This window comes from Phyllobacterium calauticae (assembly GCF_019991125.1).
Taxonomy (GTDB): Bacteria; Pseudomonadota; Alphaproteobacteria; order Rhizobiales; family Rhizobiaceae; genus Phyllobacterium; species Phyllobacterium calauticae.
Genome location: NZ_JAGENB010000013.1, coordinates 1 through 56934 on the forward strand (window position 1 = coordinate 1; position 56934 = coordinate 56934).

51 protein-coding genes and 1 tRNA gene (1 of these 52 only partly in view) are annotated in these 56934 nt (G+C 60.1%); 27 read left to right on the forward strand and 25 right to left on the reverse strand.

Annotated elements, in window-relative coordinates; translation table 11 throughout:
• Positions 1–168: 168 nt before the first annotated feature.
• The 4 genes from J1W56_RS24655 to J1W56_RS24670 form a co-directional block, all read right to left on the reverse strand.
• Positions 169–987 carry an endonuclease III domain-containing protein gene (locus J1W56_RS24655; RefSeq protein ID WP_223615930.1) on the reverse strand — a complete coding sequence of 273 codons (819 nt, stop codon included), beginning with the start codon at positions 985–987 and terminating at the stop codon, positions 169–171.
• Positions 968–1942, reverse strand: a complete 975-nt coding sequence (locus J1W56_RS24660; protein ID WP_223615931.1) for a WD40 repeat domain-containing protein — start codon at positions 1940–1942, stop codon at positions 968–970. The genes J1W56_RS24655 and J1W56_RS24660 overlap by 20 nt, the downstream gene beginning before the upstream one ends.
• Positions 1942–3048, reverse strand: coding sequence for a CobW family GTP-binding protein (locus tag J1W56_RS24665; protein WP_223615932.1), 1107 nt, complete (start codon positions 3046–3048; stop codon positions 1942–1944). The genes J1W56_RS24660 and J1W56_RS24665 overlap by 1 nt, the downstream gene beginning before the upstream one ends.
• Positions 3049–3157: 109 nt before the next feature.
• Positions 3158–3943 carry a creatininase family protein gene (locus tag J1W56_RS24670; protein ID WP_223615933.1) on the reverse strand — a complete coding sequence of 262 codons (786 nt, stop codon included), beginning with the start codon at positions 3941–3943 and terminating at the stop codon, positions 3158–3160.
• 300 nt (positions 3944–4243) lie between these two features.
• On the opposite strand from J1W56_RS24670, the gene J1W56_RS24675 reads away from it, so the two are divergent.
• The 4 genes from J1W56_RS24675 (at position 4244) to J1W56_RS24690 (ending at position 7437) form a co-directional block, all read left to right on the forward strand.
• Complete coding sequence (locus J1W56_RS24675) at positions 4244–4735, forward strand: MarR family winged helix-turn-helix transcriptional regulator (protein ID WP_223615934.1); 492 nt, start codon at positions 4244–4246, stop codon at positions 4733–4735.
• Positions 4736–4824: 89 nt separating this feature from the next.
• Positions 4825–5718 (forward strand): DMT family transporter, encoded by an 894-nt coding sequence (locus J1W56_RS24680; RefSeq protein ID WP_223615935.1) that lies wholly within the window; start codon positions 4825–4827, stop codon positions 5716–5718.
• Positions 5719–5875: 157 nt separating this feature from the next.
• Positions 5876–6895: a LacI family DNA-binding transcriptional regulator gene (locus J1W56_RS24685; RefSeq protein ID WP_223615936.1), complete on the forward strand. Its 1020-nt coding sequence runs from the start codon at positions 5876–5878 to the stop codon at positions 6893–6895.
• Positions 6896–6993: 98 nt separating this feature from the next.
• A complete protein-coding gene (locus J1W56_RS24690) occupies positions 6994–7437 on the forward strand; it encodes a hypothetical protein (RefSeq protein ID WP_223615937.1) in 444 nt (147 codons plus the stop codon).
• A 6-nt stretch (positions 7438–7443) separates the two neighbouring features.
• Here J1W56_RS24690 and J1W56_RS24695 read toward each other — a convergent pair whose 3' ends face one another.
• Complete coding sequence (locus J1W56_RS24695; RefSeq protein WP_223615938.1) at positions 7444–8214, reverse strand: gamma-glutamyl-gamma-aminobutyrate hydrolase family protein; 771 nt, start codon at positions 8212–8214, stop codon at positions 7444–7446.
• A gap of 259 nt (positions 8215–8473) precedes the next feature.
• On the opposite strand from J1W56_RS24695, the gene J1W56_RS24700 reads away from it, so the two are divergent.
• Positions 8474–9580 carry a TRAP transporter substrate-binding protein gene (locus J1W56_RS24700; protein ID WP_223615939.1) on the forward strand — a complete coding sequence of 369 codons (1107 nt, stop codon included), beginning with the start codon at positions 8474–8476 and terminating at the stop codon, positions 9578–9580.
• Positions 9581–9641: 61 nt separating this feature from the next.
• Here the strand turns inward: J1W56_RS24700 and J1W56_RS24705 are convergent, their stop codons facing one another.
• Positions 9642–11405 (reverse strand): TRAP transporter large permease, encoded by a 1764-nt coding sequence (locus tag J1W56_RS24705; RefSeq protein ID WP_223615940.1) that lies wholly within the window; start codon positions 11403–11405, stop codon positions 9642–9644.
• Complete coding sequence (locus J1W56_RS24710; RefSeq protein WP_223615941.1) at positions 11398–11979, reverse strand: TRAP transporter small permease subunit; 582 nt, start codon at positions 11977–11979, stop codon at positions 11398–11400. Before J1W56_RS24710 ends, J1W56_RS24705 begins: the two co-directional genes overlap by 8 nt.
• Before the next feature lie 270 nt (positions 11980–12249).
• On the opposite strand from J1W56_RS24710, the gene J1W56_RS24715 reads away from it, so the two are divergent.
• Positions 12250–12999 carry an SDR family NAD(P)-dependent oxidoreductase gene (locus tag J1W56_RS24715; RefSeq protein ID WP_223615942.1) on the forward strand — a complete coding sequence of 250 codons (750 nt, stop codon included), beginning with the start codon at positions 12250–12252 and terminating at the stop codon, positions 12997–12999.
• On the opposite strand, the gene J1W56_RS24720 is transcribed toward J1W56_RS24715, so the two are convergent.
• The gene (locus tag J1W56_RS24720; RefSeq protein ID WP_223615943.1) at positions 12996–13895 is read right to left on the reverse strand and encodes a branched-chain amino acid ABC transporter permease; all 900 of its coding nucleotides are present in this window, start codon (positions 13893–13895) and stop codon (positions 12996–12998) included. The genes J1W56_RS24715 and J1W56_RS24720 overlap by 4 nt on opposite strands.
• A 65-nt stretch (positions 13896–13960) precedes the next feature.
• Here J1W56_RS24720 and J1W56_RS24725 point away from each other — a divergent pair, with 65 nt between their 5' ends.
• The 8 genes from J1W56_RS24725 (at position 13961) to J1W56_RS24760 (ending at position 21497) form a co-directional block, all read left to right on the forward strand.
• The gene (locus J1W56_RS24725) at positions 13961–14569 is read left to right on the forward strand and encodes a CGNR zinc finger domain-containing protein (RefSeq protein WP_223615944.1); all 609 of its coding nucleotides are present in this window, start codon (positions 13961–13963) and stop codon (positions 14567–14569) included.
• Positions 14562–15074 carry a hypothetical protein gene (locus J1W56_RS24730; protein WP_223615945.1) on the forward strand — a complete coding sequence of 171 codons (513 nt, stop codon included), beginning with the start codon at positions 14562–14564 and terminating at the stop codon, positions 15072–15074. Before J1W56_RS24725 ends, J1W56_RS24730 begins: the two co-directional genes overlap by 8 nt.
• Before the next feature lie 230 nt (positions 15075–15304).
• Complete coding sequence (locus J1W56_RS24735; protein WP_223615946.1) at positions 15305–17611, forward strand: putative bifunctional diguanylate cyclase/phosphodiesterase; 2307 nt, start codon at positions 15305–15307, stop codon at positions 17609–17611.
• 118 nt (positions 17612–17729) lie between these two features.
• Positions 17730–17876, forward strand: a complete 147-nt coding sequence (locus J1W56_RS24740) for a DUF3096 domain-containing protein (RefSeq protein ID WP_091878304.1) — start codon at positions 17730–17732, stop codon at positions 17874–17876.
• A 147-nt stretch (positions 17877–18023) separates the two neighbouring features.
• Positions 18024–18245 (forward strand): aa3-type cytochrome c oxidase subunit IV, encoded by a 222-nt coding sequence (locus J1W56_RS24745; protein WP_223615947.1) that lies wholly within the window; start codon positions 18024–18026, stop codon positions 18243–18245.
• A 162-nt stretch (positions 18246–18407) separates the two neighbouring features.
• Positions 18408–19676, forward strand: a complete 1269-nt coding sequence (locus J1W56_RS24750) for a Re/Si-specific NAD(P)(+) transhydrogenase subunit alpha (RefSeq protein ID WP_223615948.1) — start codon at positions 18408–18410, stop codon at positions 19674–19676.
• Entirely contained in the window at positions 19676–20086 is a 411-nt protein-coding gene (locus J1W56_RS24755; protein ID WP_223615949.1) for an NAD(P) transhydrogenase subunit alpha, read from the forward strand. Before J1W56_RS24750 ends, J1W56_RS24755 begins: the two co-directional genes overlap by 1 nt.
• A gap of 10 nt (positions 20087–20096) precedes the next feature.
• Positions 20097–21497: an NAD(P)(+) transhydrogenase (Re/Si-specific) subunit beta gene (locus J1W56_RS24760; protein WP_223615950.1), complete on the forward strand. Its 1401-nt coding sequence runs from the start codon at positions 20097–20099 to the stop codon at positions 21495–21497.
• A gap of 52 nt (positions 21498–21549) precedes the next feature.
• Here the strand turns inward: J1W56_RS24760 and J1W56_RS24765 are convergent, their stop codons facing one another.
• The 3 genes from J1W56_RS24765 to rpsU all read right to left on the reverse strand — a co-directional run bounded on the left by J1W56_RS24765 (position 21550) and on the right by rpsU (position 23369).
• Positions 21550–22149 (reverse strand): NAD(P)H-dependent oxidoreductase, encoded by a 600-nt coding sequence (locus J1W56_RS24765; protein ID WP_223615951.1) that lies wholly within the window; start codon positions 22147–22149, stop codon positions 21550–21552.
• Positions 22150–22158: 9 nt separating this feature from the next.
• Positions 22159–23004 carry a tetratricopeptide repeat protein gene (locus J1W56_RS24770; protein WP_223615979.1) on the reverse strand — a complete coding sequence of 282 codons (846 nt, stop codon included), beginning with the start codon at positions 23002–23004 and terminating at the stop codon, positions 22159–22161.
• 113 nt (positions 23005–23117) lie between these two features.
• Positions 23118–23369, reverse strand: coding sequence for a 30S ribosomal protein S21 (rpsU, locus tag J1W56_RS24775; protein ID WP_099997993.1), 252 nt, complete (start codon positions 23367–23369; stop codon positions 23118–23120).
• Between the two features lie 410 nt (positions 23370–23779).
• Between rpsU and J1W56_RS24780 the strand changes: the two genes are divergently transcribed.
• The 5 genes from J1W56_RS24780 (at position 23780) to J1W56_RS24800 (ending at position 30343) form a co-directional block, all read left to right on the forward strand.
• Positions 23780–25033 carry a sarcosine oxidase subunit beta gene (locus J1W56_RS24780; protein WP_223615952.1) on the forward strand — a complete coding sequence of 418 codons (1254 nt, stop codon included), beginning with the start codon at positions 23780–23782 and terminating at the stop codon, positions 25031–25033.
• A 26-nt stretch (positions 25034–25059) separates the two neighbouring features.
• On the forward strand, positions 25060–25419 hold the full coding sequence (locus J1W56_RS24785; protein WP_223615953.1) for a sarcosine oxidase subunit delta: 360 nt from the start codon (positions 25060–25062) through the stop codon (positions 25417–25419).
• A gap of 3 nt (positions 25420–25422) precedes the next feature.
• Entirely contained in the window at positions 25423–28428 is a 3006-nt protein-coding gene (locus tag J1W56_RS24790) for a sarcosine oxidase subunit alpha (RefSeq protein ID WP_223615954.1), read from the forward strand.
• The gene (locus tag J1W56_RS24795) at positions 28421–28978 is read left to right on the forward strand and encodes a sarcosine oxidase subunit gamma (RefSeq protein WP_223615955.1); all 558 of its coding nucleotides are present in this window, start codon (positions 28421–28423) and stop codon (positions 28976–28978) included. Before J1W56_RS24790 ends, J1W56_RS24795 begins: the two co-directional genes overlap by 8 nt.
• Before the next feature lie 180 nt (positions 28979–29158).
• Positions 29159–30343, forward strand: a complete 1185-nt coding sequence (locus J1W56_RS24800; RefSeq protein ID WP_223615956.1) for an alpha/beta hydrolase — start codon at positions 29159–29161, stop codon at positions 30341–30343.
• Here J1W56_RS24800 and J1W56_RS24805 read toward each other — a convergent pair whose 3' ends face one another.
• Positions 30344–30826: a MaoC family dehydratase gene (locus J1W56_RS24805; protein WP_223615957.1), complete on the reverse strand. Its 483-nt coding sequence runs from the start codon at positions 30824–30826 to the stop codon at positions 30344–30346. It abuts the gene before it with no gap.
• A gap of 71 nt (positions 30827–30897) precedes the next feature.
• Positions 30898–31818 carry a LysR family transcriptional regulator gene (locus tag J1W56_RS24810; protein WP_223615958.1) on the reverse strand — a complete coding sequence of 307 codons (921 nt, stop codon included), beginning with the start codon at positions 31816–31818 and terminating at the stop codon, positions 30898–30900.
• A gap of 88 nt (positions 31819–31906) precedes the next feature.
• Between J1W56_RS24810 and J1W56_RS24815 the strand changes: the two genes are divergently transcribed.
• Positions 31907–32866 carry an NAD(P)H-binding protein gene (locus J1W56_RS24815; RefSeq protein WP_223615959.1) on the forward strand — a complete coding sequence of 320 codons (960 nt, stop codon included), beginning with the start codon at positions 31907–31909 and terminating at the stop codon, positions 32864–32866.
• Positions 32867–32960: 94 nt separating this feature from the next.
• On the opposite strand, the gene J1W56_RS24820 is transcribed toward J1W56_RS24815, so the two are convergent.
• Positions 32961–33035: transfer RNA gene (locus J1W56_RS24820), tRNA-Val, on the reverse strand.
• Between the two features lie 101 nt (positions 33036–33136).
• Complete coding sequence (cpdR, locus tag J1W56_RS24825; RefSeq protein WP_091878276.1) at positions 33137–33499, reverse strand: cell cycle two-component system response regulator CpdR; 363 nt, start codon at positions 33497–33499, stop codon at positions 33137–33139.
• Between the two features lie 275 nt (positions 33500–33774).
• Between cpdR and J1W56_RS24830 the strand changes: the two genes are divergently transcribed.
• Positions 33775–34665, forward strand: a complete 891-nt coding sequence (locus J1W56_RS24830) for an N-formylglutamate amidohydrolase (protein ID WP_223615960.1) — start codon at positions 33775–33777, stop codon at positions 34663–34665.
• A gap of 249 nt (positions 34666–34914) precedes the next feature.
• A complete protein-coding gene (hisN, locus tag J1W56_RS24835) occupies positions 34915–35688 on the forward strand; it encodes a histidinol-phosphatase (RefSeq protein ID WP_223615961.1) in 774 nt (257 codons plus the stop codon).
• A gap of 10 nt (positions 35689–35698) precedes the next feature.
• Here the strand turns inward: hisN and J1W56_RS24840 are convergent, their stop codons facing one another.
• Positions 35699–36676 carry an alpha/beta fold hydrolase gene (locus J1W56_RS24840; protein ID WP_223615962.1) on the reverse strand — a complete coding sequence of 326 codons (978 nt, stop codon included), beginning with the start codon at positions 36674–36676 and terminating at the stop codon, positions 35699–35701.
• A gap of 194 nt (positions 36677–36870) precedes the next feature.
• Entirely contained in the window at positions 36871–37320 is a 450-nt protein-coding gene (locus J1W56_RS24845) for a hypothetical protein (RefSeq protein WP_223615963.1), read from the reverse strand.
• 298 nt (positions 37321–37618) lie between these two features.
• Between J1W56_RS24845 and J1W56_RS24850 the strand changes: the two genes are divergently transcribed.
• A complete protein-coding gene (locus tag J1W56_RS24850) occupies positions 37619–38089 on the forward strand; it encodes an Hsp20 family protein (RefSeq protein WP_223615964.1) in 471 nt (156 codons plus the stop codon).
• A 47-nt stretch (positions 38090–38136) separates the two neighbouring features.
• Here J1W56_RS24850 and J1W56_RS24855 read toward each other — a convergent pair whose 3' ends face one another.
• On the reverse strand, positions 38137–39186 hold the full coding sequence (locus J1W56_RS24855) for a threonine aldolase family protein (protein ID WP_223615965.1): 1050 nt from the start codon (positions 39184–39186) through the stop codon (positions 38137–38139).
• Between the two features lie 453 nt (positions 39187–39639).
• Here J1W56_RS24855 and gltB point away from each other — a divergent pair, with 453 nt between their 5' ends.
• Together gltB and J1W56_RS24865 are read left to right on the forward strand one after the other, a co-directional pair.
• Positions 39640–44358 (forward strand): glutamate synthase large subunit, encoded by a 4719-nt coding sequence (gene gltB, locus J1W56_RS24860; RefSeq protein WP_223615966.1) that lies wholly within the window; start codon positions 39640–39642, stop codon positions 44356–44358.
• Positions 44359–44472: 114 nt separating this feature from the next.
• Entirely contained in the window at positions 44473–45927 is a 1455-nt protein-coding gene (locus J1W56_RS24865; RefSeq protein ID WP_223615967.1) for a glutamate synthase subunit beta, read from the forward strand.
• Positions 45928–45935: 8 nt separating this feature from the next.
• Here the strand turns inward: J1W56_RS24865 and J1W56_RS24870 are convergent, their stop codons facing one another.
• Together J1W56_RS24870 and J1W56_RS24875 are read right to left on the reverse strand one after the other, a co-directional pair.
• Positions 45936–47138 carry an SGNH/GDSL hydrolase family protein gene (locus tag J1W56_RS24870; RefSeq protein WP_404928871.1) on the reverse strand — a complete coding sequence of 401 codons (1203 nt, stop codon included), beginning with the start codon at positions 47136–47138 and terminating at the stop codon, positions 45936–45938.
• A 23-nt stretch (positions 47139–47161) separates the two neighbouring features.
• Positions 47162–48388: a lytic murein transglycosylase gene (locus J1W56_RS24875; protein WP_223615969.1), complete on the reverse strand. Its 1227-nt coding sequence runs from the start codon at positions 48386–48388 to the stop codon at positions 47162–47164.
• Between the two features lie 223 nt (positions 48389–48611).
• On the opposite strand from J1W56_RS24875, the gene galU reads away from it, so the two are divergent.
• Complete coding sequence (gene galU, locus J1W56_RS24880) at positions 48612–49517, forward strand: UTP--glucose-1-phosphate uridylyltransferase GalU (RefSeq protein WP_223615970.1); 906 nt, start codon at positions 48612–48614, stop codon at positions 49515–49517.
• Positions 49518–49642: 125 nt separating this feature from the next.
• Here galU and J1W56_RS24885 read toward each other — a convergent pair whose 3' ends face one another.
• Complete coding sequence (locus J1W56_RS24885; protein WP_223615971.1) at positions 49643–51322, reverse strand: outer membrane beta-barrel protein; 1680 nt, start codon at positions 51320–51322, stop codon at positions 49643–49645.
• A 236-nt stretch (positions 51323–51558) separates the two neighbouring features.
• Here J1W56_RS24885 and J1W56_RS24890 point away from each other — a divergent pair, with 236 nt between their 5' ends.
• Complete coding sequence (locus tag J1W56_RS24890) at positions 51559–52554, forward strand: KpsF/GutQ family sugar-phosphate isomerase (RefSeq protein ID WP_223615980.1); 996 nt, start codon at positions 51559–51561, stop codon at positions 52552–52554.
• 63 nt (positions 52555–52617) lie between these two features.
• Here the strand turns inward: J1W56_RS24890 and J1W56_RS24895 are convergent, their stop codons facing one another.
• From J1W56_RS24895 to J1W56_RS24910, 4 genes are all read right to left on the reverse strand, one after another.
• Positions 52618–53079 (reverse strand): NfeD family protein, encoded by a 462-nt coding sequence (locus J1W56_RS24895; protein WP_223615972.1) that lies wholly within the window; start codon positions 53077–53079, stop codon positions 52618–52620.
• A 24-nt stretch (positions 53080–53103) separates the two neighbouring features.
• A complete protein-coding gene (locus J1W56_RS24900) occupies positions 53104–54114 on the reverse strand; it encodes an SPFH domain-containing protein (protein WP_223615973.1) in 1011 nt (336 codons plus the stop codon).
• Positions 54115–54248: 134 nt separating this feature from the next.
• Positions 54249–55292, reverse strand: coding sequence for a ferrochelatase (gene hemH / locus J1W56_RS24905; RefSeq protein WP_404928868.1), 1044 nt, complete (start codon positions 55290–55292; stop codon positions 54249–54251).
• A gap of 200 nt (positions 55293–55492) precedes the next feature.
• On the reverse strand, positions 55493–56934 hold the 3' portion of the coding sequence (locus J1W56_RS24910; protein ID WP_223615975.1) for a 5'-nucleotidase C-terminal domain-containing protein. It continues 418 nt past the right edge of the window; 1442 of the gene's 1860 nt are visible here — the last part of the coding sequence; its start codon lies beyond the right edge, outside the window; its stop codon occupies positions 55493–55495.

Below are 56934 nucleotides of genomic sequence, written 5' to 3' on the forward strand. Positions count from 1 at the left end.
CAGCTTCTCACATAGCGCACATCCTCAGGCTCACAACCTGAAGGGTGAGCGGTCGTCCGGGCAAAGCCCGGGAAAACAGTCCAGTGGACTGTTTTAAGACCCGAACGGGCAAAGCCTGTCCCCGCAACCAACCAAAACAACCTTCCAACATAGCGCACATCCTCAGGATCATAACCCAGAGCCTGAGCGCGGCCGCCCAAAGCCCCGGAAAGCGGCATAAGGGCATGCATCCTGTAAAGGACAGCCATGACATCGGGGTGTCCCCGAAACGCAAAATTCCTGTGCCAGCCGCTTTACCAGCACATGATGCTGTTCTGTATCCGCGGCGAGCCACGCGTCTGGTACCAGACGTTGAATGGCGCGTATTGCAGCTGCAGCATTGGCCCGCATATCCCCATGAACAAGTTGGAAGCGCAACGCAAAGCGTAGGTAATGGGTGTCGATCACCAATGCGCGCATCTGCAGTTCACTGAAATTTAGGACGCATGCGCTGATTTTTGGCCCCACGCCGCGCAAGCTTTGAAGCCACGTCAGTGCTTGTTCCACTGCCATACTGCGTAATGATTCCAGATCCAGTGCACCACATTTCCGGATAATGGCCTGAAGAGCTTCGGGAATGTAGGCTGCGTATGTCCTTGCAAAAGTGATCTCGCGAATACAGCCATAGACATCTTCGGGATCAGCGTAAGCCAGAACTTGGGGCGTTTCAAACTTCCTTTGCAGATTATGATAAGCTCTTAACGACACATAATCACGAGTGCGGCTCCCCAGCATCGCCATAACAAGCATCTCTATGGGCGAAAATCTTAACCCGGCAGCGGGGCTTCCATAATGTGCTTTCAAGCGATTATGGATAATATCAAGCTGGTTCGGAGTTCCAAAATCCAAACTATGCTGCATGATTGAATTATAGAACAAAACGCGAACAAACCAACTGATAATCACGAAGCGAAAAGTGATCGACTTTTTAAGCCGTGATATCGACAACCCCGCAGTCGCCGCTCTCGCTGCCGAACACCAGGCGGTGCCCGCTTCTGTCCCAGTCCATGGACGAAACCGCGCCCTTGCCGGGGCGGCGCAGCAGCACTTCCTTCTGATCGCCGAAGCGTCCGACGAGGATCATGCCGTCGGCATAGCCGATGGCGACGATATCCTCGACCGGATGACAGGCCACTGCCGTCACCGCGCTGTCGCCGCGGGTTCCCAGCTCCAGTGGAGCCTTGCCCATCGGGCCGTCCTTGCCGGAAAACGGCCAGACGACCGTTGCCGGGGCGCCCGAAGTCGCCAGCCATTTGCCCTTCGGGCTCCATGACCAGCTTTTGACCTTGTTGGGATAACCGGTCATGCGCATGTGGCGGTTGTCTTCCAGGCGCCAGCCATGCAGGGCATTTTCCTGCATGGAGGTAACGAGAAAACGGTTGTCGGGTGAGAAGGTTACCGAGACATGGGCACCCTTCCATTCAAGTTCGGTCGGCGTGCCGTTGGTCGCCGGCCAATGCAGTGTCACGCCATTGTAGCGCGCGACCGCCAGCCGCATGCCCTTGGGCGCAAAGGCAAGCCCTTCGACGCTGCGTTCATGGGTGAATTCACGCACCGATCCGTCGGGTGCACGCACCCAGGCAGTCTTTCCCGATGCATAGGCCACCGCGCCATTCGGTGCCGCCGCCAGCGCCGTCATCCACTTGCGCGGTATCCTGCTGAGTTCGGTGACTTCGCCATTCAGACCGATTGAGCAGACGCGGCCATCCTCGCCACTTGTAAGCAATGACTTACCATCGACGGATGGTACGGCGCAAAGCAGGCCGTCATGGGCTTCCACGGTCTTGTGGCCATTGTCGAGCCGATGCACGCTACCGTCGGCAAGCGCGAAGAACGGGACATCCTGGATGAAGCGCGCGTCAACGCAATGGCCGGCGAGGTCTAGCGGGGCAATGGTCGGCATCAGGCAAGGCAGCTTTCAAGTCCGGATTTCAGCGCATCATGGTCGAGTTCACGGCCGATGAAGACAAGGCGGCTCTCGCGCTTCTCGTTGTCTTTCCACGCGCGCTGATGATCGCCCTCGATAATCATATGGACGCCCTGGATGACATAGCGCTCGTGATCGTTCCGGAAGGCAAGAATGCCCTTGAGACGCAGGATATTCGGGCCCTGTTCCTGGGTGATCTTCTGCACCCACGGGAAGAACTTGTCGGGATTGAGCTCGCCGACGCGCAAGGAGACCGAGACGACCGTGGTGTCATGAATCGGCGATGCATGATCATGGTGGTGATGCCCATGGTCATGATCGTGATGATGATGCGCGTGATCGTGATCGTGATCATGATCGCAATCGGGCCCGCAGGCATGATCGGGGTGATCGTGGTCGAGGAAATGCGGATCGTTTTCCAACGCGCGCGTCAGGTCGAAAGCGCCGCGGTCAAGCACCCGCGTCAGGTCAATGTCGGCGCGCTCGGTCCGGTGGATGACGGCATAGGGGTTGATGGCGCGCACCGTGGCTTCGACGGCGGCGAGTTCCTCCGGCGTGACCAGGTCGGTCTTGTTGAGCAGAACAACGTCGGCAAAGGCAATCTGGTCTTCCGCCTCGCGGCTGTCCTTCAGGCGCAGCGGCAGGTGCTTGGCGTCGACGAGCGCCACGACGGCATCCAGCATGGTCTTGCTGCGCACATCGTCATCCATGAAGAAGGTCTGGGCGACAGGGACGGGATCGGCAAGGCCGGTTGTTTCGACGATGATGGCATCGAAACGGCCGGGACGGCGCATCAGGCCCTCGACCACGCGGATCAGGTCGCCGCGCACGGTGCAGCAGATGCAGCCATTGTTCATTTCGTAGATTTCTTCGTCGGATTCGACGATCAGATCATTGTCGATGCCGATCTCGCCGAACTCATTGACGATGACCGCATAACGTTTGCCGTGATCTTCGCTGAGAATGCGGTTGAGCAGCGTCGTCTTGCCGGAGCCGAGATAGCCGGTGAGCACGGTGACGGGGATCTGGGGGATGCGCGCCGCATCCGGCGCAACACTGGTGGTCGTTTGAGCTTCACTCATCGTGTGCCTCTTTGAATGGATGAACACAGGATATAGGTGATCGCCGCCGCTTTTGCTACATCAACTGTATTCAATTGCATGAATGGTTTGTTCAACCGGATTGAGCCTGTCAAGGCCGCAAAACCGAAACGTCGAAGCGGTCGACATCCTCGAGCAGTTCAATGATGCCTCGCACACTGTGCGCAATGATCTGTTCGCCCGCTTCTGCGGTGGCGCGGGCGGCATTGCCGGCAACGCCCAGCCGGTTGAGATCCGACATCATCCAGCCAAAGGCATGCGGGCCGTAGGCGCGCAGGTGCTTGTAGTCCCGGATATAGGCGCGTTGGTTCGAATCGAAGTCCCGCGCCTTTGTCATATCAACTGTTTCCGGGTAGAGCGCCAGCATCACCGATGTTTCGATAAAGCCGCCATGAATGTCGAGCGCCTTGTCTTCCGGCGAAATCAAGCCATCCGGCAAACCAAACCGTGTCCAGCTTGTTGCCACGGCAAGCATATTGCAATGCACGCGCAGTTCCGTCGCGACGATGGTCATCAGCGGCGCATTGCCGCCATGGGCGTTGAGGATCACCAGTTTGGACTGGCCACGGCCGGCAACCTGCCTGCCGATGTCGATCCAGCGGCGGACAGCCGCATCGAAGGCGAGGGTCTTCGTACCGTCCACATCCATATGCTCGATGGAGTAGCCGACGGGTTCAACCGGCAGGATGTCGACGGCAATTGCGGGGGGAAGCGCCCGTTTCAGCCGTTCCGTCAACCCTTGCGCGATCAGCGTGTCGGTGTCGAAGGGCAGATGCGGGCCATGCTGCTCGTGGGCACCAAGCGGAAGAAGGGCAATCGTTCTGGCGGAAGAAGCGGGCATGGGGCACTCACGTGGTTTGACGGACCCTGTTAGCATAATTGTCGCGATGCCACGAGGATAGGCGCCGGAGGCCGGATTTTTACAGGCTTATTTCAAGCGCAACAGCAATTCGTCGGCAAATTTCATCAGAATGTCATATAAGAATTGTAACGCGGATTCATCGGGGGGATTGGACTTATGGTGCGGAGCTGAATGTCGGGGCGCCAAGATCTGTTTTCCATACAATTGCGGACTGCGCAGCGCCGATATTCTTCGCCTGATAATTGCCATTTACCAAAAAGAGCTAGCCGCCTTATCATCAACCGGACAATGGGTTCATAGCGAGCAGGAATTTGAATGGTCAAGGAACGCAAGCCTCTCATCCTTCATCGTCTGCAATCAACCGCTCGCTTGACGCGAACGGCACTGGCAACCCGGCTGCTGGCCCATGGTTTCTACGCCGGGCAGGATGCCGTCATGTTGCAACTGGCCCATGAAGACGGCCTTTCGCCGAGCGTTCTGGCAAAACGCCTGGGTGTCCGGCCGCCGACGATCACCAAAACCATCTCCCGGCTGCAAACACAGGGTTTCGTCAAGAAGGAAGGGTCGGCGACCGATCAGCGCCAGGCCCATATCTTTTTGACCGATACCGGCAATGAGGCGATCCGGGCGATCGAAAAATCCATCCGCAAGACCGAGAAGGATGCGATGAAGGGCTTCGACAAAAAAGAGCGCAAAGCCCTGATCAAAATGCTGCAGCGGCTGGAGATCAATTTGTCGGCTGCCGAACTGCTGCGCCAGACGGGCTCGGAGGACGATCACGAGGAGGACGAGGGGGAAGAAGAGTAATTTTCTCGTCGCTCGTGGTGATTTACCGTTACAAATGATGTGAAATTGCTAACATGACGGCACGTCCCGCCGTCTGATTGGTTAGCTCCTTGCCTGTACCCGCTCCTTCCTCCCAGGAAGCCGTTCCTGCTGCCGCAATTCTTTATATCTTTGCGGCGGGCATCCTGTTTTCCTGCCTGGATTCGAGCGCCAAATATCTGGTTCTCCAGGGTATTCCGCCCGCATTCATTTCGTGGATGCGGTTTGCCGAGCATACGGTGCTGGTTTTCATCTTCTTTCGCGGCTGGACCAATCCGGCGCTGTTCAGGGTCAAGAGCATCCGCTTTCAGCTGCTGCGCGGCCTGTGCCTGTTCGGTTCCACCTATTTCAATTTCTATGCGCTGCAGACCATGCAGCTGGGCGAGACGATCACGATCACCTTCGCCGCGCCGATGGTCATTGCCGCCCTGGCAGGACCATTGCTGGGGGAATGGGCCGGCTGGCGCCGCTGGGCGGCGATCATCGTGGCATTCATCGGTGTGCTGATCATTGCGCGGCCCGGCTTCGGAACGCTCAATCCCGGCTTGCCCTATTCGATACTGGCCATGCTCAGCTATTCGCTCTACGTGCTGCTGACCCGCCGCATGGCTTCCACCGAATCACCGGAAAGCCTGATCTTTTTTTCCGCGTTGGCGCCTGCCGTCCTGATTTCGCCCGCCATCACCCAAGCCGTGATGCCGCAGACATGGTTCCAGATTGCGCTTCTGCTCATGCTCGGTTTCTTCGGCGGGGTAGGGCACTATCTGATCATTCTGGCCTACCGGCGCGCGACCACGGCTGCGCTTGCGCCCTATCCGTTTCTGCAGATCGTCTGGATGCTCGCGTTCGGATATGTGTTTTTCGGCCAGTTTCCCGATGTTTACACGCTTGTTGGCGCGGTTATCGTCATTGGCAGCGGGCTTTACGTCGTGCATCGCGAACACCGGTTGCGGCGGCGGTCCTGATCGCAGTCCGCATCCGTACGTCACCGGTTCAATTGCTGCTTTGCGGGGCCCGGGCGGCGAAAGGGCTTTGATTTATCGGGTTGCAGTGGCATAACGCCAGAGAATGACAATGTACTTGTCCGGGTACATGTCTGGCTAGACGGCGGGGAGGCGGTTTTTGGCGCAAAAGATCAAACTATCGACAATTGCCGACGCGCTGAAAGTGTCCACGGCAACCGTGTCGCTTGCGTTGCGCGACAGTCCGCTTGTCGCCGATCAGACCCGCGAAAAGATCAAGGAACACGCGCGCGCCATCGGTTATATCTACAACCGCCGGGCGGCCAGCCTGCGCACGTCGCGCTCGGGCATTGTCGGTGTGGTGGTTCACGACATCATGAACCCGTTCTTTGCCGAAATTTTGCGGGCAATCGAAGGAGAACTCGATCGCTCCGGCCAGACCTTCATCCTGTCGAACCATTACGATCAGCTCGACAAGCAGCGCACCTTCATCGAGACCGTTCTGCAATTGGGCGGTGACGGCGTCATCATGTCGCCGGCCATCGGCACCCCGGCCGAAGATATCCGCATGGCGGAAGACAATGGTCTGCCCGTCGTCCTGATTGCACGTACGGTCAAGGATGCCAACGTGCCCGTGTTCCGGGGGGATGATTCCTACGGTATCAGCCTGGCCACGAATCATCTGATTTCACTCGGGCACACGCGGATTGCCATGGTCGGCGGCACCGACCAGACGTCGACGGGCCGCGACCGCTACGAAGGTTATCTTCTGGCGATGCAGAAGGCCGGCCTTGAGGTCAAGCCGGAATGGCGCATTCCCGGGCCGCGCACCAAACAGGCCGGTTTTGATGCCGCGCCGCAGTTTCTGGCGCTGAAGGATCATCCGACGGCGGCCGTCTGCTGGAATGATCTGGCGGCCATCGGCATGATGAACGGCATTGCCCGTGCCGGGCTGGTGCCCGGCGTGGATATTTCCGTGACCGGTTATGACGACCTGGAAGAAGCGGCGATTGCCACGCCGGCGCTGACGACCGTATGGAACGGCCAGCGCGAGGTCGGCCAGCGCGCCGCGCGCGCCTTGCTCGACCAGCTCAACGGGGCGGATACCCACGCACGGCAGGAGCTGATCAAGCCGGAACTGCGCATCCGGCAGTCCACATCCAAACCCAAGGAACGGTAAGCCCGCTTCACAGCCACGTTTTCAACAGGCGGCTTAAAGCTTGATTAAGGCTGTTTGCCTAAGGTCGCTCCAGGCCAGTAATCCCCGGGGAGATCGTCGTGAAGCTGAGTTTGCCTGCCGGGATTGGCCTTGCCGCCTTTTTCGCCGCCGTTGCGGTGCTTGGGAATTTTTTGTCGTCCGCCAGCGCGCCGTCCGTGCAGGTCGATCCGACGACGACCGCTTCCATCGGACTGACAGATTTCGACCGGCCCGCCTTTCTCATCAGCAGCCCGGGAGGCGCGGCAAAGTGCAAGATATTCCCGCAAGGCAACGGCATTGCAGGGCATGACACGCTGCGCGTCGCCAAGGGGTGTGCGGCGCTGTATGCGCCTCTGGCCGACGCAACGGAGTGGCGCAACAATCAGGACGGAACCATCGCTCTTGCGGATCAGTCCGGGAAAACCATCGTTGAATTCAGCCCCGGCGATGGACGGGCCTATGTCAGCGTTGCGCCGCGTTCCGTCCTGCTCTCGCTGTCGGCGAGCGGGCTGAATCTGTTCTAGCCGGGATTATTCTGCCGCCTGAAGCCTTTCACGGGCGGCCTTGTGCGCCCGGGCGGCATCACCGAAAGCGGCAAAAATCTTGCGCGACGGGCTGTCGCTTTTCACCCAATATTCCGGATGCCATTGCACGCCGACAGCAAAACCGCGGGCGTTTTTGACCGACACGGCCTCGATGGTGCCATCCTCCGCCACCGCTTCGATATCCAGCTGGGCCGCCGGCTTGTCGATGGCCTGCCGGTGCACGGAATTGACCTGAACCGTATCCGCCTGCATGACATTGGCGAGGCACGAGCCCGGCTTGATGCGCACGGGATGGCGGATGGCAAAACGCTCCGCCTGCTGCTCGGATTGCGGCGCCCGGTGATCCATGCGGCCATCCAGTTCCTGTATCTCGGTGGCGAGCGTGCCGCCAAGCGCGACGTTCAGCTCCTGAATGCCGCGGCAAATGGCGAGCAGCGGAACACCGCGCTCGATGGCGCGCCGGATCAGGGGCAATGAGGTCGCGTCGCGGGCGGGATCGTAGGGCTCGTGTGCTTCGGTGGGCTCGACGCCGTAGAGTGCGGGATGGACATTGGATTTGGAGCCTGTGACCAGAACCCCGTCCACGCCGTCAAGAATGGCATCGATATCGAGGCCTTCGCCGAAAGACGGGACAATCAGGGGGATGACGCCCGCTGCCTCGTAGGCAGCCTTCAGATACTGATCGGGCGCTGCGTGCCACGTGTAATTTTCAAAGGCGCGAACGTCTGATGTGATGGCGACGAGTGGCTGCCGCATGGGGATGCTCCATAAACAAATCTTGATAGAATGTAGTGCAGTTCGGGGGTGTTTCCAATGGGTCCGGCCCTGAGAGCCTTTCGGCCGCAAAGACGGCTTTTCTGTGAGGTTTTCCCGGATTTTCGCCGGCTTTGCACCGCGCCCCGTTTGTGTTTTCAGCGACTGGACTTGAAGAGTCGAGTGTGTATGGTGGTCGGCGGACCGGGAGAAATGGACTGTTTGTCCGGGGGGTCTGAACCGAAATACTGGAGGAGAGTATATGGATCGTCGTTCATTCATCAGGAATGCCGGATATGCCAGCGCGGGGGCGGCTGCGGCTACCACGCTGGCCGCGCCGGCAATCGCGCAGTCGATGCCGAAGATCACGTGGCGCTGTGCGTCGTCATTTCCAAAATCACTCGACACGATCTATGGCGGTGCCGAGGTTCTGTCGAAATACCTGAAAGAAGCCACGGACGGCAATTTCGTCATCCAGCCCTTCGCGGCCGGCGAAGTTGTTCCGGGATTGCAGGCTGCCGATGCGGCCGCAGCGGGTACTGTCGAACTGTGCCACACCGTTGCCTATTATTACTGGGGCAAGGACCCCACCTGGGCTCTGGGTGCAGCCGTACCCTTCGCGCTCAATGCCCGCGGCATGAATGCCTGGCAGTATCAGGGTGGCGGCATTGACCTGATGAACGAGTTCTTCAACAAGCAGGGCCTGCAAGCCTATCCGGGCGGCAATACCGGCGTGCAGATGGGCGGCTGGTTCCGCAAGGAAATCAAGACCGTCGAGGATTTGAAGGGCCTCAAGATGCGCGTCGGCGGTTTTGCCGGCAAGGTGCTGGAAAAGCTGGGTGTCGTGCCGCAGCAGATCGCCGGCGGTGACATCTATCCATCGCTCGAAAAGGGCACGATCGATGCCGCCGAATGGGTTGGCCCCTATGACGATGAAAAGCTCGGCTTCCAGAAGGTGGCGCCCTATTATTATTATCCCGGCTGGTGGGAAGGCGGTCCGACGGTCAGCTTCATGGTCAACAAGCAGAAATGGGATTCGCTGCCGCCGAGCTATCAGTCGCTGTTCCGCACGGCGGCCCAGGCAACCGATGCGAACATGCTGCAGAAGTATGACTATGTGAATCCTCCGGCCATCAAGCGGCTGGTTGCCGGCGGGGCGCAGCTGCGTCCGTTCACCCCGGAAATCCTCAACGCCTGTTTCGAGGCGGCCAATACGGTCTATGCCGAAATTGAAGCGACCAATGCGCCGTTCAAGAAGATCTGGGACTCCATCAAGGCTTTCCGCAACGAGCATTTCCTTTACGCTCAGGTGGCCGAATACACCTTCGACACGTTCATGATGGTCCAGCAGCGCAACGGCAAGCTCTAAGCCAGCCGTTTTGAGCAAACAAAAGCCCGGCAGCGATGCCGGGCTTTTTCGTGTCCTGCCGTCACATTTTCGGCGGCTGGCTCAAATCCGGTGCCGCCGGTTGCGCGGGCGGCGCCGGATTGGGCGCGGGACCGCCAAGCGGCGGTGCACTGAGGTCGGTGCCCAGTCCGCCGCCAAGGCCACCACCCAAACCGCCGCCAAGCCCGCCGCCGAGATCGGAATTGGGAATCTGGATCGTCGCCGGATTGATCGTGCTGGCAGGGCCGGTGTAGTGCATGACCATTTGCGGGAACATGATCGTCAGGGCCACCATGACGATCTGGATGCCGACGAAGGGCACGGCGCCCCAATAGATCTGCCCGGTGGTGATCGGCTGGATTTTCCTGCCCGTGATCTTGTCCATATAGGGCACCTTGGCCGCCACGGAACGCAGATAGAACAGGGCAAAACCGAACGGCGGATGCATGAAGCTGGTCTGCATGTTGATGCCGAGCAGCACGCCGAACCAGATCAGGTCGATGCCGAGCTTGTCCGCGACAGGCGCAAGCAGCGGCACGATGATGAAGGCCAGCTCGAAGAAATCGAGAAAGAACGCCAGGAAAAACACGAGGATGTTGACGACGATCAGGAACCCGACCTGTCCGCCCGGCAGGGATACCAGCAGGTGCTCGACCCAGACCTGGCCGTTGACGCCGTAGAAGGTGAGGGAGAACACACGGGCTCCGAGCAGGATGAAGAGCACGAAGGATGACAGTTTGGTCGTTGACGCCAGCGCCTGATTGATCACGCTGAAACTGAGGCGACCCTTCGAGGCGGCCATGAGCAGTGCCCCGACGGCCCCCATGGCGCCGCCTTCCGTCGGCGTGGCGATGCCGAGGAAGATCGTGCCGAGCACGAGGAAGATCAGGGCGAGCGGCGGAATGAGGACGATGATCACCTGCTGCGCCAGCCGTGACATCAGGTTGAGGTGGAATGAGCGGTCTGCCAGCGCGAATGCGTAGACGGCGATGGTGCCGATGGTCGCGCCCCAGATATCCGCGTTGGTTCCCGCCACGGGTTTCAGCCAGACAATCGCGGCGTAGGCGATCGCACCGGCAAGGGCCAGGGCAACGATGAGCGATGTGACGCCCGATCCCAATGTGCGCGCCTCGATAGGAAGAGCCGGCATGGATTTCGGTTTGAAGATGGACAGGGTCAGGACATAGGCCATGTAGAGACCCGTCAGCACGAGGCCCGGGATCAGCGCGCCATGATACATGTCGCCGACGGAACGTCCGAGCTGGTCGGCGAGAACGATCAGGACGAGGGATGGCGGAATGATCTGTGCCAATGTGCCGGATGCGGCGATCACGCCGGATGCGACACGGCGGTCATAGCCGTAGCGCAGCATGATCGGCAGCGAGATCAGGCCCATGGAGATGACCGATGCCGCGACGACGCCGGTGGTGGCCGCGAGCAGGGCGCCGACGAAGATGACGGCATAGGCGAGGCCGCCGCGAATCGGACCGAACAGCTGGCCGATCGTATCGAGCAGGTCCTCGGCCATGCCGGAGCGCTCGAGGATGATGCCCATGAAGGTGAAGAACGGAATGGCAAGCAGGGTGTCGTTCGACATCACCCCCCAGAACCGTTCGGGCAGGGCGTAAAGAAACGGCCAGTCGAGGGTGATCGTGCCGTTGGAATAGGGGGCAAGCTCGACGCCAATGAAGAAAAACAGCAGCCCGTTTGCAGCAAGGGCAAAGGCGACGGGGTAGCCGATCAGCATGAAGACGATCAGCGAAACGAACATGATCGGCGCCATGTTCTGCGCAATAAATTCAATCATTGCGCGCCTCCGCCATGGCGACTTCCTGTTCCGCAATCTCTTCGAGGCTGAGAGGTGGATTGGGATCGGGGATATCGCCGCGCATCACCGCAATCTTCTTGATGATTTCCGAAATGCCCTGAATGGCCAGAAGCAGGAAGCCGACCAGCAGGATCAGCTTGCCGGGCCATTGCACCAGCCCGCCGGCGCTGGGCGAGCCTTCGCCGCTGCGATAGGACAGGCTGACATAGGGGACGAAGTAAAAGCACATGAGCAGGACGAAGGGCATCAGGAAAAACAGATGCCCGAGCAGATCGATCCAGTGCTGCACCCGGCGCGAAAAGGCGCCGTAGACGATGTCGATGCGGATATGCTCGTTCTGCTGCAGCGTATAGGCCGCGGCCAGCATGAACGCGCCGCCAAACAGGAACCATTGCAATTCCAGCCAGGCATTGGATGACTGGTTGAACACCTTGCGCACGATGGCGTTGCCGGCGCTCACCACCACGGCCAGGAAAATCAGCCAGGCGACGTTGCGGCCAATAAATTCGTTGAAGCGGTCAATGGCTCTCGATACGGCAAGCAAAGCCGACATGCAGTTCCTCCCCCTCAGTCCGGCAACCCTCCGTTGCCGGGAAAAGCGCCCGGACAGCCCTTGGCCGCTCGTCAAAACGGCGGCAATGCCTTCGTTTCGGCTGTCCCTCCCGATATTCCATCTGAACTGTTACCAGCCTCATACCGGTGCAGCAACCCGGGATGTTGCAGCCCGGCCTTTGTTTTCATGACGGCGGCGGTTCGGTGGTTGTCATCGCTGCATGGGCAGTCTAACAGTGGATAAAACAATCCGGGGTTGGTATTTATTGTAATGACAAGTGCCTCTTCTCTTTCCGTTGCAGGAAAGACCATTGCGGTAACAGGCGGGTCCTCAGGTCTGGGGCTCAGGATGGTTCATGTGCTTGCCGCGCATGGCGCGAATGTTGTCTCCATTTCGCGCACACCCGCGCCGGACAATGAGCACAGCCCCAATATTCTCAATATTATTGCCGATGTGACGGTTGCCGACGATATCGAGCGCGCGTTCGACGAGGCCGAGCAGAAGCTTGGAACCGTCACGGTGGTTTTCAACAATGCCGGTGTCGCCACGATGGAACGGGCGCTCACCACGACGCGCGAACAGCTGCGGCATATTTTTGAAGTGAATGTCGAGGGCGCGTTTTTCATCGCGCAGGAAGCGGCCAAACGGATGATTGCCGCCGGGGTCGGCGGATCGATCATCAATTCCTCCAGCATCCTTGCCGATGCGCCGGTCAAGGGGTCGGCGGGCTATGCCATGTCGAAGGCGGCGATCAGCCAGATGACCCGCTCCCTGGCGCTGGAATGGGCGTCGCATGCGATTCGGGTGAATGCCATTGCGCCGGGATGGTTTCCGACGCGCCTCAACGAATCCATCATGAGCGGCCCGGCGCACGGATTCCTCAAGGGTAAGAACCCGATGCGCCGCCTCGGCGAGCCCGAGGATATCGATGGCACCGTTCTGCTGCTCGCCTCCGATGCCAGCAGCTATATCACCGGCACTGTCATCACCATCGATGGCGGCCACAGCCTGCAGGGTTAAATTCGCTCCGCTTCATTGTTGTTGGTGCGCACCGCAAGAACAAAGACCAGCAGCGCGAAGATGGCGGCATCGCGCCACAGGACCGGAAAATATCCGCCCCACAGGGATTCGACGACACCGACCGCCGCCGCGCCCAATGCCGCGTGGAGCGGTCTCGACAGGCCTCCGGCGGCGGTGATGAACAGGATCTTCAGACCGAAGATCATTCCGGTATTGAAGCTGACATTGCCGTAGTACAGCGCTGCGAGAAAGCCGGCGAGGGCGCAGACCGCACAGGCGGCAAGGATTGCCCGCGTCCGCACGCGGCGCGGATCAATCCCGCACATGGATGACGCAAACGGCTCGTCGCTCACCGCACGCCATATCCGCCCTGCGGATGTGCGTTGCATGATCACTTCACCGAAGGCGATGACGATCAGGGCCACGCCGATGTTGACGAGTTGAATCTGTGTCAGGCTGATATCGACGGCCGCGCCCAGCACGTGCACCGGCTCGGCCAGCATGGGCGGAAGCCAGTAATCCCTTGTATCGGCGGCAAGGCGCGACAGTTCCATCAGGAAAATGCTGAGGCCGAGCGTCGCCACCAGAATCGTGTTCCTGTTCCCTGCCTCGAGCGGGGTGTAGATCAGTCTGGCGATGGCATAGCCGCCGAGCCCGACATACACCGCGGCAACGGCCAGCCCGAACCCGAGCGCCAGCGGCAAGGTCATCCACAGGACCGTCCAGCCGAACGCCGTGGCCAGGATGAATGTCTGGCCTGAAAAGGCAAACAGGACGCCGAGCGACAAATCCGTTCGATGGGTCAGCCCGTGGATCAGGACATAGCCATAGGCCAGCAGCGCATAAAGCGCGGCGTTGTGGATGCCATTGATCAGCAATTGAAGGAAATAGGTCATCGGTCACCCGCAGATTCTCCTATATACTAACTTGCAAAATCGATTTTACCAGTTAGAATTTCACCATGACCTTTGACTGGAATGCGCATCGATTCAGTGGCGGCGTGCTGGCTCTCGACCTGGCCAATACGGTGGTTTTTCGTGATGCGCCCGACCGCGCGCTGGACCGGTTTTCAGACCGTTCGGAACTGCGGGGATTTGCCGAAGCGGCGGCGCAATTCCGGCAGGCGGAGTGGGGCGATGCCCGCTTCCACCCGCCGGTGCAGCCAGCGCAGATCAACCGGCTTATCGATGTGCGTGAAGCCATCAATGCGCTCTTTCGCACGGCCGTGCGGGGTGGAGGGCTCCCGCCTGCGAACATGGCGGCATTTCTGCAGCTTGGATCGGCGCTGGTCTGCGATGAACCGGGCAGGCAGGATCTGGCGTTGCCGGGCGCAGGCAAGGGCGAACGCGATCTGTCGCTCGGCACCGCTGCTTTCCTGTCCGCCATGCGCCTTCTGGAGCCGGCGCGGCTGGAGCGGATCAAGATCTGCCCGAACTGCCATTGGCTTTATCTGGATGAAAGCCGCAACCGTAGCCGCCGCTGGTGTGACATGACCGTATGCGGAAACCGGGCCAAGGCGCAAAGACACTATCGCCGCAATCGCGAACCATCGGAATCCGGCCATGGGTAAGAGCATGAATCACTGGCGCCGGCTTGTCCTGTTGCCCGTGCTGGCGGGCGCATTGGCCTTGGGAGCCTGCCGCGATTCGGGCGAGGGGGATTACCTCGCCGTTGCCGGAAAGCTGTTTGTCTTCAACTACCGGATTGCCCAGGCAACCTATCATCTGACGCTGACAAAGGTCCGCAAGGTGCCGGATGATGCCATGCTTGAGACCACCTTTGAAAACCCGGCCGGAGGAGAGCCTTTCATTGTCCGGCAGAATGTCTGGCCCGCAGCCGAAAAGATTTCGGTCGACAGTCCGCCGGTCAAGTGCGTGAAGGCCGATCGCGGCTACAAGGTGACGATCCGCCTTAGGGATGTGGGAGGCAAGCTGCTGCAGACAATCGACCGGACGATGATATCGGACACGGATGAATCGGTGCTGCCCAACAGGCCGCTGGTCATCGGTCCGTTCTACGATCCCAACCCGGACAAGGACAAGCCCGACAGCGATGCTGTTGCCTGTCCGGCGTGATCCTTGGTGCCAGGGGGCATCCATACACGGGATGGCGGTTTCATGACGCCCACGCAGTCGCTTTAGGAATTGGTAATTGTGTTTCCCATTTGATAAATATCAGTTTGACATGGGGGGCAAATAAATATTCTAAATGCATGCCTCATACATAATCTGAGTATCGTTGGCGTTTGTTCGAAAGTATTCGTTAACGTATCCAATTATGGGTACAGTTATTCACGGACATTTTGATGAAAATTGAACGCAACGAGAGTATTTTTCTCGAAATTTTGTTCCTTCGCACGCTTTATGCGAACAAGAAGGCTGTCTGGTGGACCTCGGTCATCCAGATTCTTGCGACATTGGTTATTTATGTCAAAACCGATCATCCCATTTATGCGGCCTTTGCCCTCGCATTCTTCTTGATTGTCCTTGGGCGTACTGCAAACGCCGGCGCATTCGAACGAAAAGATCTTTCGTCCGCCACCATGGCGGACCTGCGGACATGGGAGTGGCGCTATCTCCTCGGGGCCATCAGCACGTGCATCCTTCTCGGCCTGCTTTGTCTGGTCAGTATCTATGTTCTCGCGGACCCCTCGGCTGCCATCACCAGTGTCGCAATCGTTGTCGCGTCGATGGTGGCGCTGGTGACGCGCAACTACGTTTCGCCGACGGTCGTCATCGGCATGTCCATTGGCATTCTGGCGCCGCTGTTCCTGACATTCGTGCTTCTGGGCGGCATTTACAACTGGCTGCTGGCGCTGCTGATCCTTCCCTATTTCTGGAGCAATATCCGGATCGCATCCAAGCTGCGGCAATCGCTCTGGGATGCACTGCTGGGCAAACAGCAATTGAGCGTCGTTGTCAGCCACTTCGACGCCGCGCTGAACGGCATGCCGCAAGGGTTGCTGATGTTCGACCGCAACCAGACAATCACCGTCGCCAATATGAAGGCGGCGAAAATGATGGGCTTTGACGAGCCGGAGCAGGTTCACGGCCATTCCCTGCAGAGCCTGCTGCGGCTTGCCCGGGTCAAAGCCTATTTTCCCGAGGAGACGCAGGCTTCGTTGTCCGGCAAGATGCAGGACCTGCTCAGCGGGCGCAAGGAGCGCGACATGTTCATGTCTCCCGCCAAGCGCCATTATGAATTCACGGCAACGCCGGACCCGCAGCACGGCACGGTACTCATTTTCCAGGATGTGACCCGGCGGGCGGAAGCGGAGGCGCAGATCAGCCGCATGGCGCGCTATGACAGCCTGACGGGCCTGCCCAATCGCAGCCAGTTCGCCGAGATTGCCAGGACCTATACCGATGGCATCGAGCCGGGCACGCAGATCGCGCTGATGGTTGTCGATGTCGACGGTCTGAAGCGGACCAATGACACGTTCGGCCATCGCATTGGCGATGAATTGCTGCGCGCCTTTGCCGACCGGCTTGCCTCGATCGACGTGACGCATCCGGTCATTTCGCGCTTCGGCAGCGATGAATTCGTGCTGCTGTTTTCCGCCAGCACGCGCGATGACGTGCTGCAGAGTGTGGAGCGCATCATGGCGGCCATATCGGGGCAGTACACGATCTCCGGTCATGAAATCCTGACCGGCGCGCATGCCGGTGTGGTGATCGTCTGCGCGGCGGAGTTTGATCTTGCGGTCATGCACATGAATGCCGATCTGGCGCTCGATGTCGCCAAGAAGGACAGCCAGAAACAGTGGATGGTTTTCGTCGAGACGATGGACCATTCCTTTCGCAGCAAACAACGGCTCAAGTCGGATTTGCGCAAGGCCATTGCCGAGGGCACCCTGTCGGTCGCCTATCAGCCCATCATCAATGTCCGTACCCTGCGCATGGTCGGGTGCGAAGCGCTTTCGCGCTGGAACCACCCGGAATACGGGCCGATTTCCCCGGCGGAGTTCATTCCCATGGCGGAAGAGATGGGGCTGATCTCGGATTTGACCCAAAACGTTGTGGAGCAGGCGATCAAGGATTGCAGCCTTTGGGGGTCGCGGATTGCGGTCTCCATCAATCTGTCGTCGCACGACCTGCAGAACATGGACATGGCCGACATCATCCGTTCTGCTCTGCATCGCCACAATGTGGAGCCGGAACTGATTGAAGTCGAGGTGACGGAAGGCGCGATCATTACGGACCGCGAGGCGACGGGAGGCGTTCTCCAGAGCCTCAAGGCCATGGGGCTGCAGGTTGCCATCGACGACTTCGGCACCGGCTATTCCAGCCTGAGCTATCTGAAGGATCTGCCGGTCACCAAGGTGAAGATCGACCGCTCCTTCATCACCGATATCACCGAGGAAGGCCGTTCCCTGAAGCTTCTGCGCGGCATCGTCCAGATGACGCATGAGCTGGGCCTGTCCGTGACAATCGAGGGTCTGGAGACGCGGGAACAGTTTGCCTTGATCAACCGCTGGATCGGCGCCGAATATGTGCAGGGGTTTCTCTATGGCGCGGCCACCACGGCGGAGAATATCGCCAAGAACTTCGATATCGAGATGGTGCAGTTGCCGGTGAAGCCGCGAAACAGCGAGATCGCTGCGGCCAACTGACCGGCGGCAGCGGCAACTGCCGCGCCATGTTCTGCGTGCTTGTGCTTGACCTGCTCCCGATCTTGTCGAAAACTCCCGCCGCTGACAAAGCCAGACTCAACAGGAAAGTATCGCTGTCATGATTGCACAAATTGCCATTGCGCCGCTCGTCGCGCTGATCGCCGGGATCATCATCCTGATCGCGCCGCGCCTGCTCAATTACGTGGTTGCGCTCTATCTCATCATCATCGGTGTGACCGGACTTTTCCCGCATCTGCTCAGCTGAGTGCAGCGGGAAGAAAGGCCCGACCGGTAAAATCAGCGCACTTGCCATTTTTATCGATTGAGAGGCTTTTCAGCGACCATCTGCGCATTGCACTGCTGCAGGCTTTTCGCTATTGCCAATAGGACTAAGACTTTATGAGGTTTGAAGATGGCTGAACATCACGACACAGCGCCCGCAGAACTGGGTGCACCCATGGACTACAACGAGCATGAAAAGACGTATGATCTGTTCATTGCTCTTTCAAAATGGGGTGCGGTTGTCTGCATCGCTTTGGTAGCTGCGATGGCGTTCGGCTTTTTCGCTGGCGGGTTCTTCTCCGCAACTATTCTGTTTATTCTTATTTGCGTTGCTGCCTGGTTCGTTCTGTAAACACGCTCCATCAGCGTTGTTCATGAGCCGGGCGGATAATCCTGTTGACATCCGCTTGCATGAGCGGGCCCATCACCAGGATTGCCAATCGTCATAGCGGGGCAGGCGCGCTGGTCTTCGGGCCACTGCCTGTATAGTGGCAACATGCTTGGGGGTGAGGGCTTGGCTCAGACACTGTTCATACCGAAAGAGACCGACGTAAATGAACCGCGGGTTGGCGGTTCGGCGGAAACGGTCAAGAAACTGATCGGTCTTGGTTTTTCAGTCATTGTGGAAGGCGGCGCGGGTGTCCTGTCCCGCATTCCGGACCGCGAATTCGAAGCGGCGGGCGCGACCATCGGCAAAACCGCCGACATCCGCAATGCAGATGTCGTTCTGAAAGTCCGGCGTCCATCCACGGCTGAGCTCAAATCCTATAAAAAGGGCGCTGTTGTCATCGCCATGCTCGACCCTTACGGCAACGATGCTGCCGTCAAGGAACTGGCCGATGCGGGTGTCACCGCCTTCACCATGGAATTCATGCCGCGCATCACGCGGGCGCAGGTCATGGACGTGCTGTCGAGCCAGGCCAACCTTGCCGGCTATCAGGCGGTGGTCGATGCTGCCGGGGAATATGACCGGGCCCTGCCGATGATGATGACGGCGGCCGGTACCGTTCCTGCGGCCAAGATCTTCATCATGGGCGTCGGCGTTGCCGGTCTGCAGGCGATTGCCACGGCGCGCCGCATGGGCGCCGTCGTCACCGCGACGGACGTGCGCCCCGCCGTGAAGGAACAGGTCGCTTCGCTCGGTGCGAAATTCCTCGCCGTCGAGGACGACGAGTTCAAGGCGGCTGAAACCGCCGGCGGCTACGCCAAGGAAATGTCGAAGGAATATCAGGCAAAGCAGGCGGCGCTGGTTGCCGACCATATTGCCAAGCAGGATATCATCATCACCACAGCGCTCATTCCCGGACGGCCCGCACCGCGGCTCGTCACCCGGGAAATGTATGCGCGCATGCGTCCTGGCTCGGTCATCGTCGATCTCGCTGTCGAGCGCGGCGGCAATGTCGAAGGGGCTGTGGCGGGCAAGACCGTCGATGTCGACGGTGTGAAGATCGTCGGTCATCTCAATGTCGCCGGCCGTATCGCAGCGACCGCCTCCCAGCTCTACGCCAAGAACCTCTTGGCTTTCGTCGAGACGCTGGTCGACAAGGATGCCAAGGCCATCAAGATCAATTTCGATGACGAGCTGGTCAAGGCAACCGTGCTGACCCATGAGGGCAAGGTGGTTCATCCGAACTTTGCCGCAGCGGCGACAACGGCTGCCGCACCTGCGGCGAAACCCGCAGCCAAAAAGGCTGCGGCCAAGGCAGCGCCGAAAAAAGCAGCCGCACCCAAGAAAACCGCGCCCAAAACGGCGGCCCCCAAAACGACTGAAGGAGAGGCGTGATGGCTGATACCGCACTCGAAAAAGCGCTTGATAGTCTCAATCAGGCGGCCGAAACGGTTCGCCAGGTGGCTGAAAACATGCCGGAAGCAGCCGGTGCTGCGGCCCATGCGGTGACCGGCGGTGCCGTCGATCCTTTCGTCTTCCGCCTCGCGATCTTCGTGCTGGCGATCTTTGTCGGCTATTACGTGGTCTGGTCGGTAACACCGGCCCTGCACACGCCGCTCATGGCCGTCACCAACGCCATCTCGTCGGTTATCGTCGTCGGTGCGCTGCTTGCGGTTGGCCTGTCGGCCAGCGGTTTTGCGACCGGCTTCGGCTTCATCGCCCTGGTGCTTGCCAGCGTCAATATCTTTGGCGGCTTCCTTGTGACCCATCGCATGCTCGCCATGTACAAGAAAAAAGAAAAGTGAGACCTGGGCAATGAGCGTAAATCTCGCAGCTTTTCTTTATCTTGTCTCCGGCGTCCTGTTCATTCTGGCGCTGCGCGGCCTGTCGCATCCCACCACAAGCCGTCAGGGTAATTTCTACGGCATGATCGGCATGGGCATATCGATCCTCACCACACTCACCCTTGCCGAGCCGAGCTTCAGAGGTCTTGGCCTCATCGTCATCGGTCTTGCCATCGGCGGTGGCGTCGGTGCCTATACGGCCAAGCGCATCGCCATGACGGCCATGCCGCAGCTGGTTGCCGCCTTCCACTCGCTGGTCGGTCTGGCCGCCGTCATGGTGGCTGCAGCGGCCATCTACTCGCCCAACTCCTTCGGGATCGGCGAAGTCGGCTCGATTCACGGGCAGGCGCTGGTGGAAATGTCGCTGGGTGTCGCCATCGGCGCGATCACCTTTACCGGCTCCATCATCGCCTTCCTCAAGCTCGACGGCCGCATGTCCGGCAAACCGATCATGCTGCCGGGCCGCCATGTGCTCAATGCGGGCCTGGCGATTGCCATCGTCGTGCTGGTCGTGGCGCTGGTGATGAGCGAAAGCCATTTCGTCTTCTGGCTGATCGTCCTGCTCTCGCTGGTTCTGGGTGTGCTGATCATCGTGCCGATCGGCGGCGCCGACATGCCCGTCGTGGTTTCGATGCTCAACTCCTATTCGGGTTGGGCTGCGGCCGGTATCGGCTTCACTCTCGGCAACCTGGCGCTGATCATCACCGGCGCGCTGGTGGGCTCTTCCGGTGCCATCCTGTCCTATATCATGTGCAAGGGCATGAACCGCTCGTTCATCTCGGTCATTCTTGGCGGCTTCGGCGGCGAGACCGGTGGTGCTGCGGCCGGTGAAGTCGAACAGCGCCCGGTCAAGCAGGGCTCGGCCGACGATGCCGCCTTCATCATGAAGAACGCCTCCAAGGTCATCATCGTGCCGGGTTACGGTATGGCGGTGGCGCAGGCCCAGCACGCCCTGCGTGAAATGGCCGACAAGCTGAAGGCTGAGGGCGTTGAGGTCAAATATGCCATCCATCCGGTCGCGGGCCGTATGCCCGGTCATATGAACGTGCTTCTGGCCGAAGCCAATGTTCCCTATGACGAAGTGTTCGAGCTGGAAGACATCAACTCCGAGTTTGCGCAGGCCGACGTGGCTTTCGTCATCGGTGCCAATGACGTCACCAACCCGGCAGCGAAGACCGACCCGAAATCGCCGATCTTCGGCATGCCGATCCTCGATGTGGACAAGGCTGGCACGGTTCTGTTCATCAAGCGCGGCATGGGCTCCGGCTATGCCGGCGTCGAGAACGAGCTGTTCTTCCGCGACAACACGATGATGTTGTTTGCCGACGCCAAGAAGATGGTCGAAAACATCGTCAAGGCGCTGGATCACTGATCCGGTTGCCTCAGACATATCAACTGAAAGCCCGCCGCATCGGCGGGCTTTTTCATTTCAAGGTCTGTTGGATTGTCCGCTGAATCTTTTGCTCAAATGCCGCCAGCCGGGCAGGGTCGAGTTTCTCGCAGTTGTAGAGCGACAGCATGGAGAAGCGCGCCTTGGGTGCGCAGGTGCCGATGATGGCCGTGCCGAGGATACGGCGCACCGGACGGAACATGATCAGCCGGTCGATCCACCAGGGCGATCCGAGCGTGGTGATGGCGATGCACGCGGTCATGGCGTTGAGACGGGGGATCATCCGGCCGAAGTCCGGCGCATGATCGTAGGCAGTGCCTGGCACGAAGACCCGGTCGATCCAGCCCTTCAGGATGGCAGGCAGTCCGAACCACCAGGTGGGAAAAACCAGGATGAGCACATCCGCGTTCTGCAAGGCCGCGGCATCGTCCGTGACTTCGGAGGCATCGTATTGCGTGGTATAGTAGCTTTGCCTTTCCTCGGGCGAAAGCCTGGGATCAAAACCACGCTGATAAAGATCGAACAGCTGCAGTTCATGCGGTGACGCGGCAATCTGTTCCGCCACCAATGCGGTCAGGTGCCCGCACAGGCTGTCTTTCAGGGGGTGAGCGGAAACAACGACGAACCGCTTCATGGGATGGGATCAGGAGCGCGTGCGCGCCAGGCCATCAAGGGCAGGCTTGTACTTGGGATCGAGCTGGGCTGCCTTGGAGTAGGATTTCGCGGCGCGGGCCTTGTCGCCGCGATGCTCATAGATCAGCGCCTGATTGGCCCAACCCTCGGCAATCGTGCCGTCCAGCTTGATCGCATTGTTGAAATCGTCAAAGGCGTTGTCGTCATCGCCCATGGCCACATAGGAAATGCCGCGGCCGTTATAGGGCTCGGCGGCATCGGGCTGCAGCGAGATCGCCGTGGAGAAATCTTCGATCGCCTGCTTGTGCTGGCCGCGCGCCTGATAGATCAGGCCGCGATTGTGATAGGCGCGGGGATCGGTGGTGTTGAGCTGGATGGCCTGCTGGAAATCGCTGAAGGCGCGGTCGAGCTGTCCCGACAGCCGGTAGAGATTGCCGCGGCCGATATAGGCGGCGTCATATTGCGGATTGATCTGGATGGACTTGCTGTAGTCCGCTGCCGCCTGGGCCGTGTTGCCCATGTTGCGGTAGACCAGCGCGCGGTTCGCATAGGCCTGGTAGAAATTCGGGTTCAACTGCAACGCCGTGTTGAAATCCTTGATCGCATCGCTGTTGCGGCCGGCCCGGCCGAAAGCGGAGCCGCGCACATTGTAGGCTTCGGGATCGCGCGGATTGCTGCGGATGACGCTGTCGAGCGAACTGATGTTCTCGGAAGACCCTTGCGCCTTGTCGATCCCGGTCATGTCGCTGGTCGAGGTCTGGCACCCGGCAACAGCCAGGGTGAGAACCGAAGCGATCACCAGTCCGGTGGTGCGCAACGCCTTGAATACCGATTGCGGGTCGCGATACGAAACCATTTCAAGTGAATGTGTCATACTCTTGGTATCCCGTTCAATCGAAAACGCAAAAAGGGCGGTGTGACGCAAGCCACTCCACCCCGTTATTGTGTCAAGGCGTTAATAAATGCTGATCAACGAGCCGCAGAAGCGCGGACCGGTGCCTTGCGTGCTGGCATTGGCAGAAGACCTTCGCGCTGTGCCTGCTTGCGGGCAAGCTTGCGGGCGCGGCTGATGGCTTCTGCCTTCTGGCGGGCGCGCTTGATCGAGGGCTTCTCGTAATGATCATGCATCTTCATTTCGCGGAACATGCCTTCGCGCTGCATCTTCTTCTTGAGAACGCGGAGAGCCTGATCAACATTGTTTTCGCGTACGAGTACCTGCACGTTTTATCCTGTATCTCTTAGAATTTCGTTGAGCTTGAATCCGAACCCATATCCTTGGTCAGTGGGTCAGCAATCCAAACTTCGCGACGGTCATCCATCGCAAACTGACGAGGCCATTATCAGAATGGCAATGGAATGTCCATGGTGAAGCTGTTTAAAATGGCGGATATTCTTCCCCGCCGCCGGTTCACGCACCCGTGCAATTTTAGAATAACCGGCACGGAACGCCAATCTCCGTCGCAAAATGGCAAAAGACCTTTGAGCGGATGCGTTACTGATGCATAAAAGTGCGATCCTGCGCTTGAAAATCGATGTCGATTTCAGGACAGGATACTGCTCTCGCAAATCGTGGAACAAAACGCTCTGCCAAGGTCATCGGTACGGCCGAAAGCTCTGCAAAGGATTGAATGATGCGGAAATATTCAGTGTTTGCTTTGGCCCGCGAGGCATTGCGTGCCCACAAGGGGTGGGAGCAGCAATGGACGTCGCCCGAACCCAAGTCGGAATATGACGTCATCATTGTTGGCGCTGGCGGACATGGTCTTGCCACCGCCTACTATCTGGCGAAGGAACATGGCATCACCAATGTCGCAGTTCTGGAAAAGGGCTGGCTGGGCGGCGGCAACACCGGCCGCAACACCACGATCATCCGGTCCAACTATCTCTATGACGAATCGGCCGGCATTTACGAACATGCGGTGAAATTGTGGGAGGGCCTGAGCCAGGATCTCAACTACAACGTCATGTACTCGGCGCGCGGCGTGATGATGCTGGCGCACAATATCCACGACGTCCAGGTGTTCAAGCGCCATATCCATGCCAACCGGCTGAACGGCATCGACAATGAATGGCTGACGCCGGAACAGGTCAAGGAATTCTGCCCGCCGATCAACCTCTCCGCCGATGCGCGCTATCCCATCATCGGCGCGGCCCTGCAGCGGCGCGGCGGCACGGCCCGTCACGATGCCGTCGCCTGGGGCTATGCCCGCGCGGCTGCCGATCGCGGCGTGCATATCATCCAGAACTGCGAAGTGACCGGCATTCGCCGCGCGGCCAATGGCGCGGTTGTCGGTGTCGATACCAATCGCGGCCCGATCAATGCCAAGAAGGTCGGTGTGGTGGCCGCCGGTCATACCTCGGTGATCATGAACATGGCCGGCGTGCGCATGCCGCTGGAAAGCTATCCGCTGCAGGCGCTGGTGTCCGAGCCGGTCAAGCCGCTGATCCCCTGCGTGATCATGTCGAACACCGTGCACGCCTATATCTCGCAGTCCGACAAGGGCGAAATGGTCATTGGTGCCGGAACGGACCAGTATACGTCCTATTCCCAGACCGGCGGCCTGCACATCATCAATCACACGTTGGATGCGATCTGCGAAATGTTCCCGGTGCTGACACGGCTGAAAATGCTGCGGTCCTGGGGCGGCATCGTCGACGTGACGCCGGACCGTTCGCCGATCCTCGCCAAGACGCCTGTCCCCGGTCTCTACGTCAATTGCGGCTGGGGAACCGGCGGGTTCAAGGCAACGCCCGGTTCCGGCAATGTGTTCGCCCACACGATCGCCCGGGATGAGCCGCACCGGATCAATGCGCCGTTCACGCTCGAGCGCTTCACCACCGGGCGCCTGATCGACGAAGCCGCTGCCGCCGCCGTGGCGCACTGACAGATTCAAGAAACGAGACGACGACAATGCTTCTCATCAAATGCCCCTATTGCGAAGAAGAGCGCCCGGAGCTGGAATTCCGCAACGCGGGTGAAGCGCATCTCGTGCGCTCCCCGGCCATATCGGAACAATCGGACGAAGACTTTGCCGCCTTCCTGTATTTCCGCCAGAACCCCAAGGGGCTGCAGTTCGAGCGCTGGCGGCATATCCATGGCTGCGGACGTTTCTTCAATGCCGTGCGCGATTCCGTCTCCGACAAGTTCCTGACCGTCTACAAGGCGGGCGAGCCGCGCCCGGATGTCGAAACGCTTCTCAATCCGGAAACCGTTTCCGATGCTGAACCTGCAAAGAAACGCGCCCCCCGCGCCAAGAAAGGGGAGCTGTAAGCCATGAGCATTCAATCCCACTCCGGAAGCAACCGCATTGCTGGCGTTGGCCGCCTGGTCCCGGCGAAGACCGTCCGCTTCACCTTTGACGGACAGAGCCTGACGGGCCTTGAAGGCGACACGCTGGCCTCGGCGCTGCTGGCCAACGGCATTCATCTGGTCGGCCGTTCGTTCAAATATCACCGTCCGCGCGGCATCCTCTCCGCAGGCAGCGAAGAGCCGAATGCGCTTGTTGATGTCGAGCGGGACAAATCCCGCAAGCAGCCGAACGTGCGGGCGACCGTGCAGGAGATCTATGACGGGCTGCAGGTCAAGTCGCAGAACCGCTGGCCGTCGCTGACCTTCGACATCGGTGCGATCAATGACGTATTCTCGCCCATGCTGCCCGCAGGCTTCTACTACAAGACGTTCATGTGGCCGAAGTTCGCATGGAAAACCATCTACGAGCCAAAGATCCGCGCTGCGGCCGGTCTTGGCGTTGTTCCCGGTGAAGCCGATACGGACCGCTATTCCAACCGTTTCGCCCATTGTGATGTGCTGGTGGTCGGCGGCGGTGCTGCCGGTCTGGCCGCAGCACTCAGTGCTGCGCAGACGGGTGCCAAGGTCATCATCTGCGATGAGCAGGCGGAAGCAGGCGGTGCCCTGCGCTACGAGACCGACGTGACCATCGACGGCAAGCCGGGCTATGACTGGGCGACGGAAACGCTGGCATCCCTGCGCGCTCTCGAGAATGTCACGGTTCTCACCCGCACCACGGCGTTCGGTTACTACGCCCAGAATTTTGTCGGCCTTGTCGAGCGGATCAGCGATCATCTGAGCAATCCGGGTTCCGACATGCCGAGGGAACGCCTGTGGCAGGTGCGCGCCAGGAAGGTCATCCTGGCAACCGGCGCCATCGAACGGCACATGGTTTTCGCCAACAATGACCGTCCCGGCATTTTGCTGGCTTCGGCAGCGCGCGCCTATCTCAATCAGTATGGTGTCGCGGTCGGCCGCAAGGTCGGCGTCTACACCGCCAATGATTCCGCCTATGCGGCGGCCATTGACCTGAAGCGTGCCGGTGTCGATGTCCCCGTCATTGTCGATACGCGCGACAATCCGTCTTCGCCGGTGATCGAGGAAGCCCGTTCACTCGGCATCGATGTCGTGACCGGGCATGCGGTGTTCAGCGCCGGCGGCAAGCGCCGTGTCTCCTCCATCAGCATCCGCCCGAACAAGGGCGGCAATGAGCGCAAGGTCGTTGTCGACGCGCTGATCATGTCCGCCGGCTGGACGCCCTCCGTGCATCTGTTTTCGCAGTCGCGCGGCAAGGTGGCATGGGACGCCGCCAATGAGCGGTTCCTGCCCGGCACCTATGCGCAGGATTGCGTCTCGGTCGGTGCCTGCAATGGTAGCGATGGATTGCAGCAGGCGCTGGACGAAGCCGTTGCCGCAGGCGGCAAGCTCGCCGGCGAGACCGGGTTCAAGGGCAAGACCGCAGCGCTCAAGGCAACGGGCGGAACCGACTGGGTTCTCGGCATGATCGGCTCGGCGCCGGGTGCCGGTGCCGATACGACGGTCAAGGCTTTCGTCGATTTCCAGAACGACGTGACCGCCAAGGACGTGCGCCTTGCGGTGCGCGAAGGCATGCATTCCATCGAGCATGTCAAGCGTTTCACCACCAACGGCATGGCCACCGATCAGGGAAAGACATCCAACCTGCACGGGCTGGCCATTGCCGCTGAAGCGCTCAACCGGCCGATCCCGGCCGTGGGCCTGACAACCTTCCGTGCGCCGTTCACGCCGGTGACCTTCGGCGCAATCGTCAACCATGCCCGCCATGACCTGTTCGATCCCACCCGCCGCACGCCGATGCATGCGTGGCATGCGGCACAGGGCGCGGCCTTCGAGGATGTCGGGCAGTGGAAGCGCGCCTGGTATTATCCGCAGGCAGGCGAAGACATGCACGCGGCGGTGAACCGCGAATGCGTCGCCGTGCGCAACCAGGCCGGTATCTTCGACGCTTCGACACTCGGCAAGATCGAAGTGGTCGGCCCCGATGCCGCAAAGTTCCTTGAGCTGCTCTACACCAATCCATGGGAAAAGCTGGGTGTCGGCCGCCTGCGCTATGGCATCATGCTGCGCGAAGACGGTTTCATCTATGATGACGGCGTCGTTGGCCGATTGGCCGAGGATCGCTTCCACGTGACGACGACGACCGGCGGTGCGCCGCGCGTCATGAACCACATGGAAGACTATCTGCAGACGGAATTCCCGCACCTCAACGTCTGGTTGACCTCGACGACCGAGCAATGGGCCGTCATTGCGGTGCAGGGGCCGAAAGCCCGCGAGATCATCGCGCCGCTGGTGGAAGGCATCGACCTTTCCAATGAGGCAATGCCGCACATGAGCGTGCGCGAAGGCAGGATATGCGGTGTGCCGACACGGCTGTTCCGCATGTCCTTCACCGGTGAAGCGGGCTATGAAATCAACGTGCCTGCCGATTATGGCCGGGCCGTATGGGAAGCCGTCTACGAGCGCGGCAAGCCGCTGGGCCTGACGCCCTACGGCACCGAGGCCATGCACGTGCTGCGCGCCGAGAAGGGCTATATCATCGTCGGCCAGGACACGGACGGCACGGTGACGCCGCAGGATGCGGGCCTGACCTGGGCCATCGGCAAGAACAAGACGGACTATGTCGGCATTCGCGGCCTGTTGCGCCGCGATCTGGTGGCGGATGGCCGCAAGCAGCTGGTTGGCCTGAAGACCAAAGATGCCCATGTGGTGCTGGAGGAGGGCGCGCAGATCGTCGCCAACCCGAACCAGCCCGTGCCGATGACGATGATCGGCCATGTGACGTCCTCCTACTGGTCGCAGAATTGCGGCCGGTCGATTGCCATGGCCCTGGTGATCGATGGAACAAAGCGGCTCGGCGAAACGCTCTATGTGCCGATGCCCGATGGTGTGATCGAAGTGGAAGTGACCGGAACGGTGTTCTTCGACAAAAAGGGAGAACGGTTGAATGGCTGACCTTGCTCAAGCAGCGCAGCGTGCGCATCCATTGCAGACCGGCCATGCCGGGGTCGGGTCCGTATCGGTTGCCCTTGCTGATAACGCCACCCGCGTTTCGCTGCGGGCGCGGCCCGATGCGGTGGCGGCGCTGTCCAAGGCGCTTGGCCTGTCCCTGCCGCTGAAGCCGAAGACCACGACCAGTCAGGGCAACCGTGCGGCCCTGTGGATCGGTCCGGATGAATGGCTTCTTCTCGACGTGGACGGCAGTTCGCTGGTGGCCGATCTTGCCAAGGTCAAGGTGCTGCATTCCGCCGTCGATGTCTCCCATCGCAATGTCGGGATCGTTGTTTCCGGCAAGGGTGCCGACGCTGTTGTCAATGGCGGTTGCCCGCAGGACCTGTCGCTCGGCGCCTTTCCGGTCGGCGCGGCCTCGCGCACGGTGCTCGGCAAGATCGAGATCGTGCTGTGGCGGACGGCCGAGGACACGTTCCGGGTTGAATGCTGGCGCTCCTTCTCCGGCTATGCCTACAGCTTTCTGCAGGAATCCGCGCGGGATGTTGCAGTCTGACGGTTGGACCGGAAGCAACGATGATCTTTTTGCCGAATGCGCGGGTATTTGACAGCCCCGCGTAATAATAGTGTGCAGATTGATCGCCGGTGAAGTTATCGATCACAATTGCGCCGTGCTTTGCCATAATGAGAATGCCGATGGCTGCCGATTCGCGCGGTCGCGTCGCGAGAGTGGTTTATGGCTGTCAAAAAGCGCCTTGTTATCAATTTTACAGGCTATGAAGGCCTGCATCCCGATGCCGTGCGCGGGCGCTATCTCAATGCCTCGGCCGATTTCAACACGCTCTGGCACACGAAAACCAAAGCGGGGCCCATGCAGCCGGAGGGGCCGAACATCGCCTCGATGCAGCTTGATACAACCGGGGCGAACTGGACGGTCGAAACCGAGTTCTGCCAGTACGGCACGGCTGATATCTTCGATGCCTATTCCGCGCGCAATGTCGTAACGCGCTTTGCCACCGGCCTGATGGCGTTTCTCGATATTCTCATCACCGGCACCTTCTGGCGGTATCTGCGCACAAGCTGGCGGTTCTGCATCTTTTTCATGTGGCCGTTTGCGCTGACCTGTTTCATTTCGCTGGTCGCGCTGCTGATCGGGCTTGGACCATTGTTTGGCGGTTTCAGCGCCTACCACATGTTTTGGACCATTCCCCTTGCGCTCGCCATCGCGCGCCTCCTGATCCGCTGGCCGGGGGAAAAGGTGTTCCTTTCCTACCTCTTGGATGACTGGGCGGCGGCGTCAGACCGGATCTACCGCCGCAGTCCGGCTTTGCTGGAACGGCGCAAGGCTTTTGCCGACCACCTGACCGAGAAGCTGCGGGAGAGCGGCGCGGATGAGGTGGTCATCATCGGGCACAGCCTTGGCACGGTGCCGGCTGTCGAGGCCATTGCCGATGTCTGGCGCAGTGCGCCGCAGCTCATCAGGCAGCAGCCGGTTTCGCTGGTGGCGACCGGCTCGTGCCTGTTGATGATCGCCTTTCATCCGCGTGCAACGGATTTGCGGGAAGACGTGCGGGTTGTCCTGCAGGATACGCCGGTTCTGTGGGCGGAGTATCAGACCATTGCGGATATCGTGCATTTCTACCGGTCGAACCCGGCGGCGGCGCTGGGGATAATCCCGCGCACCGAACCGCTGATCCGGCGTATCCGGTTCAAGCACATTCACAGCGCCAAGCGCTATGCGCGTGCCAAGAAGAATTTTTTCAAGATGCACCTTCTGTTCCTGAAGGGCGCGCAGATCCGCAATGCCTACGATATGGGCATGTTCGTGCAGGGGCCGTTTGCCTTCCAGGATCTGGCCGTGCGCGACAGTGCGCCGCCGCTGGACGATGCCGGGCGGCTTGTCGAGGCGGTCCGCGCCTAATCAGTCCATTTCCGGCGGATGCTCGAGCACGGCAATCGTCAGCCAGTTGGCGACGAGTGCCGGTTTGATCGAGCCTTCGATTTCCAGGGTGACTTCGTAGTTGTTGAGCACGCGGCCGGACGGGCGGATATCCGCATCCACCAGCTTGAAGCGGGCACGCACCTGCTTGCCGGATTTGACCGGCGCCATGAAGCGTACCTTGTCGAAACCGTAATTGATGCCCATCGTCGCGCCTTCGATCATCGGCAATGCCTCATAGGCGAGCGTCGACAGCAGCGAGATGGTCAGGAAGCCATGGGCGATGGTGCCCCCGAACGGCGTTTCCTTGGCCGCGCGCTCCGGATCGGTATGGATGAACTGGTGATCATCGGTCGCATCGGCAAACTTGTCGATCATGTCCTGGCTGACCACGCGCCATTCCGAACAGCCGATTTCTGTGCCGACACCGGCCTTCAACTGCTTGAGCGTGATAGCGTTCTTCATGGTTCCAAGGCTTTCCGAAAATTGGATCAGATCATCGATGGGGCTGTCGATAGACTTTTATGAGCCAAATGTCATCCCTTGCGCGCTGCCGTCTTGCTTGACGCCAGTTCAATATGGGCAAGCATGCCTCTGATCAGCGTATCGAAGATCAGCCGAAAACGGTGTGAAGACCGCAGGTTTTCGTGCATGGCGATCCAGGTGGGAAGTACGATCGAAAACGCGTCGGGCAGCAGGCACACGAGGTCGGGATTTGCCTGGCCGAGACTGTCCTGGCATATGCCGATGCCAATTCCTGACCGGATAGCGGCGAGTTGGGCCAGATTGTTGTCCGTGCGATAGCTGAACTTAAGCTCATGCGACATCGGAAAACGTTTCTCGATGCTGCGTATGAAGGCGGTCTGCCTGTCGAAGCCGATGAGCCTGTGATTTTTCAATTCCGCCAGCGTGCGGGGCGCGCCGTATCTGGCAAGATAGGCACGGTGCGCGTAGAGCCCGAGCGAAATGCCCCCGACATTGCGCACAAGCAGCGCCTCCTGCGTGGGCTCTGCCATTCTGACAGCAATATCAACCTCGCGGTTCAAGAGATTTTCGACCGTATCGGAGGCGGATAATTCGATGTGCAAGGCGGGATATGTCTCGAGCAGCGGCGCGAGTATCTGTGGGAGAACTTCGGTGCCGATAACCTCGCTCGCGCCAATGCGCACCGTGCCTTCCACCGCATCACGCTGTGCTGTTGCCAGACGGACAAGTGCTGCGGCATTGGCAGCCATGGCGGCAGCGTAGGGTTGCAATTCCAGCGCGGCATCGGTTGCAAGCAGGCCGTTCGGCGAGCGGGTGAAGAGCTGGGCGCCAATAAGGTCCTCCAGCGTATCGATATGCCGTCCCACGGTCGGCTGTGTCAAACCGAGCTCACGCGCCGCTGCCGACAGTGAGCCGTGCCGGATGACATGAAGAAAAGTCCAGTAAAGATCCCAGTTCGGCATCTGTTGCATTATTTATGTATAGCCAGTCAAGGAATTTTGTCAATTTTGTTTATCTCATTGCTGGTGCACTGTTGCCGAGACAACGGAGAAAACGCGCATGCAATCAACAGAACAGAAGATGGCGCTTGTATTGGGTGCAACAGGTGGCATCGGCGGTGCGGTAGCACGCAACCTCCTGAAGCGAGGCTGGCATATCAAGGCCCTGACGCGCGACATTGGCAAGGCCGGGAAAACCGCGGGTGATTTTGAATGGATTGCGGGTGACGCCCTCAATCCGGGGGATGTCAGCAAGGCAGCAGAGGGCGTGTCCCTGATCGTCCATGCCGTCAACCCGCCCGGATACCGGGACTGGGAGAAGCTTGTTGTGCCCATGCTCGACAATACCATCGCGGCGGCAAAGCAGGTGGGCGCCCGCGTGCTTCTGCCCGGCACTGTCTATAATTTCGGACCCGATGCCTTTCCGGTTCTGGGCGAGGACAGTCCGCAACATCCCGTCACGCGAAAAGGCAGGCTGCGTGTCATGATGGAGCAGCGTCTGAAGGATGCTTCCGCATCCGGTCTCGACGTCCTTATTGTCCGCGCTGGTGATTTCTTTGGTCCGAAGGCCGCAAACAATTGGTTCTCGCAAGGGCTTGTCACGCCGGGAAAACCGGTATCGCTCGTCAGCAACCCTTCAAGGCGCGGCATCGGGCATCAATGGGCGTTTCTTCCCGATGTCGCTGAAACAATGGCTCAACTGGTCGACCGGGCGGAAACCCTTCCCCGTTTTGCGGTCTATCACATGGAAGGCTTCTGGGATGCGGATGGCATGCAGATGGCAGCCGCCATCAGGCGTGTGGTTGGCCGCCCGGTGAAGGTCAGATCGTTTCCGTGGTGGATCGTGCCGATCATGGCACCCTTCAATGCGTTCATGCATGAGTTGAAGGAGATGCGGTATCTGTGGAAGCAACCGCTGCGCATGACGAACACGCGGCTGGTCGGCATACTCGGAGCCGAGCCAAGGACACCGATCGACGAGGCAGTGCGGCAGACACTGGCTGACCTCGGCTGTCTCTGACAGCCCGGGTTGCCTTTGGCGGGTTTCGCCTTCACGCGGCAAAGCTGCCACAAACCGCAGATGCAAAACAGAATATGGTTCAGGGAAGTTCGGATGGTGGGCGTGACAGGGATTGAACCTGTGACCCCTACGATGTCAACGTAGTGCTCTCCCGCTGAGCTACACGCCCATCCGACAGGGGCGCATACACCATATTGATTCCGGTCCGTCAATAGGGTTGGAAGAAGTTATCAGGCTTTCTTCACCGGAGCAGGCAGATAGGGCCTTTGATCAGGCCGCTACCAGCATTTTTTCGATCTCATTGACGAGATCGCGCAGGTGGAAAGGCTTGGAAAGCACTTTCGCATCCTTCGGCGCTTTCGAATCGGAATTCAGCGCCACGGCGGCAAAGCCGGTGATGAACATGATTTTCAGATCCGGGTCGATTTCCGACGCACGGCGTGCCAGCTCGATGCCGTCCATCTCCGGCATGACAATGTCGGTGAGCAGCAGTGAAAACGGCTCTTCGCGCAACCGGTCGTAGGCGCTTGCGCCATTGTCGAAAGGCGTGACGTGATATCCTGCCTTCTCCAGCGCCTTCACCAGGAAGCGCCGCATGTCATTGTCATCTTCTGCTAGCAGGATTCTCTTCATCAGTCCGTCCGAATTGTCTGTCGCCTGATCATCCCCAGACAGGCGCCCCATCATGCTTAACAAGACGCTTTTTTGGTAAAGATCGCGTGAATGATTTGCTGAAAATAAGGGGGAACCCCGGAAAAGTCGAGCAAGATCGCAGCCGGGCGGCTGAAGAATGCGCTTGGTCCGGTCAGCCCGGAAAAGTTCCGCTGCCTTTGGCGGCTGATCAATTCCCTCCGGGGCGAAGTTGCTCTAAAGTAACGGCATATTCAAGCAAACCGTCGAAGTGAATGATGACCCTCGAGCGCGATTTCCCTGACAAGCTGCCCTATGAACTGCGCCGGCCGGCTGACCAGCGTATTCCGTTTGTGTTCAATTCGCCGCACAGCGGTCAGGTCTATCCGCCGGCCTTCCTGCAGCAGTCGCAGCTCGATGCGCAAACGATTCGCCGCTCGGAAGACTGTTTTGTCGACCAGCTCTTTGCTGCCAGCGTCATGCTCGGTGCGCCGATGCTGGTGGCGCATTTCCCCCGTGCCTATCTCGACGTCAACCGCGAGCCCTATGAACTCGACGCGAAGATGTTCAGCGATTCGCTTCCCTCCTATGCCAATGCAAATTCGGCCCGGGTTGCCGGCGGTCTTGGCACCGTTCCGCGCCTTGTCGGCGAAGGGCAGGAAATCTACGCGCAGAAACTGCCTGTCGAGGAAGCGCTCGGCCGCATCACCACGATCTACAAGCCCTATCATGCGCTGCTTGCCGGGATGCTGGTGGAAACGCGCAGCCGTTTTGGCTATGGCGTTCTCGTCGATTGCCATTCCATGCCCACCGGCATCCGGTTTCCGGAAAGCGGCCTGCGCCCGGACTTCATCATCGGGGACCGGTTCGGCACCAGCTGTTCGCCGGAATTGACGCACACCGCCATCCACCTCCTGCGCGAGATGGGCTATGCGGTGGCGCACAACAAGCCCTATGCGGGCGGTTACATCACCGAGCATTACGGGCGTCCGCTCAAGCGTTTCCACGCATTGCAGATCGAGGTCAATCGCGGCCTTTATCTCAATGAGCACAATTACGAGCGTAAATCGGGCTTCGGGCAGCTGCAGCGCGATATCAGCCAGTTCCTGGCCGATCTCGTTTCGCTGCCGGACTTCCACTTCCTCGATGTGCCGCTCGCGGCGGAATAGGGTCTTGTTGCTGTTGCCCGTCTGCAAACAAAAAAAGACCGCGCAAGTGCGCGGTCCAAGTCTAGGGAGGAAACGCCCAAGGAGGGCATAGACAGGTCACCCCGTCTGTTAATCAATCTATGCTGCATCGCACAAATGTCAAGTGATTTGTGCGGTTTTTTAAGCACGATAATTATGTGCCTAAAAAAAATGCAATAATTTAGCCGACAATGCAGGTAAATGAGAAAATTTTGATCGCGAGGAACCATTTTGGCCATTGAACTTTCGTTTTTGCGGCGGATTGCCGAGGTTGCGGCAGCGCAGACATTGCCCCGCTTTCGCACCGTTTCGTCCATCGACAACAAATATCAGGTGGGATTCGACCCGGTCACCGAGGCCGACAGGGAGGCCGAACGGGCGATTCGCGCGCTGATCAACAGCACCTTTCCCGCTCACGGCATCATGGGCGAGGAGTTTGGTTCGGAAAATCTCGACGCCTCGCATGTCTGGGTGATCGATCCCATCGACGGCACGCGCGCCTTCATTTCAGGCCTGCCGGTGTGGGGCACGCTTGCGGGCTTGACCATCGATGGCGATGCGGTGGCCGGCGTCATGGCGCAGCCCTTCACCGGTGAGCTGTTCATGTGCGACGGCACGGCATCCTATTACGAGGGACCGGGTGGCGCGCGCCAGCTGAAAACCCGGCAGAATCCGGATATCGCCCAGGCCACGCTGTTCACCACGACACCAGCCCTGTTCAAGGACAGGAAGCGCGAGGCCTATGACCGTGTGGAGCGCAGCGTGCGCATGCCGCGTTACGGCGCCGACTGCTATGGCTATGCCATGATTGCCGCCGGTTTCGTCGATCTGGTGGTGGAGACCGCCTTGCATCCCTACGATATCGTTGCGCTGGTGCCGATCATCGAAAAGGCGGGCGGTGTCATCACCAATTGGGATGGCGGCCCGGCGGAAAAGGCCGGCGATATCGTGGCGGCGGGCTCAAGGGAACTGCACGCGCAGGCGCTGGAGCTTCTCAACCGCTGAAAGCCAGCATCTACGTGGCCTGTTCGTTCTCGATTCCGGCCATGTCGCCGCCGGTTCCGGGAATGAAGGCATCGAATGCCGCGAAAAACTGTTCGCGGTAAAAATCCTTTTCCTGCAGGATTTCATGCTTGGCGCCGTCGATGGTGATCAGTGTCGCATTGCGCAATTGCAGGGCGAACCGTTCGATTGCCGGAGTGGACACAACGCTGTCCGCCCCGGCGGCGACGACAAGGCTGGGGATGCGGATCGCCTCGATATAATCGGGGTTCGTCACCCGCTTGATCGCCTTGGCCGCCGAGGCGATCCATCCGGCGGTCGGGCCGCCAATGGCGAGCTCCGGCGCGGTTTTCAGTATTTCGCTGTTGCGCAGGTAGCGGGCGGCGTCCGATGTGACCTCGTTGAGGGCGAAGGGTTTGATCATCGGCTTGCCGCCACGGATATACATCCCGCCGAGACCGGTCAGCCGCAGGCTATTGGCGACGGCGCTGAGCAGAATCTTGCCGATCCGGCTGCCGTTGACGTCGAGTAGCGGCACCATCAGCACCATGCGGCGGATGCGGTTTGCCAGGGCAGGCGCTGCGAGAAGCGCTGCCAGCGCGCCGGTGGAATGGGCCAGCACGTAAAACGGTCCGCGGCAGTCGGGCAGAAGCACGCTTTCGAACAGCAGCTCAAAGTCGGCCGCATAATGGTCAAAACTCCGGACATGGCCGCGCAGCGGGTCCTTCAGCAGGCGGCTCGATCCGCCCTGGCCGCGCCAGTCGAAGGTGGCCACGGCAAAACCCCGCTTGGCAATGTCACGGATGGTCTCGAAGTATTTTTCAATGCATTCGTTGCGGCCCTGCAGGATGATCACGGTGCCCTGGACGGGATGGGTGGTGGCGGGGAAAATCGCGTAGCGCAGTTGTCTGCCGCCCTTGAGCGGCAATGCGGCAACGCGGGCATCCTGCGGTGTCGGGTTGGCGGCTGTTTCGACAAGCGGATGGGTCATGAATACCGGTCAGTCCTCGTCCCGCCCATGAGGGGATCACACGGGTGCATTTGCATCTTTTGATAAAATGCATGGCAATAAAGGTCAAACCGGGTTCTCGTAAAAACAAAAAAATGACCGGAAACCCTTGGGAGGGCTTCCGGTCAGTACATTCCAGGCGGAAGGGACGTTACACCTGGAACGATCTCGGGAAATCAGTAGCCGTTCGCCGGGCGGATCTCGATGCTGAACCCGTTGTCGCTGCGGCGGTCGCGGTAGCCGCGCCGATCGCCCATCACACGGGTATCGAGAATGTCGCCATCACGGGACACGGTGACCAGAACCGGCGTGCCGCGGCGCCATGCCTGGACAAAATAACGGCCGCGTTCGAAGTTCACATCGCGGACACGGTAGCCGCGGCGCTCCAGCATGCGGGTTACTTCGCGCGGACCGATCTGGTCGCGGAAGCGCTCATCGCGGCGCCATTCTCCACGCTGATCACCATAGAAGCGGCGGTCCTGAACGAGCAGGCCATCCATGTCACCGCGGCCATCCATGTAGATTGCCCGGTCACCGCGATAGGTGAAGTCGTCGGCCATGGCCGAGGCAGAAAAGCCTGTGACCAGCAGGGCGGCGGCGGTCAGTGCCAGAACAGTCTTTTTCATCATCTTGTCCTCGTCTCTTGCCGGTCAAATCCCGGCGTTGGATGTGTTTATAGGGGAGGGCGTGTGAACGTATCCCGAAGGGCGCGTTCATCTGGCGTTCATCGCTGCGGGACGCGTTCGAATGTGTAAAAACCGGAACATTCGGCAGCAAAAGGGGGCTTGAAATGGCTTTGGCCGTTTCCCAAATACCTGTTGTGACCGCCATAACGGGGTCACTGGTTCAGCGGGACTTGCCGATTGAGGGAGTCTCTTGACGAGCCAGAACACGCAACATTGTCGCTCTAAAGGAGGGCTTACTATGCGTCACGTGGATTTTTCCCCACTCTATCGTTCGACTGTCGGTTTTGACCGGCTTTTCACTATCCTCGACTCGCTGGCTCAGCCAGACGGTGCCCAGTCCTATCCGCCCTACAATATCGAGCGGACAGGCGAGAACACCTACCGCATCACCATGGCCGTTGCCGGCTTCTCGGAAGACGAAATCCAGATCGAAGCCCATCGCAACCAGCTCAAGGTGACCGGCGAGAAGGCTGCCGAAACATCGGACGATAATGCCGAAACCCTGTATCGCGGCATTGCTTCCCGCGCGTTCGAACGCCGCTTCCACCTTGCCGATTTCGTTGAAGTCAGTGGTGCCAGCCTGAAAAACGGCTTGCTGCACATTGATCTCAAGCGCGAAATTCCCGAGGAAATGAAGCCGCGCAAGATCGCTGTCACTGCCCTGTCGGAAAAGACAGCCAAGCAGATCGAAGCCAAGACTGCGCACTAAGCTCTGAAAGCCGGAGTGAAAGAAGCGGCGCGTTTGCGCCGCTTTTTTTATGCGATCAGGTCGCCGAAGCGGCTGATGTCTTCGGAGGTCGTGGCAAAGCTCGTGACAAAACGGGTGATCGTCTCGTCTTCGGCAACATGGCCCTTTTCGGCATGGGGCGTGTGCCAGTCATAGAAAACGGCGCCCGCCGCCTGCAGTTTTGCCGATGTCTGCTTTTTCATGATCGCGAACACTTCATTGGCGCGCGGCTGCCAGGCGAGACGCAGATCGTTCGAATTGCTGATCAGCTTTGCCAGTTCCGCCGCCTTGGCATTGGCATGCGCCGCCGTTGCCAGCCACAGCCCATCGGCAAAATAAGCCTCGAACTGCGCCGCGATGAAGCGGGATTTTGAAAAATTCTGCGCCGAACGCATGCGGATATAAGGCATCTGCCTTGCCTGTTCGGGGTTCATGAAAACCAGTGCTTCGGCACACCAGCAGCCATTCTTGGTGCCGCCGAATGACAGGATGTCGACGCCCTGCTTCCAGGTCATTTCCGCGGGGGAACAGCCAAGCGAGACAAGCGCATTGGCAAAACGCGCGCCATCCATGTGCAGCGGCAGGCCATTTTCCTTGCAGATTGCGGAGATTGCCGCGATGTCGGCCAGTTCATAAATTGTGCCGCTCTCGGTCGACTGCGTGATCGAAACGCTCATCGGCTGGCCCGCATGGACGTGGCCTTCGGGAAAGCCGTTCATCGCCGCTTGCAGATTGGCAATATCGATGCGGCCTGTCGGCCCGTCGATGGCCTGGACCCGTGCTCCGCTCGCGAAAAATCCTGGTGCGCCGGCCTCATCCGCAATCATGTGCGCTTCGCGGTGGGCAAAGGTGATGCCGCCCGGGCGGGCGATGCTGGCCTGTGCCAGGGAATTGGCCGCTGTTCCGGTCCCGACAAAGAAGACGGCGACGTCGCGCTCGAAAATTGCGCTGAATGTCTGCTGGACGGCGCGGTCGAGATCGCCCGTGCCATAGGCCGCGGCGAAACCGCTGGCATGTCTGGTCAGATTTTCGGCAATTTTCGGATGGGCTCCGGCCCAATTATCGGATGCGAAAAGCATGAAACAACCTCGGATGTGAAACTGACGCCGCCACGCTTACGCTTTTCCCCGCGGGCTGGAAAGCAGAAGATGATGTCTTTCCCGCAAGGGATTTTCGGGGTGCGTGGCGGAACCATCTGTTTTTCCTGGCTTATTTAGGGGAAAACGCCTGCCTCGAAATGAAATGCATAAATCACCCGATGTTTGCGCAATGATATTTCGTCCAATGCTGTTATTTTTTGCTTTTCCATCTTGTTTGTTTGGAATTATTCTGGCATACGAGGATATGACAGCAATGCTGTCCTAATTTGCACGATCCAAGCGCGGGATGGCAAGCAAGGGTGCTTCCGTCCTCAAAATGGTGACCGCAGTTTGCAACCGGAAGATATGCCGCACCAGAAGGGGCAGGAATATATGCTATTCCGTCCCGCGAGGAATTGACCGCCCCACGGGGCCCATTTGGAGGGATTGACGATGTCGGATTTGACGCCATCTGTAACGACTGAACTTGCTCAGGCCGTACAGAACCGTGCGGTCAAAACCAATAAATCGTCCGGCATTCCCACCCGACAAGGCTTGTATGATCCGCGCAATGAACATGACGCCTGCGGCGTCGGCTTCGTCGCGCATATGAAGGGCGTCAAGTCGCACAAGATCATTGAAGACGGGCTGTTCATGCTCGAAAACCTGACGCATCGCGGTGCCGTCGGCGCCGACCCGCTGATGGGCGATGGCGCAGGCATGCTCGTGCAGATTCCCGATGCGTTTTTCCGCGCGGAATGGGCCGAAAAGGGTGTCGAGCTGCCGCCGGTCAATCATTACGCCGTCGGTTATCTGTTCATGCCGCAGGATGCCGAAGAGCGCGCCCATATCGAGACCGTCATCACGGAAGTCATCGCCTCGGAAGGCCAGACGCTGATCGGCTTCCGCGATGTTCCCGTCGACAATTCGTCCCTGTCCAAGGCGCCGCATATCGCGGCGACGGAACCGTTCCACCGCCAGGTGTTCATCGGGCGCAACCCGAACATCGAATCCAATGAGGATTTCGAAGGCCGGCTGTTTATCCTGCGCAAGGTGATTTCGAACCGCATCTATCAGGAGAACGGCGGCAAGGAGAGCGACTTCTACGTCGTATCCATGTCGGCGCGCACCATCGTCTACAAGGGCATGTTCCTCGCCTATCAGGTCGGCGCCTATTACAAGGACCTGAAGGATCCGCGTTTCGTCAGCGCGGTGGCGCTGGTGCATCAGCGGTTCTCGACCAACACCTTCCCGTCGTGGAAGCTGGCGCATCCCTACCGCATGGTTGCGCACAATGGTGAAATCAACACCCTGCGCGGCAACGTCAACTGGATGGCGGCGCGTCAGGCGTCGGTCGACAGCGAATTCTTCGGCAACGACATCTCGAAGCTCTGGCCGATCTCCTATGAAGGCCAGTCCGATACGGCCTGTTTCGACAACGCGCTGGAATTCCTGTTCCAGGGCGGTTACTCGCTCGCCCACTCGATGATGATGCTCATTCCCGAGGCATGGTCGGGCAACAAGCTGATGTCGGACGACCGCAAGGCGTTCTACGAATATCATGCCGCCCTGATGGAACCATGGGATGGCCCGGCGGCGGTTGCCTTCACCGATGGCCGCCAGATCGGCGCGACGCTCGACCGCAACGGTCTGCGTCCGGCCCGCTATATCGTCACCGACGATGATTTCGTCATCATGGCGTCGGAAGCCGGCGTGCTGCCGGTACCGGAAGAAAAGATCGTCAAGAAGTGGCGGCTTCAGCCCGGCCGCATGCTGCTGATCGACATGGAAAAGGGCGAAATCGTCTCCGACGACACGATCAAGTCCGAGATCGCCAACCGGCATCCCTACAAGACATGGCTGAAGAACACCCAGCTCATTCTTGAAGAGCTGAGCCCGGTTGAACCACGCGCGCTGCGCAAGGATGTCAGCCTGCTCGACCGCCAGCAGTCCTTCGGTTATACGCAGGAAGACACCAAGCTGCTGATGTCGCCGATGGCGACGACAGGGCAGGAAGCCATCGGCTCGATGGGTACGGACACGCCGATCTCGGCCATGTCTGACAAGTCGAAGATGCTCTACACCTATTTCAAGCAGAACTTTGCGCAGGTCACCAACCCGCCGATCGATCCGATCCGCGAGGAACTGGTGATGAGCCTTGTTTCGTTCATCGGTCCGCGTCCGAACATTTTCGATCTGGTCGGCACGTCCCGCCGCAAGCGGCTGGAAGTGCGCCAGCCGATCCTGACCAATGGCGATCTGGAAAAGATCCGCTCCATCGGCCACACGGAAGACCGCTTCGATACGAAGACACTGGATATCGCCTATAATGTTGAGGAAGGCGCGGCTGGCATGGCCGGTGCGCTGGAGCGTCTGTGCGAACGTGCCGAGGCGGCCGTGCATGGTGGCTACAACATCATCATCCTCTCCGACCGTCAGGTCGGGCCGGACCGCATTCCGATCCCGGCACTGCTGGCGACGGCGGCGGTTCACCATCACCTCATCCGCAAGGGCCAGCGCACATCGGTTGGCCTCGTCGTGGAATCGGGCGAGCCGCGCGAAGTGCATCATTTCTGCTGCCTTGCCGGTTATGGTGCGGAAGCGATCAACCCCTATCTTGCCTTCGATACGCTGCTCGACATGCACAAGCGCGGCGAGTTCCCGCCGGAGGTGGACTCCAAGGAAGTCGTATCGCGCTACATCAAGTCCATCGGCAAGGGCATTCTCAAGGTCATGTCCAAGATGGGCATCTCCACCTACCAGTCCTATTGCGGCGCGCAGATTTTCGATGCGGTCGGCCTCAAGTCGGAATTCGTCGACCGCTTCTTCTTCGGAACGGCAACGACGATCGAAGGTGTTGGCCTGGAGGAAGTGGCTGAGGAGACGGTGCGCCGCCACCGCGATGCTTTTGGCAATGATCCGGTCCTGCTCAGCACGCTGGATGTCGGCGGTGAATATGCCTACCGCATGCGCGGCGAGGCGCATCTCTGGTCTCCGGATGCGGTAGCCAAGCTGCAGCACGCGGTGCGCACGGACTCAGCCTCGACGTTCAAGGAATATTCCGATCTCGTGAACAGCGAGTCGGCCCGGGCCCAGACTATTCGCGGGCTCTTCAAGATCAGGATGGCTGGAGATGCCGGCCGCAAGCCTGTCTCCATTGATGACGTCGAGCCAGCCAAGGAAATCGTCAAGCGGTTCTCGACCGGCGCCATGTCGTTCGGCTCGATCAGCCGCGAGGCGCACACGACCCTTGCCATCGCCATGAACCGGATCGGCGGCAAGTCGAACACCGGTGAGGGCGGTGAGGAACCGGATCGTTTCTATCCGCTGCCGGACGGCAAGCCGAACCCGGAACGCTCTGCCATCAAGCAGGTGGCATCGGGACGCTTTGGCGTGACGACGGAATATCTCGTCAACTCCGACATGATGCAGATCAAGGTGGCGCAGGGTGCCAAGCCCGGCGAGGGCGGCCAGCTGCCCGGCCACAAGGTCGATGCGACGGTTGCCAAGACCCGCCACTCCACGCCGGGTGTCGGCCTGATTTCGCCGCCGCCGCACCATGACATCTATTCCATCGAGGATCTGGCGCAGCTCATCTACGATCTGAAGAACGTCAACCCTGAAGCCGATGTTTCGGTCAAGCTGGTGTCGGAAGTCGGCGTCGGCACGGTTGCGGCCGGCGTTGCCAAGGCGCGCGCTGACCACATCACCATTTCGGGCTATGACGGCGGCACGGGTGCATCGCCGCTCACTTCGCTCAAGCATGCCGGTTCCCCGTGGGAAATGGGCCTTGCCGAGACCCAGCAGACGCTGGTGCTCAACGGCCTGCGCTCGCGCATCGCCCTGCAGGTCGATGGCGGTCTGCGCACCGGCCGCGACGTGATCATCGGTGCCCTGCTGGGCGCCGACGAATTCGGTTTCTCCACGGCGCCGCTGATTTCGGCCGGCTGCATCATGATGCGCAAGTGCCATCTCAACACTTGTCCGGTCGGCGTGGCAACGCAGGATCCGGTCCTGCGCAAGCGCTTCAAGGGCACGCCGGAACACGTCATCAACTTCTTCTTCTTCATGGCGGAAGAGGTGCGGCAGTTCTTGGCCGACATGGGTTATACCCGGCTTGAAGAGATCGTCGGCAAGGCCGAACTGCTCGAAAAGCGCGAGATGATCGATCACTGGAAAGCCAAGGGTCTCGATTTCACCCGCATCTTCCACAAGCCGGAAGCGCCGGAGGAAAAGACGCGCTGGACCGAACGGCAGAACCATCCGATCACCGATATCCTGGATCGCAAGCTGATCGAGCAGGCCATGCCCGCGCTGGAGAACAAGATCCCTGTCAAGATCGAAATGCCGATCAAGAATGTGGATCGGTCGGCTGGGGCGATGCTGTCGGGTGAGGTGGCCAAGCGCTACCGGCACAAGGGTCTGAAGGAAGACACGATCTCGGTCACGTTCACCGGGACGGCCGGGCAGTCCTTTGCGGCATTCCTCGCACGCGGCATTTCGTTCGAGCTGATCGGTGACGGCAATGACTATGTCGGCAAGGGCCTGTGCGGCGGACGCATCGTTATTCGCCCGCCGGACAACACGAAAATCGTGCCGGAGAATTCCATCATCGTCGGCAATACCGTGCTGTACGGGGCCATCGAAGGCGAAGCCTATTTCCGCGGCGTCGCGGGCGAACGCTTTGCCGTCCGCAACTCCGGCGCCATCGCGGTGGTCGAAGGCACGGGCGATCATGGCTGCGAATACATGACCGGCGGTGTCGTCGTGGTCATCGGCCAGACCGGACGCAACTTCGCGGCCGGCATGTCCGGCGGCGTGGCTTATGTGCTCGATGAAGCTGGTGATTTTGCCCAGCGCTGCAACATGGCGATGGTCGAGCTGGAGCCGGTGCCGGAAGAGGACGATATCCTCGAAAAACTGCACCATCACGGCGGCGATCTGGCCCATAAGGGCCGCGTCGATGTCTCGGCCAATATGACCAGGCATGACGAGGAACGCCTCGTGCAGCTCATCTCGAACCACATGCATTACACGGGCTCGGGCCGGGCGAAGGAAATTCTCGACAATTGGGAAGCCTTCCGGCCGAAATTCGTGAAAGTCATGCCGGTCGAATATCGCCGGGCGCTCGAAGACATGGAGCGCATGCGGATGGGTGTCGCAGCGGAATAAAATCAACGCACTCCTGCTTCGAGCGTCATCACAATGATGCTCGGCATGGGGTCCAATGCTGCCCAGACCCAACACGGGAACGGGTGGTCCTCCAAGGGTGAGGGGAGCAGTTTTATGGGTAAGGTTACAGGTTTTCTCGAGATCGACCGGCAGGTCGGAAAGTATCAGCCCGCGTCTGACCGCATTCGCCATTTCCGGGAATTCACCATTCCCATGACCGATGGCGAAGTGAAGAAGCAGGCGGCCCGCTGCATGGATTGCGGCATCCCGTTCTGCCACGGGCCGACCGGCTGCCCTATCCACAACCAGATTCCGGACTGGAACGATCTCGTCTACAACGACAACTGGGACGAGGCGATCCGCAACCTGCATTCCACCAACAATTTCCCGGAATTCACCGGCCGCATCTGCCCGGCCCCGTGCGAGGAAGCCTGCACGCTGAACCTGGAAGACGTGCCGGTGTCCATCAAGACGGTGGAGCAGGCGATTGCCGACAAGGCCTATGAAAAGGGCTTTATCATCCCGCAGCCTGCGGCATCGAAGACCGGCAGGAAAGTGGCCGTCATCGGCTCCGGCCCGGCAGGCATGGCGGCGGCGCAGCAGCTTGCCCGCGCGGGCCATGAAGTGCATGTCTACGAGCGCGAAAGCCGTGCAGGCGGCCTCCTGCGCTATGGCATTCCCGATTTCAAGATGGAAAAGCATTTCATCGACCGCCGCGTGGCGCAGATGGAAGGCGAGGGTGTCACCTTCTTCTACGGCGTCAATGTCGGCATCGACAAGCCGGTGCAGGAACTGCTCGATACCTATGATGCGGTGCTCTATTGCGGCGGCGCCGAAACGCCGCGCCCTGCGGGTATTCCGGGTGCTGATCTCGACGGCGTCCACGATGCCATGAACTATCTCGTGCAGCAGAACCGCCGCGTCGGCCGTGAAAACATCGAATCCGTGGCCTGGCCGAGCGATCCGATTGTGGCGTCAGGTCGCCATGTGGTTGTCGTCGGCGGCGGCGATACCGCCTCCGACTGTGTTGGCACCGCGTTCCGCCAGGGCGCGGTGAAGGTCACTCAGCTCGATATCCGCCCGCAGCCGCCGGAAAAGGAAGACAAGCTCAGCGTCTGGCCCTATTGGGCGACGAAGATGCGCACGTCCTCCTCGCAGGCGGAAGGCGCGGACCGCGAGTTCCAGGTGGCAACGCTTGAATTCATCGGTGAAAACGGTGCATTGACCCATGTCAAATGCTGTGAGGTCGACGAGGCGCGCAAGCCGGTTCCCGGCACCGAATTCTACATCAAGGCGGATCTCGCCTTCATCGCCATCGGCTTTTCCGGTCCGTTCGAAACCAGTGTCGTCAGGGAACTCGGCGATACACTGGAGATGCGGGCGGATCGCCGCGGTAACCGTTCGATTGCCGCCGATGACAAGGATTACCGCACCAGCGTCGACAAGCTGTTTACGGCCGGTGATATCCGCCGCGGCCAGTCGCTGGTCGTCTGGGCGATCCGTGAGGGCCGCCAGGCGGCACAGGCCATCGATGTTGCGCTGATGGGATCGTCGGTTCTGCCGCGATAGTCAGGCCGTTATTTCGGTGCCGCGTCGGACTTTGCCGGCCACGCATAGTCGTTGATGCGGCCCGGCTGGGCATCCGGCGCCTTGCCTTCGAGAAGCAGCTTGTCCTGCGCCGACTTGTCGGCGGCCGCGGCTTTCGGTGCGGCGCCGAGGAGATCGGTGCCGCCATCCAGTTCCGGGTCGCTCAAGCTGATCGGTGCAATGCGGTCGACCTTGACCGGTGCCTGCGGCGTTTCCGGCAGTGCCTGCACGGGCGAGCCCGGCTTGACGGCGGCGATGGCCGGTGATGTGGCGTTGCCCAGCATCTGGCGCAATGGTTTTTCCGCATAGAAGGCCAGTTTGCGCTTGCCTGCGGTGGTCAGGCCGACGCCGTCATTGTTGCGCAGACGGGCGGTCTGGCCGGAGATGTCAAAGCCCGACAGCGTAAAGCTGCCGCCCTGGTCGACAAAGCCTTCCCAGACATCGACGAATTTGCCGTCCGCCTTCTCCGTCGCATTGCGATAGAGCTCATTGAACGCCAGGAGATCGGTGCTCATGTTCTTGAACTTGAACGAGGGCTGGCCGACCCACACCACGGGGTGCCCCGTCTTCTTGACCGCTTCAAGGAATGCGTTGATGCGGCCCTGGTATTCCTTTGTCCAGGCTTCGCTCTGCGGCGCGGGACCGTTGGCGAATTGCTGGCGGTCATTGGCACCGATCATCACGACGACGACAGCCGGTTTTTCCGCGTCGATCAGACTGCCGATGGTGGCAGGCCAGTTGCGGTGGTCGCTGCGCACGAAACCGGATGAGCCGTCGCTCTTGTCGACCACGCGCACGCCGGGCGAATCCATGAAGGCCGCGTTGAGGCCTTCGGCAAGACCGCTGGCCATGAAGTCACCGACAACCAGGATGGTTTTGGCATCGGCCAGTTTCGACGGAATGACCGGTTCATCCGCCGGCGCGGAGGGTTGGCTGGCGGGGGCTGCCGGTTGCGGCCGCGGTCGCTCGGCCCGCTTGGTCGTGCGGTTCTTGGAGGGGCGGACGGGCCGGTTGTTCTCATCGAAGATCATCCGGTCGGTATTTTCGCGGTAGACTTCGCGGCGTGAGCCGAAGAGCATGTCGAGCAGCGTGCGCTGCTGGGCGGCGGCGATGTCGGTAAAGACAAGGCCGCCGGCCGCAGCGAGGGATATGGACACAACGATGCAACGGATGAGGCGAGCCGGCCGTTTCATTGTATCCATGGTATTTCCAAACCTTATCGCTTGCGGATAATGGTCAGCACTTCCTTGCTGGGATGACCATCGGGATCGAGCCCCATTTTCTTCTGGAACGCCTGGATGGCATCCCGTGAGCCGGAGCCGATTTTCCCGTCCACTTCGCCGTCATAATAACCCAATGCGCGCAGATGTGTCTGCAATTCTTCACGCTCCTTCATCGAGATGGGCGTGAATGGGCGATTCCAGTCGCGGCGCAGCGGCGGCGCACCGCCGATCTGATCCGCGAGAAGACCAACACCAAGGGCATATTTGTCGGCATTGTTGTAGTTCTTCAAAACGGAGAAATTCCGGGTCATCAGGAAGGCGGGCCCCTCGCGCCCGTCGAGCACTTTCAGCTGGGCCTTTTCATTGCCACGCGGGAATGGCTTGCCGTTGGCGCGCACCACGCCGAGGCTCTGCCATTCCGCCATGGTCTTTGAGCCAGCGGGGAATTTGCGCCCGGCCGGGAGGGTCACTTCGTAACCCCAGGTCCGGCCCGATTCCCAGCCGTTCTTGGCCAGGAGATTGGCGGCTGTCGCCAGCGCATCGGGTACGGATGTCCAGATATCGCGCTTGCCATTGCCGTCCATGTCGACGGCATAGGCGAGATAGCTCGTGGGAATGAACTGTGTATGGCCAAGGGCGCCCGCCCAGGACCCGGTGAGGTGGCTGCGGTCGATATCGCCGGTCTGCAGGATCTTCATCGCCGCAATCAGCTGGGTGCGGGCATATTTCGCCCGGCGCTGGTCGGCATAGGCGAGGGTTGCGAGCGAACGCACGGCGTCGCGCATGATGTCGGGCCGCTGCATGGCTTCGCCGTAATTGGTTTCCATCGACCAGATCGCCAAAAGGATATTGCGGTCGACACCGAATGATTTTTCGATGGCGGCGAGCCAGCGGCTGTATTTGCGCGCCATTTCCCGCCCGGTGGTGATGGAATGCTCGTTGACGCGGTTATCGATGTAATCCCAGACCGGTGCCGTGAATTCCGGCTGATAGGCGGCTTTCTGCAGCACTTCGGGATCGATATCTTTGACGCCGGCAAAGGCGCGCTGGAACGTCGAGGCGGAAATTCCGCTCTGCAGCGCCGTGGTGCGGAAATTGGCAATCCACGTCTGAAACTTTGCATCGGCGGAGGCACTCGTCGCCGTGACTGCAAAAGCCAGGCTCGCGGTTGCGGCCAAAATCATGATTCGCTTTGCAAAACTCGACGGGCTCTTGAACATGTTGTCTCCTTGAACTGGGTTTCCACCTATTCCGGCAAACAATAAATTATGCACATCAAAGTTAGGAATTGGTTTACCATGCATATTTGACGGGCGGTTCCTGCGGGAACATTACCGGTCGAAAAAAATGTTTATTATGCAGCTCAAACTATTTTCATTCTTTGCAGGGCAAATGTCCATTACCAATGTTAACTGAGTTTTTGTGTGAGATGGGGAATATATTGTGACGACAGCGAAGAGAATCCGCAAAGCCGTTTTTCCAGTCGCAGGTTTTGGCACCCGCGTTCTTCCGGCAACCAAGTCTATCCCGAAGGAAATGCTGACCGTTGTCGACAAGCCGGTCATCCAGTACGTGGTGGACGAAGCCCGCGAAGCCGGTATCGAGCACTTTATTTTCGTGACCGGCCGCAACAAGGCGGTCATCGAAGATTATTTCGACGCCCAGTACGAACTCTATTCAACCCTGGCCGAGCGCGGCAAGACGGCGCTGCTCGACGAGTTGCAGAGTATCCAGCCGGGACCCGGCACGACCAGTTTCACCCGCCAGCAGGTGCCGATGGGGCTGGGCCATGCCGTGTGGTGTGCCCGCGATATCGTCGGCGATGAGCCTTTCGCGCTGCTTCTGCCGGACATGATCATGCAGCCGGAGAAAAACGGCTGCCTTGCCGACATGGTCGAGCTGTATAATCAGGCGGGCGGCGGCAATATCGTCGCCGTGCAGGAATGCGATCCGGAAGAAGCCCACAAATACGGCATCGTCGGCAAGGGCAAGGATGTCGGCAACGGTTTCGAGCTCACCGAAATGGTCGAGAAGCCGGCCAAGGGCACCGCGCCATCCAATCTCTACATTAACGGCCGCTATATCCTGCAGCCGGAGATTTTCGACATTCTCGAGCATCAGGAGCGCGGTGCCGGCAATGAAATCCAGCTGACCGACGGCATGCTGAAACTGGCCAAGGAGCAGGATTTCTTCGGCTATCACTTCCAGGGCCGCACCTATGATACGGGCTCGAAGGAAGGCTTTGTCGAAGCCAATGTGGCGTTTGCCCTGTGGCGCAACGATATCCGCAACGGCGTGATCGACAATATAGGCAACATGCTGAAGACCATCCAGCCGCGCAAGGTTTGAGCTGCGTTGAGGGGGATATCACCCCCTCTGTCCTGCCGGGCAGAGGGGGTGAAAGTGTATGTAACTCTTGCATCGCCATTGGGGGCGGTTCGACTGATCCCTGACGGCAAACCATGGACATAGCTCTACCGCTGCAGCGTCAGGCCCATATAGACGCTGCTTTCGCTGGTCTGGCGGGTATCGACCTCGCTGCGTGTGACGCGGTGCCGGGCGCTGACATCCAGCCCGAGGAAGCGGTTGAACCAGTAGGTGGCGCCGACTTCCGCGCCAAAGCCCTTGTCGAGGCCGCTGCCATCCTTGTTGTCGCGCAGCGACGCGCTCAACTCGGCATTGACGCTGAGGTTTGAGCGGATCTGGCGCTTTACGCCAAGCCGTCCCTCATAGAAGATCGAACCGCTGTCATTGGGCGTTGTCCCGCCTTCGACACGGGTGAGCAAACCAAAATTGACATCGGTGCCGCGCTGCGGCGACCATTTGATTGCCCCGTCGACGCTCAGACCATCGACATTGGACAGCCGCTCATCGTCGATACTCTGGCGCAGATAGCCCAGCGCCAGCTCGCCCGAGAGTTTCTCGCCGAAATCGGCCTCGATACCGCCGCGCAGCGCGGTACGCATACCGGAGCGGCGAAAGCCGTTGGAATCTTCCGTTTCATCATAGATCAGCTTGCCGATCTCAACTTCGGCGAAAGGTTTGATCGCCGGGGACATTTCGAAGCCGCCGCGCAGGGCGATGCTGGCAAAGGTGTTGTTGCGATCCTTCTGGCTGAGCGTCGTCCCGTCAGGGAACTGGGCCTGACCATAGGTTGTCCGGTCGACCTTGCCCTTCACCTGGCCAAAGAACCGGCCAAACTCATGCCTTATGCCCAATGTGCCATCCAGTTCCTGCACGCCGGGCCTGTTGGATGCGCCGACAACCGCCGTCGGCGCGCTGGCATCCTCCTGCCGGTAGCGGTAGCCGCCTTCGCCGGTCACGGTCGTGCGGTCGCCGAGATCAAGCTTGAAACCGCCGCGCAGCCCGACATTGGGCGCGGAATACTCCTGGCCCGACAGCGTCTTGTCGTAGAGACCGTCGAAATCGAGAAAGGCCGAATGGCGCGCCCAGTCCGTCGTCGCCCGCAGGCGCAGCCGTGTTTCCGAGAGAATCGCGCTCTTGCCGGTTGAACTGCCGTCGGCGTTGGTCGTGGCGCGCAGGCCCTGCGAAATGGATGGCCGCAGCGTGACCGTACCGGCCCTGATGCCGAAGGGTGCAAACGGGTCCGGATCCGGCCGCACGGTCCGCCGCTCGATGGCCGGTTCAGACACGCTGTCCCTGCTTTCACGCTGTACGCGCGGATTGCCGTCCGTATCGTCGGCAATGCTGCCGGTGGTTGGTGTGGCCGGCGTCTGTCCGTTGCGCAGTGCGCGTGGAAGAGGACGTGTTCGCTGCGTTGCTGCCGTCGTGCGGTCGGCCGGAAGGGGAACGGTGCCTGGCGCGGCGGTGGGACGCGGATTGAGCGTGCGGCTGTTGTTCACAGGTCCGGATGACAGCGACGTGTCATTCGCCGTCCCGGTCGCCGTCGACGGAGCGCCCGCATCGTCATTGGGCAGGGCGCCCGGACTGACGGGTTCATAGGGGTCCGACGGAATACCGCCCGCGTTGGCGGGTGATGGCGCTGGCGCAGCGGCAACCACAGGCGCGCGCCGCACCGGGGCGGGCGGCGCATTCCGCTGGGTTTGCAGGACATTCTCGTCCACCGCGCCGCGCAGGGGCACGGCCTGCTGGGCCATGGCCGTTCCACCCGCAGAAAACGCAACGCTGCTCATCAACCCCGTCCACAGACACAGGTTAATCGCAGAGGTGAAGCTGCCGCGATAGGCCGGTGCTCCGATGCGGGATTGCCGATGATACATAAATAGCATTGCCAATGAGTTCGAACGTTTATGGAGCGTAAACTGTCATGGTTAATGACTGGTTTCCGCTTCGGCCGCCGGATGGGTTTGAAGGGGGCGGCGCAACAAAAAATGGACAGCGGCGCGGCAAAGCGCTAACGGTTCTCGCCATGCAGGCAATAAACGACAGCGAACTGGACAAGACCGCAGCGGTGGATTCCGCCAAGCGGACGATTTCAACCGAAAGAGACGGGCTGAGCGCGCTGCGCGATGCGCTGGATGGCAGCCTTGCGGATGCCTTCGGCAAGGCCATCGAACGCATAGCCGCGGTCCGGGGCAGAATCATCGTCACCGGGGTCGGCAAGAGCGGTCACATCGCCTCCAAGATCGCCGCGACCTTTGCCTCGACCGGGACGCCGGCCTTTTTCGTGCATCCGGCCGAAGCCAATCATGGCGATCTCGGCATGATCGGCAGCGACGATGCCATTCTGGCCCTGTCGTGGTCGGGCGAAACGGCGGAGCTGAAGGGGATCGTCAGCTATTCCAGGCGGTTCCGCATTCCCCTCATCGCGGTTACATCAGGGGAAAACTCGGCATTGGCACTGGCTGCCGATGTCGTCCTGCTGCTGCCCAGGGTCACCGAGGCCTGCCCGCACGGGCTGGCGCCGACCACCTCGCCGCTGCTGCAGCTGGCCATGGGCGATGCGATCGCCATTGCCCTCCTGGAAGCGCGGGGCTTTACCGCCGTCGACTTCAAGACATTCCACCCCGGCGGATCGCTCGGCGCGAGCCTGACCCATGTGCGCGAGATCATGCATCGCGGTGACGAGATTCCGCTGGTTCCGCTTGGGACGCTCATTCCCGATGCGATGAAAGTGCTGTCCGGAAAGCGTTTTGGCTGTGTTGCGGTTCACAATGATGACGGCTCGCTGGCCGGGATCATCACAGATGGCGACCTGTCGCGCAACCTTCACCGCAATCTGGTGACGGTGCGGGTCGAGGAAATCATGACCCGCAACCCCAAAACCGTGCCGACGAGCATGCTGGCGAGCGCCGCGCTCGCCCTGCTCAACGAGCACAATATCGGGGCGCTGATCGTGACGGAAGACCGCTTCCCCGTCGGTATCGTGCACTTCCACGACCTCTTGCGGATCGGCGCCGCCTGATTTCAGTGTCTGCAGGCTCGTGGTGCGCTTGTCGAACCACAAACCACACATTAACTCCCTGGATCAAGCCGCTTCGACCGTCAGCGTTCCCTGATCGGTGCCGGTGATCCTGACCCGGCTGCCGGCGGGCAGATCGGGGCCTTTGACGCGCCAGAGGCTGTCGCCGATGCGGGCGCGCCCGTGCCCGTTCACCGTTGCCTCCTCCAGCACGACGATCTGGCCGATCATCTGTTCGTTGCGCCGGTTGAGCAGCGGCTCATCGGTCGGCACGTCAGCCGCGCCCATCAGCCTGCGGCCGATGAAGACGGTGATGACAGACAGAATCAGGAACAGGATGATCTGCAGCTGCCAGCTGAGGGCGAGCATCGGTCCGAGCACGAGGATCGTCAGGAAGCCGACGATGATGGCGGCGATGCCGAACCACAGCAGGAAGATGCCGGGCACCGCCACTTCAAAAATCAGGAGGATGAAGCCGAGCACCACCCAGTTCCACGGGCCGAGTTCATAGAAGAGATGTTCCAACATCAGTGCAACTCCTCCATCGATGCGTCAGGTCGCCGAGCCGGTCCCGCCGCCCGTGCCGGGAACGGTGCGCCCGCGCCCCGGCTGTGCCGGAGGCGATGTCCGTTCCGTCTGCGCCGCATCGCCGAATACTTCCCGGGCGATGGCACCGATGCCGCCGAGCGTGCCTACCAGTGACGAGGCCTCCATCGGCATCAGGATCAGCTTCTGGTTGTTGCTGGTGGCGAATTTGGCAAAGGCCTCGGTGTATTTCTGCGCAACGAAATAGTTGATCGCCTGCACGTTGCCGTTGTTGATTGCCACGGAAACCAGCTCGGTCGCCTTGGCTTCGGCCTGGGCGAGGCGTTCGCGGCCTTCGGCCTCGCGGTAGGCAGCTTCACGCTTGCCCTCCGCTTCGAGAATCTGCGCCTGCTTCAGGCCTTCGGCGCGCAGGATCTGCGCGGCGCGGTTGCCTTCGGCCTCCAGGACCAGCGCGCGCTTGTCGCGTTCCGCCTTCATCTGGCGCGCCATGGAATCGATCAGGTCCTTCGGCGGATTGATGTCCTTGATTTCGACACGGGTCATCTTGATGCCCCAGGAATGGGCGGCCTCATCCACCACCCGCAGCAGGCGGTCGTTGATCGCGTCGCGATTGGACAGGAGCTCGTCGAGATCCATCGAGCCCATGACCGTGCGGATATTGGTCATGGTGAGGTTGAGAATGGCGTTCTTCAACCCGCTGACCTGATAGGCGGCCTGCGGTGCATTCAGGATCTGATAGAAGGCAATGCCGTCGACGGCGATATTGGCGTTGTCCTTGGTGATGACCTCCTGCGTCGGCACGTCAAGCACCTGTTCCATCATGTTCAGCTTGGCGCCGATACGGTCGAAGAACGGAACGATGAGGTTAAGGCCGGGTGCGAGGGTACGGGTATACTTGCCAAAACGCTCGATGGTGTAATTATAGCCCTGCGGCACGGTCTTGACGCCCGCAAACAGCACCACCAGAACCAGAACAACCAGCACCGGAATGGTAAAATCGAAACCGCTGAACGGCATTGTACTCCCCCTTGCCTGACATCAGGACCAATGTCATCTCGCATCATCATCCTCTATACGGATGAGGCCAAGATAGACCAAAGTCTTGATCTCAGAAAGGCTTAAGCCGGGAATTATACAGGGGTTCCGTCTGCTCAGATCCAGCCCTGCAATTCGCGCCGGACCAGCTCTTCAATCACCCGCATGCCTTCGTCGGAATCATTCAGGCAGGGGATATGGGTGAAGTTGACGCCGCCATGCTCGCGGAAGGTGTTGCCGGCTTCAACAGCGATTTCCTCCAGCGTTTCCAGGCAGTCGGCGACGAAACCCGGATTGAACACGGCAACGGATTTCACGCCGTCCGCGGCGAGTTTTTCCATCGTCTTGTCCGTATAGGGCTGCATCCACTCTTCCGGGCCGAAGCGGGACTGGAAACAGGTGATCAGCTTCTTCTCGTCCCAGCCAAGCCGCTCGCGCAACAGGCGCGTGGTCTTCCAGCAATGGCAGGGGTAGGGATCGCCGCGCTTGAAATAGCTTTGCGGGATGCCGTGATAGGAGGCAACCACCACCTCCGGCTCGAAATCCAATGTCGCAAAATGCTTCTCGATGGAGACAGCAAGCGCCTCGATATAAACAGCCTCGTCCTGATAGGAAGGGACGGTGCGGGTGGCGGGCATGAAGCGCATCTTGCTGAGCGCCTCGAAGAATTTGTCGTTGACCGTCGCCGTGGTCGTTGCCGAATATTGCGGATAGAGCGGGAACATGACGATGCGCTTGCAGCCCTGCCTGTCGAGCCGTTGCAGCGCGTCTTCGATGGAGGGCTGTCCGTAGCGCATGCCCCAGTCCACGATCACATCGGGATGGGCGGCGAGGCTTGCGGCCAGCTTTTCGCTTTGCGCGCGGGTATAGGTGCGCAGCGGCGATTCATTGCGCTCGCGGTTCCAGATCTTGTCGTAAAGCGCGCCGGATTTTTTCGGACGGGTGTTGAGCACGATGCCGTACAGCACCGGCAGCCAGATGGCGCGCGGCCATTCGATGACGCGCTTGTCCGACAGGAATTCCCTGAGGTAGCGGCGCATGGAGGTGACATCCGTGCCGTCAGGCGTGCCCAGATTGACCAGAAGCACGCCGACTTTCGCGGTTTCAATGCGCGGATGGTCGCCGGGCCTGCTTATTGCCACACCAACCTCGCCAGACATCACCATCTCTTTCAACTCCTGCTTTGCGGTTGGAACCTAGTGGTGAGGGCCGGGATTGCAAGGGCGCGAAAAGACGCAGCAAAATGGGGTAAATCGCTCTCCGGCGGGTAAAACCCGGGCTGATATGAAAGAACCCGGCACAACATTCAAGTTGCGCCGGGTCGAAATAACAGTCCTGGGACCGTTTGTCCTAGCTGAAACTACCGCGGCGGGATTGTCATCTCGCTGCCGATGGGCAGTTTCTCGACGATCATCCGTGGATTGGCTGCCGCCAGCTCTTTCCAGTCCGAACCCTTGCCGTAGACCTGCTTGGCAATATTCCAGAAATTGTCACCGCGCTTGATCGTATAGGTCGATGGCGCGGCTGTGGCAGCGGGTGCCGGCGCTGCTGTTTCGGCCGCAGGCTTGGCGGGCGGTGCCGGGTCCGCTGCGGCTGGTGTGGCCGCTGCGGCCAGAACGGTTATGCGCCCGTCCGTATATGGCTTGTAGGGCGTGTTCTTGGCGAGATAGTCCGATACCACGGCTTCAAGGCCGGGGCCGTAATCATAGGCGTTCTGGGCATTGCTGGCGAAAATCTTGTAGCCGTCGCCGCCTGCGCGCATGTAGTTGTTGGAGACGACGCCGTAGGTGGCGGCCGCGTCAATCGGTTTCCAGCCGCCGCCGTCGCGCACTTCCACGGCGGAAACGCGCTGGCCGACGGGTTTCGACACATCGAATGCGTATTTGAGGCCGGAAACCTGCGCGAAACGGCCCGCACCCTGATCGATCTGGCTGACGCCGTTTTCCAGCGCGGCAACCACGTCGGCCCCCTTGAGCTGGAAGGTCGACAGCGTGTTCTGGAACGGCAGCACCGTCAGGACTTCGCCCATGGTCACATCCCCGGCATCGATGGATGCCCGCAGGCCGCCGCCATTGATGATGGCGATGGTCATGCCCTGGTCCTTGACCCGGTCGAGCATGGCGTCGGCGACGAGATTGCCCATGGAGCATTCGACCACCCGGCAAACCTCGCGGGCCGCTTCGATGACGCCGCTGGATTCGGCCACCTTTTTGGCTTTCAAGGCTTCGATGGGCTTGGCCAGTTCCTTGACCCGCGCGAGATAGGCGGGATCAGGCACCACGGAGGAATCGAGCAGGATCGGCGCGCCCTCGCTCCTGATGACATTGCCGTCATCGTCGAAGGTCACCTTCAGTTCGCCCAGATATTTGGAATAGGATTTCGCCTGGACGATCGGCACATCGCGGCCGGATGGCCCCTTGACGAGGGTCGGGTAGGGTCCAAGCGCCTGCGGATCGGTGTTCGACAGGAGGGTGTGGCTGTGCCCGCCGACAATCACGCTGATCCCGGCAACACTGGCGGCGATCTGCTTGTCCTTGACATAGCCGTCATGGTTGAGCGCGATGATCTTGTTGATGCCCTCGGCCTTCAGCGCCTCGACCTGCTTTTTCAGGGTCTCGATCTCATCGGCGAACTTGACCGTCGGTCCGGGCGTTGAAATATCCGCCGTGTCGGTGGTGATGGTCGATACGACGCCGATCTTCTGGCCGCCGATTTCCTTGATGACATAGGGCTTGTACTTGCCGGCGATGGGCGAGCCGTCGGCGGCGATGGTGTTGGCCGAGATGACAGGGAATTGCACCT

Excerpts from the sequence above, each read along its gene's own strand:
- J1W56_RS24660 (WP_223615931.1), bottom strand. The coding sequence starts at position 1,942 with ATGCCGACCATTGCCCCGCTAGACCTCGCCGGCCATTGCGTTGACGCG.
- J1W56_RS24665 (WP_223615932.1), bottom strand. The coding sequence starts at position 3,048 with ATGAGTGAAGCTCAAACGACCACCAGTGTTGCGCCGGATGCGGCGCGC.
- J1W56_RS24670 (WP_223615933.1), bottom strand. The coding sequence starts at position 3,943 with ATGCTAACAGGGTCCGTCAAACCACGTGAGTGCCCCATGCCCGCTTCT.
- J1W56_RS24675 (WP_223615934.1), top strand. The coding sequence starts at position 4,244 with ATGGTCAAGGAACGCAAGCCTCTCATCCTTCATCGTCTGCAATCAACC.
- J1W56_RS24695 (WP_223615938.1), bottom strand. The coding sequence starts at position 8,214 with ATGCGGCAGCCACTCGTCGCCATCACATCAGACGTTCGCGCCTTTGAA.
- J1W56_RS24700 (WP_223615939.1), top strand. The coding sequence starts at position 8,474 with ATGGATCGTCGTTCATTCATCAGGAATGCCGGATATGCCAGCGCGGGG.
- J1W56_RS24705 (WP_223615940.1), bottom strand. The coding sequence starts at position 11,405 with ATGATTGAATTTATTGCGCAGAACATGGCGCCGATCATGTTCGTTTCG.
- J1W56_RS24710 (WP_223615941.1), bottom strand. The coding sequence starts at position 11,979 with ATGTCGGCTTTGCTTGCCGTATCGAGAGCCATTGACCGCTTCAACGAA.
- J1W56_RS24715 (WP_223615942.1), top strand. The coding sequence starts at position 12,250 with ATGACAAGTGCCTCTTCTCTTTCCGTTGCAGGAAAGACCATTGCGGTA.
- J1W56_RS24720 (WP_223615943.1), bottom strand. The coding sequence starts at position 13,895 with ATGACCTATTTCCTTCAATTGCTGATCAATGGCATCCACAACGCCGCG.
- J1W56_RS24725 (WP_223615944.1), top strand. The coding sequence starts at position 13,961 with ATGACCTTTGACTGGAATGCGCATCGATTCAGTGGCGGCGTGCTGGCT.
- J1W56_RS24730 (WP_223615945.1), top strand. The coding sequence starts at position 14,562 with ATGGGTAAGAGCATGAATCACTGGCGCCGGCTTGTCCTGTTGCCCGTG.
- J1W56_RS24735 (WP_223615946.1), top strand. The coding sequence starts at position 15,305 with ATGAAAATTGAACGCAACGAGAGTATTTTTCTCGAAATTTTGTTCCTT.
- J1W56_RS24740 (WP_091878304.1), top strand. The coding sequence starts at position 17,730 with ATGATTGCACAAATTGCCATTGCGCCGCTCGTCGCGCTGATCGCCGGG.
- J1W56_RS24745 (WP_223615947.1), top strand. The coding sequence starts at position 18,024 with ATGGCTGAACATCACGACACAGCGCCCGCAGAACTGGGTGCACCCATG.
- J1W56_RS24755 (WP_223615949.1), top strand. The coding sequence starts at position 19,676 with ATGGCTGATACCGCACTCGAAAAAGCGCTTGATAGTCTCAATCAGGCG.
- J1W56_RS24760 (WP_223615950.1), top strand. The coding sequence starts at position 20,097 with ATGAGCGTAAATCTCGCAGCTTTTCTTTATCTTGTCTCCGGCGTCCTG.
- J1W56_RS24765 (WP_223615951.1), bottom strand. The coding sequence starts at position 22,149 with ATGAAGCGGTTCGTCGTTGTTTCCGCTCACCCCCTGAAAGACAGCCTG.
- J1W56_RS24770 (WP_223615979.1), bottom strand. The coding sequence starts at position 23,004 with ATGGTTTCGTATCGCGACCCGCAATCGGTATTCAAGGCGTTGCGCACC.
- J1W56_RS24780 (WP_223615952.1), top strand. The coding sequence starts at position 23,780 with ATGCGGAAATATTCAGTGTTTGCTTTGGCCCGCGAGGCATTGCGTGCC.
- J1W56_RS24785 (WP_223615953.1), top strand. The coding sequence starts at position 25,060 with ATGCTTCTCATCAAATGCCCCTATTGCGAAGAAGAGCGCCCGGAGCTG.
- J1W56_RS24790 (WP_223615954.1), top strand. The coding sequence starts at position 25,423 with ATGAGCATTCAATCCCACTCCGGAAGCAACCGCATTGCTGGCGTTGGC.
- J1W56_RS24795 (WP_223615955.1), top strand. The coding sequence starts at position 28,421 with ATGGCTGACCTTGCTCAAGCAGCGCAGCGTGCGCATCCATTGCAGACC.
- J1W56_RS24800 (WP_223615956.1), top strand. The coding sequence starts at position 29,159 with ATGGCTGTCAAAAAGCGCCTTGTTATCAATTTTACAGGCTATGAAGGC.
- J1W56_RS24805 (WP_223615957.1), bottom strand. The coding sequence starts at position 30,826 with ATGAAGAACGCTATCACGCTCAAGCAGTTGAAGGCCGGTGTCGGCACA.
- J1W56_RS24810 (WP_223615958.1), bottom strand. The coding sequence starts at position 31,818 with ATGCAACAGATGCCGAACTGGGATCTTTACTGGACTTTTCTTCATGTC.
- J1W56_RS24815 (WP_223615959.1), top strand. The coding sequence starts at position 31,907 with ATGCAATCAACAGAACAGAAGATGGCGCTTGTATTGGGTGCAACAGGT.
- cpdR (WP_091878276.1), bottom strand. The coding sequence starts at position 33,499 with ATGAAGAGAATCCTGCTAGCAGAAGATGACAATGACATGCGGCGCTTC.
- J1W56_RS24830 (WP_223615960.1), top strand. The coding sequence starts at position 33,775 with ATGACCCTCGAGCGCGATTTCCCTGACAAGCTGCCCTATGAACTGCGC.
- J1W56_RS24840 (WP_223615962.1), bottom strand. The coding sequence starts at position 36,676 with ATGACCCATCCGCTTGTCGAAACAGCCGCCAACCCGACACCGCAGGAT.
- J1W56_RS24845 (WP_223615963.1), bottom strand. The coding sequence starts at position 37,320 with ATGAAAAAGACTGTTCTGGCACTGACCGCCGCCGCCCTGCTGGTCACA.
- J1W56_RS24850 (WP_223615964.1), top strand. The coding sequence starts at position 37,619 with ATGCGTCACGTGGATTTTTCCCCACTCTATCGTTCGACTGTCGGTTTT.
- J1W56_RS24855 (WP_223615965.1), bottom strand. The coding sequence starts at position 39,186 with ATGCTTTTCGCATCCGATAATTGGGCCGGAGCCCATCCGAAAATTGCC.
- gltB (WP_223615966.1), top strand. The coding sequence starts at position 39,640 with ATGTCGGATTTGACGCCATCTGTAACGACTGAACTTGCTCAGGCCGTA.
- J1W56_RS24865 (WP_223615967.1), top strand. The coding sequence starts at position 44,473 with ATGGGTAAGGTTACAGGTTTTCTCGAGATCGACCGGCAGGTCGGAAAG.
- J1W56_RS24870 (WP_404928871.1), bottom strand. The coding sequence starts at position 47,138 with ATGAAACGGCCGGCTCGCCTCATCCGTTGCATCGTTGTGTCCATATCC.
- J1W56_RS24875 (WP_223615969.1), bottom strand. The coding sequence starts at position 48,388 with ATGTTCAAGAGCCCGTCGAGTTTTGCAAAGCGAATCATGATTTTGGCC.
- J1W56_RS24885 (WP_223615971.1), bottom strand. The coding sequence starts at position 51,322 with ATGAGCAGCGTTGCGTTTTCTGCGGGTGGAACGGCCATGGCCCAGCAG.
- J1W56_RS24890 (WP_223615980.1), top strand. The coding sequence starts at position 51,559 with ATGCAGGCAATAAACGACAGCGAACTGGACAAGACCGCAGCGGTGGAT.
- J1W56_RS24895 (WP_223615972.1), bottom strand. The coding sequence starts at position 53,079 with ATGTTGGAACATCTCTTCTATGAACTCGGCCCGTGGAACTGGGTGGTG.
- J1W56_RS24900 (WP_223615973.1), bottom strand. The coding sequence starts at position 54,114 with ATGCCGTTCAGCGGTTTCGATTTTACCATTCCGGTGCTGGTTGTTCTG.
- hemH (WP_404928868.1), bottom strand. The coding sequence starts at position 55,292 with ATGTCTGGCGAGGTTGGTGTGGCAATAAGCAGGCCCGGCGACCATCCG.